This window comes from Achromobacter sp. 2789STDY5608621 (assembly GCF_001299375.1).
Taxonomy (GTDB): Bacteria; Pseudomonadota; Gammaproteobacteria; order Burkholderiales; family Burkholderiaceae_B; genus Achromobacter; species Achromobacter insuavis.
This window is the reverse complement of sequence record NZ_CYTU01000014.1, coordinates 1-56022: the sequence shown is the minus strand read 5'-3', so window position 1 is coordinate 56022 and position 56022 is coordinate 1. Positions and strand designations below refer to the sequence as shown.

The 56022-nt window shown below is 69.5% G+C and carries 50 protein-coding genes (1 of these 50 only partly in view); 28 read left to right on the top strand and 22 right to left on the bottom strand.

Going from position 1 to position 56022, the window contains the following annotated elements; genetic code table 11:
- Nucleotides 1-27, top strand: partial view of an agmatinase gene (gene speB / locus AOZ53_RS15675; RefSeq protein ID WP_054434012.1) — the 3' portion only. Its footprint begins 1020 nt before the window's first position; only the last 27 of its 1047 coding nucleotides appear in the window; its start codon lies beyond the left edge, outside the window; it ends in the stop codon at nt 25-27.
- Nucleotides 28-48: 21 nt separating this feature from the next.
- On the opposite strand, the gene AOZ53_RS35200 is transcribed toward speB, so the two are convergent.
- The 5 genes from AOZ53_RS35200 to AOZ53_RS15650 form a co-directional block, all read right to left on the bottom strand.
- Nucleotides 49-1503, bottom strand: coding sequence for an ArnT family glycosyltransferase (locus AOZ53_RS35200; protein ID WP_054488416.1), 1455 nt, complete (start codon nt 1501-1503; stop codon nt 49-51).
- Entirely contained in the window at nt 1487-2518 is a 1032-nt protein-coding gene (locus tag AOZ53_RS15665) for a glycosyltransferase family 2 protein (RefSeq protein ID WP_054434032.1), read from the bottom strand. Before AOZ53_RS15665 ends, AOZ53_RS35200 begins: the two co-directional genes overlap by 17 nt.
- Before the next feature lie 135 nt (nt 2519-2653).
- Nucleotides 2654-5836 carry a CusA/CzcA family heavy metal efflux RND transporter gene (locus AOZ53_RS15660; RefSeq protein ID WP_054488414.1) on the bottom strand — a complete coding sequence of 1061 codons (3183 nt, stop codon included), beginning with the start codon at nt 5834-5836 and terminating at the stop codon, nt 2654-2656.
- A 16-nt stretch (nt 5837-5852) separates the two neighbouring features.
- On the bottom strand, nt 5853-7076 hold the full coding sequence (locus tag AOZ53_RS15655; RefSeq protein WP_054488412.1) for an efflux RND transporter periplasmic adaptor subunit: 1224 nt from the start codon (nt 7074-7076) through the stop codon (nt 5853-5855).
- Between the two features lie 14 nt (nt 7077-7090).
- On the bottom strand, nt 7091-8344 hold the full coding sequence (locus AOZ53_RS15650) for a TolC family protein (protein ID WP_054488410.1): 1254 nt from the start codon (nt 8342-8344) through the stop codon (nt 7091-7093).
- Nucleotides 8345-8599: 255 nt separating this feature from the next.
- Here AOZ53_RS15650 and AOZ53_RS15645 point away from each other — a divergent pair, with 255 nt between their 5' ends.
- The 5 genes from AOZ53_RS15645 to AOZ53_RS15625 all read left to right on the top strand — a co-directional run bounded on the left by AOZ53_RS15645 (nt 8600) and on the right by AOZ53_RS15625 (nt 12829).
- The gene (locus tag AOZ53_RS15645; protein WP_054434007.1) at nt 8600-8938 is read left to right on the top strand and encodes a DUF4148 domain-containing protein; all 339 of its coding nucleotides are present in this window, start codon (nt 8600-8602) and stop codon (nt 8936-8938) included.
- A gap of 183 nt (nt 8939-9121) precedes the next feature.
- Complete coding sequence (locus AOZ53_RS15640; RefSeq protein ID WP_006392423.1) at nt 9122-9811, top strand: heavy metal response regulator transcription factor; 690 nt, start codon at nt 9122-9124, stop codon at nt 9809-9811.
- Complete coding sequence (locus AOZ53_RS15635; protein WP_054488407.1) at nt 9811-11151, top strand: heavy metal sensor histidine kinase; 1341 nt, start codon at nt 9811-9813, stop codon at nt 11149-11151. The genes AOZ53_RS15640 and AOZ53_RS15635 overlap by 1 nt, the downstream gene beginning before the upstream one ends.
- A gap of 97 nt (nt 11152-11248) precedes the next feature.
- A complete protein-coding gene (locus tag AOZ53_RS15630) occupies nt 11249-11617 on the top strand; it encodes a hypothetical protein (protein ID WP_231690402.1) in 369 nt (122 codons plus the stop codon).
- Between the two features lie 9 nt (nt 11618-11626).
- Nucleotides 11627-12829: a glycosyltransferase family 4 protein gene (locus tag AOZ53_RS15625; protein WP_054488405.1), complete on the top strand. Its 1203-nt coding sequence runs from the start codon at nt 11627-11629 to the stop codon at nt 12827-12829.
- Between the two features lie 40 nt (nt 12830-12869).
- Here the strand turns inward: AOZ53_RS15625 and AOZ53_RS15620 are convergent, their stop codons facing one another.
- The 3 genes from AOZ53_RS15620 to AOZ53_RS15610 all read right to left on the bottom strand — a co-directional run bounded on the left by AOZ53_RS15620 (nt 12870) and on the right by AOZ53_RS15610 (nt 16373).
- Entirely contained in the window at nt 12870-14783 is a 1914-nt protein-coding gene (locus tag AOZ53_RS15620) for a bifunctional metallophosphatase/5'-nucleotidase (RefSeq protein WP_054488403.1), read from the bottom strand.
- 163 nt (nt 14784-14946) lie between these two features.
- Nucleotides 14947-16056, bottom strand: coding sequence for an S-(hydroxymethyl)glutathione dehydrogenase/class III alcohol dehydrogenase (locus AOZ53_RS15615; protein WP_008164710.1), 1110 nt, complete (start codon nt 16054-16056; stop codon nt 14947-14949).
- Nucleotides 16057-16082: 26 nt separating this feature from the next.
- Complete coding sequence (locus tag AOZ53_RS15610) at nt 16083-16373, bottom strand: metal/formaldehyde-sensitive transcriptional repressor (protein ID WP_006392430.1); 291 nt, start codon at nt 16371-16373, stop codon at nt 16083-16085.
- 133 nt (nt 16374-16506) lie between these two features.
- Here AOZ53_RS15610 and hutC point away from each other — a divergent pair, with 133 nt between their 5' ends.
- The 6 genes from hutC (at nt 16507) to hutI (ending at nt 23958) form a co-directional block, all read left to right on the top strand.
- Nucleotides 16507-17250 (top strand): histidine utilization repressor, encoded by a 744-nt coding sequence (gene hutC / locus AOZ53_RS15605; protein WP_180180069.1) that lies wholly within the window; start codon nt 16507-16509, stop codon nt 17248-17250.
- The gene (locus tag AOZ53_RS15600; RefSeq protein ID WP_054434002.1) at nt 17247-17849 is read left to right on the top strand and encodes a HutD/Ves family protein; all 603 of its coding nucleotides are present in this window, start codon (nt 17247-17249) and stop codon (nt 17847-17849) included. The genes hutC and AOZ53_RS15600 overlap by 4 nt, the downstream gene beginning before the upstream one ends.
- Nucleotides 17850-17989: 140 nt before the next feature.
- Nucleotides 17990-19681 (top strand): urocanate hydratase, encoded by a 1692-nt coding sequence (hutU, locus tag AOZ53_RS15595; protein ID WP_054434001.1) that lies wholly within the window; start codon nt 17990-17992, stop codon nt 19679-19681.
- Nucleotides 19682-19746: 65 nt separating this feature from the next.
- The gene (locus AOZ53_RS15590) at nt 19747-21153 is read left to right on the top strand and encodes a purine-cytosine permease family protein (RefSeq protein WP_054488401.1); all 1407 of its coding nucleotides are present in this window, start codon (nt 19747-19749) and stop codon (nt 21151-21153) included.
- 29 nt (nt 21154-21182) lie between these two features.
- A complete protein-coding gene (gene hutH, locus AOZ53_RS15585; protein WP_054488399.1) occupies nt 21183-22712 on the top strand; it encodes a histidine ammonia-lyase in 1530 nt (509 codons plus the stop codon).
- Between the two features lie 28 nt (nt 22713-22740).
- Nucleotides 22741-23958: an imidazolonepropionase gene (hutI, locus tag AOZ53_RS15580; RefSeq protein ID WP_054477487.1), complete on the top strand. Its 1218-nt coding sequence runs from the start codon at nt 22741-22743 to the stop codon at nt 23956-23958.
- A gap of 40 nt (nt 23959-23998) precedes the next feature.
- Here the strand turns inward: hutI and AOZ53_RS15575 are convergent, their stop codons facing one another.
- Both AOZ53_RS15575 and AOZ53_RS15570 read right to left on the bottom strand, forming a co-directional pair.
- Nucleotides 23999-25621 carry a methyl-accepting chemotaxis protein gene (locus AOZ53_RS15575; protein WP_054488397.1) on the bottom strand — a complete coding sequence of 541 codons (1623 nt, stop codon included), beginning with the start codon at nt 25619-25621 and terminating at the stop codon, nt 23999-24001.
- A 145-nt stretch (nt 25622-25766) separates the two neighbouring features.
- Nucleotides 25767-27176, bottom strand: coding sequence for an MFS transporter (locus tag AOZ53_RS15570; protein WP_054433996.1), 1410 nt, complete (start codon nt 27174-27176; stop codon nt 25767-25769).
- Between the two features lie 508 nt (nt 27177-27684).
- On the opposite strand from AOZ53_RS15570, the gene AOZ53_RS15565 reads away from it, so the two are divergent.
- Genes AOZ53_RS15565 through AOZ53_RS15550 form a run of 4 tightly spaced genes read left to right on the top strand, consistent with a single transcriptional unit; the run spans nt 27685 to nt 32324 of the window.
- Nucleotides 27685-28200 carry a spore coat protein U domain-containing protein gene (locus tag AOZ53_RS15565; RefSeq protein WP_054433995.1) on the top strand — a complete coding sequence of 172 codons (516 nt, stop codon included), beginning with the start codon at nt 27685-27687 and terminating at the stop codon, nt 28198-28200.
- Nucleotides 28200-28934, top strand: a complete 735-nt coding sequence (locus AOZ53_RS15560; protein ID WP_231689818.1) for a fimbrial biogenesis chaperone — start codon at nt 28200-28202, stop codon at nt 28932-28934. Before AOZ53_RS15565 ends, AOZ53_RS15560 begins: the two co-directional genes overlap by 1 nt.
- Before the next feature lie 55 nt (nt 28935-28989).
- The gene (locus tag AOZ53_RS15555) at nt 28990-31335 is read left to right on the top strand and encodes a fimbria/pilus outer membrane usher protein (RefSeq protein WP_082385648.1); all 2346 of its coding nucleotides are present in this window, start codon (nt 28990-28992) and stop codon (nt 31333-31335) included.
- Nucleotides 31332-32324, top strand: a complete 993-nt coding sequence (locus AOZ53_RS15550) for a Csu type fimbrial protein (protein ID WP_054488395.1) — start codon at nt 31332-31334, stop codon at nt 32322-32324. Before AOZ53_RS15555 ends, AOZ53_RS15550 begins: the two co-directional genes overlap by 4 nt.
- 21 nt (nt 32325-32345) lie before the next feature.
- On the opposite strand, the gene AOZ53_RS15545 is transcribed toward AOZ53_RS15550, so the two are convergent.
- The 3 genes from AOZ53_RS15545 to AOZ53_RS15535 form a co-directional block, all read right to left on the bottom strand.
- Entirely contained in the window at nt 32346-34049 is a 1704-nt protein-coding gene (locus tag AOZ53_RS15545) for an MFS transporter (protein WP_054434028.1), read from the bottom strand.
- A 120-nt stretch (nt 34050-34169) separates the two neighbouring features.
- On the bottom strand, nt 34170-34493 hold the full coding sequence (locus AOZ53_RS15540; protein ID WP_054433993.1) for a SorB family sulfite dehydrogenase c-type cytochrome subunit: 324 nt from the start codon (nt 34491-34493) through the stop codon (nt 34170-34172).
- 14 nt (nt 34494-34507) lie between these two features.
- Nucleotides 34508-35743 (bottom strand): SorA family sulfite dehydrogenase catalytic subunit, encoded by a 1236-nt coding sequence (locus AOZ53_RS15535; protein WP_054433992.1) that lies wholly within the window; start codon nt 35741-35743, stop codon nt 34508-34510.
- A gap of 143 nt (nt 35744-35886) precedes the next feature.
- On the opposite strand from AOZ53_RS15535, the gene AOZ53_RS15530 reads away from it, so the two are divergent.
- Nucleotides 35887-36303 carry a ribosomal maturation YjgA family protein gene (locus tag AOZ53_RS15530; RefSeq protein WP_054433991.1) on the top strand — a complete coding sequence of 139 codons (417 nt, stop codon included), beginning with the start codon at nt 35887-35889 and terminating at the stop codon, nt 36301-36303.
- 76 nt (nt 36304-36379) lie between these two features.
- Here the strand turns inward: AOZ53_RS15530 and AOZ53_RS15525 are convergent, their stop codons facing one another.
- Nucleotides 36380-36589, bottom strand: coding sequence for a hypothetical protein (locus tag AOZ53_RS15525; protein WP_054433990.1), 210 nt, complete (start codon nt 36587-36589; stop codon nt 36380-36382).
- 224 nt (nt 36590-36813) lie between these two features.
- Between AOZ53_RS15525 and AOZ53_RS15520 the strand changes: the two genes are divergently transcribed.
- From AOZ53_RS15520 to AOZ53_RS15505, 4 genes are all read left to right on the top strand, one after another.
- The gene (locus tag AOZ53_RS15520; protein ID WP_006387284.1) at nt 36814-37545 is read left to right on the top strand and encodes a TenA family transcriptional regulator; all 732 of its coding nucleotides are present in this window, start codon (nt 36814-36816) and stop codon (nt 37543-37545) included.
- A gap of 70 nt (nt 37546-37615) precedes the next feature.
- Nucleotides 37616-37954, top strand: a complete 339-nt coding sequence (locus AOZ53_RS15515) for a 2Fe-2S iron-sulfur cluster-binding protein (protein ID WP_054433989.1) — start codon at nt 37616-37618, stop codon at nt 37952-37954.
- 42 nt (nt 37955-37996) lie between these two features.
- Nucleotides 37997-38338, top strand: coding sequence for a ferredoxin (locus AOZ53_RS15510; RefSeq protein WP_082380514.1), 342 nt, complete (start codon nt 37997-37999; stop codon nt 38336-38338).
- Complete coding sequence (locus AOZ53_RS15505; RefSeq protein WP_054433988.1) at nt 38335-38679, top strand: 2Fe-2S iron-sulfur cluster-binding protein; 345 nt, start codon at nt 38335-38337, stop codon at nt 38677-38679. The genes AOZ53_RS15510 and AOZ53_RS15505 overlap by 4 nt, the downstream gene beginning before the upstream one ends.
- A gap of 59 nt (nt 38680-38738) precedes the next feature.
- Here AOZ53_RS15505 and AOZ53_RS15500 read toward each other — a convergent pair whose 3' ends face one another.
- Both AOZ53_RS15500 and AOZ53_RS15495 read right to left on the bottom strand, forming a co-directional pair.
- A complete protein-coding gene (locus tag AOZ53_RS15500; protein WP_054433987.1) occupies nt 38739-39455 on the bottom strand; it encodes a GntR family transcriptional regulator in 717 nt (238 codons plus the stop codon).
- A 77-nt stretch (nt 39456-39532) separates the two neighbouring features.
- Nucleotides 39533-40270, bottom strand: a complete 738-nt coding sequence (locus AOZ53_RS15495; RefSeq protein WP_054488393.1) for a sulfite exporter TauE/SafE family protein — start codon at nt 40268-40270, stop codon at nt 39533-39535.
- Nucleotides 40271-40495: 225 nt separating this feature from the next.
- On the opposite strand from AOZ53_RS15495, the gene AOZ53_RS15490 reads away from it, so the two are divergent.
- The 4 genes from AOZ53_RS15490 to AOZ53_RS15475 all read left to right on the top strand — a co-directional run bounded on the left by AOZ53_RS15490 (nt 40496) and on the right by AOZ53_RS15475 (nt 45145).
- Nucleotides 40496-42028: a hypothetical protein gene (locus AOZ53_RS15490; RefSeq protein WP_054488391.1), complete on the top strand. Its 1533-nt coding sequence runs from the start codon at nt 40496-40498 to the stop codon at nt 42026-42028.
- 117 nt (nt 42029-42145) lie between these two features.
- On the top strand, nt 42146-43606 hold the full coding sequence (locus AOZ53_RS15485; RefSeq protein ID WP_054433984.1) for an aldehyde dehydrogenase family protein: 1461 nt from the start codon (nt 42146-42148) through the stop codon (nt 43604-43606).
- A 20-nt stretch (nt 43607-43626) separates the two neighbouring features.
- Nucleotides 43627-44106, top strand: a complete 480-nt coding sequence (locus AOZ53_RS15480; RefSeq protein WP_054433983.1) for a GlcG/HbpS family heme-binding protein — start codon at nt 43627-43629, stop codon at nt 44104-44106.
- Between the two features lie 22 nt (nt 44107-44128).
- The gene (locus tag AOZ53_RS15475; RefSeq protein WP_054488389.1) at nt 44129-45145 is read left to right on the top strand and encodes a 2Fe-2S iron-sulfur cluster-binding protein; all 1017 of its coding nucleotides are present in this window, start codon (nt 44129-44131) and stop codon (nt 45143-45145) included.
- Nucleotides 45146-45157: 12 nt separating this feature from the next.
- Here the strand turns inward: AOZ53_RS15475 and AOZ53_RS15470 are convergent, their stop codons facing one another.
- The 6 genes from AOZ53_RS15470 to AOZ53_RS15445 form a co-directional block, all read right to left on the bottom strand.
- The gene (locus tag AOZ53_RS15470; RefSeq protein WP_054433981.1) at nt 45158-45595 is read right to left on the bottom strand and encodes a universal stress protein; all 438 of its coding nucleotides are present in this window, start codon (nt 45593-45595) and stop codon (nt 45158-45160) included.
- A gap of 109 nt (nt 45596-45704) precedes the next feature.
- Nucleotides 45705-47414 (bottom strand): ABC transporter ATP-binding protein, encoded by a 1710-nt coding sequence (locus AOZ53_RS15465; RefSeq protein WP_054433980.1) that lies wholly within the window; start codon nt 47412-47414, stop codon nt 45705-45707.
- Nucleotides 47411-48295, bottom strand: coding sequence for an ABC transporter permease (locus AOZ53_RS15460; RefSeq protein WP_054488387.1), 885 nt, complete (start codon nt 48293-48295; stop codon nt 47411-47413). Before AOZ53_RS15460 ends, AOZ53_RS15465 begins: the two co-directional genes overlap by 4 nt.
- The gene (locus tag AOZ53_RS15455; RefSeq protein WP_054433978.1) at nt 48292-49269 is read right to left on the bottom strand and encodes an ABC transporter permease; all 978 of its coding nucleotides are present in this window, start codon (nt 49267-49269) and stop codon (nt 48292-48294) included. The genes AOZ53_RS15460 and AOZ53_RS15455 overlap by 4 nt, the downstream gene beginning before the upstream one ends.
- A 13-nt stretch (nt 49270-49282) precedes the next feature.
- Complete coding sequence (locus AOZ53_RS15450; RefSeq protein ID WP_054433977.1) at nt 49283-50971, bottom strand: ABC transporter substrate-binding protein; 1689 nt, start codon at nt 50969-50971, stop codon at nt 49283-49285.
- A gap of 37 nt (nt 50972-51008) precedes the next feature.
- Entirely contained in the window at nt 51009-51836 is an 828-nt protein-coding gene (locus AOZ53_RS15445) for a hypothetical protein (RefSeq protein WP_054488385.1), read from the bottom strand.
- Between the two features lie 229 nt (nt 51837-52065).
- Between AOZ53_RS15445 and AOZ53_RS15440 the strand changes: the two genes are divergently transcribed.
- The 3 genes from AOZ53_RS15440 to AOZ53_RS15430 are packed head-to-tail and all read left to right on the top strand — an operon-like array spanning nt 52066 to nt 55920.
- Nucleotides 52066-53307 carry an SfnB family sulfur acquisition oxidoreductase gene (locus tag AOZ53_RS15440; protein WP_054488383.1) on the top strand — a complete coding sequence of 414 codons (1242 nt, stop codon included), beginning with the start codon at nt 52066-52068 and terminating at the stop codon, nt 53305-53307.
- A 4-nt stretch (nt 53308-53311) separates the two neighbouring features.
- Nucleotides 53312-54529, top strand: coding sequence for an SfnB family sulfur acquisition oxidoreductase (locus AOZ53_RS15435; protein WP_082385647.1), 1218 nt, complete (start codon nt 53312-53314; stop codon nt 54527-54529).
- Between the two features lie 20 nt (nt 54530-54549).
- On the top strand, nt 54550-55920 hold the full coding sequence (locus AOZ53_RS15430) for an LLM class flavin-dependent oxidoreductase (protein WP_054488381.1): 1371 nt from the start codon (nt 54550-54552) through the stop codon (nt 55918-55920).
- Nucleotides 55921-56022: the final 102 nt, after the last annotated feature.

Genomic DNA, 56022 nt, shown 5'->3' with positions numbered 1-56022 from the left:
CTGATGCGCCTGCGCGGCGCGCGCTGACGCACCGGCAAGGCGCCGGCGTCAGGGCGCCGTGGCGCCCTCGCCCGCCACCTGCAGCAAGGTGTAGCGCCGGCTCGAATACAGCGGCGTGACCTGTCCGCGCCAGGTCGCCAGTAGCGTGGTGGCCTCGCGCTTGCGCACCGCCAGGAATACCCGCTGGCCGGCGGCCGGCAGCACCGCGGCCAGGGCCTGCGGGCCGTCCACCAGGCCGGCCGTGTCGCGCGAATAGTAGCGGGCGGAGAACGGGCGGCTGCCGACGAAATAGAGCCGGTCGCCGGCCCGCATGGCGGCCTCGGCGCGTTGCACCAGCTGCTTTTCCGTCTTGTAGTGCGCCGGCTGCATCCAGGCCAGCAGGGCCAGGACCAGCGCGGCGGCGGGCGCCAAGGCCATGCCCGCCAGCATCAGGCGGCCCGGGCGCGCGTCGCGCCACTGCGCGGCCTGGATGCCGAGCGCCAGCGCCACCGGCGGCAGCGCCGGCAGCACGTAGGTCCAGAGGATGTTGCCCGACAGGGTGAAGAATGCCGGCGTGGCCAGCGCCCAGGCCAGCAGGTAGGTCAGGTCGGGGTCGCGCGCCGCCGTCGCCACGCGCCGGCGCAGCGGATCGTCACGCCGCGGCCACAGCAGCAGGCCGAGCCAGGCCACGCCCCACGGCATGGTCGCCATCAACCAGTCCAGCCAGATGCTGCCGTAGGGGCGTTGGTGGGCCGAGCCGTAGCGATCGCCTTCCCAGCCCGGATCGATGAAACGCAGGATGTGCTCGCCGACGATGAAGTAGCGCAGGAATCCCGGCGTCTTCAGTTCGGCCGCGATGTACCAGGGCAGCGCCAGCATCAGCGTCAGGGCGATGCCGCCCGCCCACGGCAGCGCCCGCAGTGACGCGCGCGCGTTGCGGTGCCACAGCATCCACGGCACGATCGCGCCGGCGGTCAGCACCAGCGCCAGCGGGCCCTTGGACAGCAGGCCGATGGCCAGGCCGACGAAGAAGCCATAACGCCACAGCGGCCGCGGATCGCGCGGCGCCAGCAGGAACGACACCATCGACAGCGTGATGCCCAGGGCCAGGAAGGCGTCGGTCAGCACCGCGCCGGCGCTGGCGTACGGCAGCAGCATGGTGGCGAACAACAGCGTGGCCCAGCGCGCGGCCTGCTCGCCGCGCAACTGGCGCGCGCAGCGGTGGACCAGCGCCAGCACGCCCAGCATGGCCAGCCACGTCGGCAGGCGCACCGCCAGCTCGGACAGGCCAAACAGCCGGATGGACAGCGCCTGGGCCCAGAAGGCCAGCGGCGGCTTGCCCCAGAACGGCTCGCCCGGCTCGAACCATGGGGTGATCCAGTCGCCGGTCGTCGCCATCAGGCGGGCGATCTCGGCGTAGCGCGGCTCGGAGGTGTCGGCGAACGGCATCATCGCCATCGCCAGCAGGCGCAGCGCGAGGATGCCGCCCAGGCCCAGCAGCAGGCCCCTAGAAGTTAACCGCATGCGGACCCTTGGCGGTGTCGGCCAGCGGCATGGCCGCCGCGGCGCTGTGTTGTACGTCGCGCACCAGATAGACCGGGCGCTGCTTGGATTCCATGTAGGTCTTGCCCATGTATTCGCCCAACAGCCCGATGGTGATCAGCTGGATGCCGCTCAGGAACGTGATCATGGCCATCAGCGAGGGGTAGCCCTGGACATCGTCGCCATGGATCAGCGTCTTGAAGATGATGATGATACCGAACAGGGCGCCCAGCAGCGCGGCGGTCACGCCCGCGACCGTGGCCCAGCGCAGCGGCGCGATCGAGAACGAGGTGATGCCTTCCAGCGCCAGCCGCAGCAGCGCGAAGACGTTCCACTTGGTGGCGCCGGCGGCGCGCGGGGCGCGGTCGTAGTCGATGACGCGGGTCGGCATGCCGACCCAGGCATACAGACCCTTCATGTAGCGGCAACGCTCGGGCAGCCGCAGCAGCGCATCGACGGCGCGCCGGCTCATCAGGCGGAAGTCGCCGGTGTCGGGCGGGATCGCGGCGCGGCTCAGCCGGCTCAACAAGCGGTAATAGGCGTAGGCCGAGGCGCGCTTGAACCAGCCCTCGCCGGCGCGGCTGCGGCGCCGCATGCCGACCACGTCGGCGCCCTCGCGCCAGGCGCGCACCATGTCCGGAATCAGCTCGGGCGGGTCCTGCAGGTCGGCATCCAGCAGGATGACGGCGGCGCCGGTGGCGTGTTCCAGGCCGGCGGTCATGGCGGCTTCCTTGCCGAAGTTGCGGCTCAGGCGCACCAGTTTCAGGCCGGGCTCGCGCGCCATCAGTCCGGCGATGTATTCGGCGCTGCCGTCCTGGCTGCCGTCGTCGACGAACACGATTTCCCACGGCTCGCCCAGGGCGTCGAGCACCTGCCGCAGGCGCGCGTGGCACTGCGGCAGCACTTCGCGCTCGTTCAGGAAGCAGATGACGATGGAGAGTTGTGGCGGACGCGGCGGCGTGCGCGGCGGGAGGGGGATGGCGGGATACGGACGCATGGTGGGAACGCCTTTGGGTCGAACGGTCGGGCCGCGCCGGCCGGGCGGCACCGGCGCATCGCCACTTTATTGAGCCGTCCGCGACAGCGCGCGGACGGCGACATTACATTTGCGCAAGGTGGGCGGTCCGCCGTGTCAGCCGGCGGCGGTCTCCCGCTGACGCGCCGCGCTCTGCGCCAGCTCGAGTTCCTCGGCGTCCTTGCGGTGCATCAGCCGGTACAGCGCGGGCAGCACCAGCAGCGTCAGGATGGTCGACGAGATGATGCCGCCGATGACCACGGTGGCCAGCGGCCGCTGCACCTCGGCGCCGGTGCCGGTGGCGATCGCCATGGGCACGAATCCGAGCGAGGCCACCAGCGCGGTCATCAGCACCGGCCGCAGCCGCGTCAGGGCGCCCTCGCGCACCGCCTGGTCGAGCGGCTTGCCGGATTCGCGCAACGAGCTGATGAAGGACAGCAGCACCAGGCCGTTCAGCACCGCCACGCCGCACAGCGCGATGAAGCCGACCGCCGCGGTGATCGACAGCGGAATGCCGCGCAGCCACAGCGAGATGACGCCGCCCGTCAGCGCGAACGGAATGCCGGTGAACACGATCAGGCCGTCCTTGATGTTGCCGAACATGGCGAACAGCAGGCCGAACACCAGCAGCAGCGCGGCGGGCACCACGATCTGCAGGCGCTGGGCCGCCGATTGCAGCTGTTCGAAGGTGCCGCCCCAGGCGGTCCAGTAGCCGGCCGGCACCTTGATCTGCTCGGCCAGCGCCTTCTCGGCGTCGAGCACGAACGAGCCCAGGTCGCGGCCGCGCACGTTGGCGCTGACGACGATGCGGCGCTTGCCGTCCTCGCGCGAGATCTGATTGGGGCCGGGGGCCAGGTCGAAGGTGGCGATCTCCGACAACGGGATGTAGGCGGTCTGCGCCAGCGCGTCGCTCTTGGGCAGGGCGATGGGCAGCTTGCGCAGGGCCGGGATGCTCTCGCGCACCGTCTCCGGCAGGCGCACCACGATGTCGAAGCGGCGGTCGCCCTGGAAGAAGGTGCCGGCCTCGCGGCCGCCGATGGCGATACCCAGCGTGTCCTGCACGTCGGCCAGGTTCAGGCCGTAGCGGGCGGCGCGGGCGCGGTCGATGTTGACCGTCAGCACCGGCAGGCCGGTGGTCTGCTCGATCTTGACCTCGGAGGCGCCGGGAATCGCCTGCAGCACCTGGGCGACCTCGGCCGCGGAACGGTTCAGCACGTCGTTGTCGTCGCCGAAGATCTTCACCGCCACGTCGCTGCGCACGCCGGAGATCAGCTCGTTGAAGCGCAGCTGGATCGGTTGCGAGAATTCGTAGTTGTTGCCCGGAATCTGCGCGGCCTCTTCCTGGATCGCCTGCAACAGCTCGGCCTGGGTCTTGCGCGGCGCGGGCCACTGATCGCGGGGCTTGAGCATGATGTAGCCGTCGGAGATATTGGGCGGCATCGGGTCGGAGGCGATCTCGGCGGTGCCGGTGCGGGCGAACACGCGTTCGATCTCGGGGAATTTCTGCTTCAGCCGGGTCTCCAGCTGCTTCTGCATCTCCAGCGACTGGCTCAGGCTGGTGCCGGGAATGCGCAGCGCCTGGATGGCGATGTCGCCCTCGTTCAGATTGGGGATGAACTCGCTGCCCATGCGCGCGGCGATCACGCCGCACACCGCCACGAACAGGGTGGCGGCGGCCAGCACCAGCGGCGTGCGGCGCAGGGCCAGGTCCAGCAGCGGCGCGTAGCGGCGCTTGGCCCACAGCATCAGGCGGTTTTCCTTTTCCGAGACCCTCTTGCCGATGAACAGCGCCACCGCCGCCGGCACGAAGGTGACCGACAGGATCATTGCGCCCAGCAGCGCCAGCACCACGGTCAGGGCCATGGGATGGAACATGCGCCCTTCGACCCCGCTGAGCGCGAAGATCGGCAGGTACACCACCATGATGATGAGCTGGCCGAACAGCAGCGGCCGGCGCGCCTCGCGCGCGGCGGCGAAGACTTCGTGGAAGCGTTCGCTGCGGGTCAGGGGCCGGCCCTGCTGTTCCTGCGCGTGGCTCAGCCGCCGCACGCAGTTCTCGACGATCACCACCGCGCCGTCGACGATGATGCCGAAGTCCAGCGCGCCCAGGCTCATCAGGTTGGCGCTGACCTTGTAGGTGACCATGCCGGTGAAGGTGAACAGCATCGACAGCGGGATCACCATGGCGGTGATCAGCGCGGCGCGGATGTTGCCCAGGAACAGGAACAGGATCACGATCACCAGGGCCGCGCCTTCCAGCAGGTTCTTCTTGACCGTGGCGATGGCCTTGTCGATCAGGTTGCTGCGGTCGTACACGGTGACGGCCTTGATGCCGGCCGGCAGGGTCTTGTTGATGGCGTCGATGCGCGCCGACACCGCCTGCGACACCGCGCGGCTGTTCTCGCCGATCAGCATGAAGACGGTGCCCAGCACCACTTCCTGGCCGTTGTCGGTGGCCGCGCCCGTGCGCAGCTCGCGGCCGATGCTGACGTCGGCCACGTCGCGGATGCGGATGGCCTGGCCGTCCACGGCGGTCAGCACCACGTCGCGGATGTCGTCGATGGAGCGCACCTGGCCTGGCGCGCGGATCAGGTACTGCTCGCCCTTGCGCTCGATGTAGCCGGCGCCGACGTTGGCGTTGTTGCGGTCCAGCGCCGTCATGATGTCGGTCAGCGACAGGCCGTAGGAGGCCAGCCGCTCGGTGTTGGGCGCCACCTGGTATTCCTTGGCGAAGCCGCCGATCGAGTTGATCTCGGTGACGCCGGTGATGTTGCGCAGTTGCGGCTTGATGACCCAGTCCTGGATCTCGCGCAGGTCGGTCGGCGTGTAGGGCGTGCCGTCTTCCTTCTTGGCGCCGGGCTCGGCCTCCACCGTCCACAGGTAGATTTCGCCCAGGCCGGTCGAGATCGGCCCCATGGTCGGCGTGATGCCTTCGGGCAGGCTTTCCTTGGCTTCCTGCAGCCGCTGGTTGACCAGCTGGCGGGCGAAGTAGATGTCGGTGCCGTCCTTGAAGATCACCGTCACCTGCGACAGGCCGTAGCGCGACAGCGAGCGGGTCTGCTGCAGGCCGGGCAGGCCGGCCATGACGGTCTCGATCGGATAGGTGATGCGCTGTTCGGTCTCCAGCGGCGAGTAGCCGGGCGCGCCGACGTTGATCTGCACCTGCACGTTGGTGATGTCCGGCACGGCGTCGATGGCCAGCCGGGTGTAGTTGTAGACCCCGATGGCGGCGACGCCCAGGGTGACGAAGATGACGAGCCACCGTTGCTCGATGGCGAAGCGGATCAGGCGTTCAAACATGTCTGGATGCTCCGGCTCAGTGCGCGTGGCTGGCGCTGGCCTTGCCCTGCTCGGCCTTGAGCACGAAGGCGTTGCGCGCGACGTAGCGGGCGCCGGCGGCCAGGCCCGACAGCACTTCGACCTGCTCGCCCGCGGCGCGGCCGAGCTTGACCGGCTGCGCCAGGAAGCCGCCCGGCGTTTCGACGTACACCACCGATTCGTTCTCGACGGTCTGGACCGCGTCGGCCGCCACCACCACCGGCGCGTCGGCGCTGCTGGTGACGACGTTGACCGAGACGAACAGGCCCGGTCGCCAGGCCATGTCGGGGTTGTCGAGGGTGACGCGGGCCGTGGCCGTGCGGGTCTGCTGGCCCAGCAGCGAGCCGATGTACGACACCTTGCCTCGGGCCCGGCCGGAGAAGGCCGCCGAGGCGACGCTGGCGGCTTCGCCGACGCGCACGTCCTGCAGGTCCTTGGGCGCGATCACGAACTCGGCCCAGACCGTGCGCAGGTCCGACAGCGTGAAGATGCTGGCGGTGTCGGGCAGGGCCTCGCCCAGGGCGATGTGTTTCTCGACCACCACGCCGTCGAACGGCGCGCGGATCTCCAGCCGGCTCAGGTCCCTGGACTGTGGCGGCGCGCCGATGGCGGCGAGTTTCTGCGCGGCGTTCTGCACGGCGATCTGGGCCTCCTGCAGCGCGGTGCGCGCCTGCTGGTAGTCCTGTTCGGCCGAGACCTTCTCGCGCCACAGCTTGAGTTCGCGCTGGTGGGTGGCGGCGGCGAGGTCGCGGCGCTTGCTGGCGGCCAGCCATTCGCTGCGCAGTTCCGACAACGCGGTGCTCGACAGCGCCGCCAGCAGGTCGCCTTGTTTGACCTGCTGGCCCAGGTCCGCCGACACCTCCTGCACCACGCCGGCCAGGCGCGGCACTACGTGCGCGGTGCGGTCGGCGTTGAACTTGATTTCGCCAGGGAATTGCGAGGCGGTCTCCAGCCGCGCGGGGCCGGCCGTTTCGATGCCGAGGCCGGCGGCCTGGATCTGTTCGGCGCTCAGCGTGATCTTGTCTTCGTCATGCTCCGCCGGGGCGTCGGCCTGGCCGGTCTTGCCATCGGGCGCGGTCTCGGCGGCGGAATGACTGTGTCCGTCGCCGGCCGCGTCGGCCAGGGCCGGGCGTGGCAGGGCCAGCGCCAGCAGGCAGGCGGCGGACAGGGCGGCGGCCAGCGCCGGGCGGGAAAGGGCGGAAAGCGCGGTGTGCATGGTCATGGGAGGGATAGGGTTCAACGTCCGAGAATGCGATCGATGTCCGCCGCCGCCTGATAGGCGCCGGCCAGGACGTTCAGGTAGCCGATGTTTCCTTGCGACAGGGTGCGTTGCGCATCCAGCACTTCCAGGAAGCTGACCTTGCCGGCCTCGAAGCCCTTGCGGGCGCTGTCGTAGGCCTCGGCGGCGCCGGGCAGCACGGTGGCGCGGTACTCGCGCACCGAATTGGCGGCCAGGTCGAACTGCGAGACGGATTGCAGCAGGTCGGCGGTCAGGCGCGACTCCAGCTCGCGATACAGGTCCTGCGCCTTGTACGACTGCATCGTGGCCGAGTAGACGTTTCCCTGGTTGCGGTCGAACAGCGGCAGCGGGATCGCGACGCCGAACTGCGCCTTGTTGCGGCCCTGCTCGTTGTCGCGCGCCACGCCGGCGCTCAGGGTGATGTCGGGATAGCGCTTGCTCTTCTCGACCTCCAGTTGCGCCCGCCCCAGCTCGACCGAGAGGCGGCCCGCCTCCATGCGTGGCGACGTGGCGAGGGCGGCGCGCAGGTCGTCGATGGCCTCGCGCCGCGGCAGCGCTTGCAGGTCGGTGCCCACCCGCGCGAAGTCAGGCGCGGGCGCGCCCCACAGTTGCCCGAGCTTGCGCCGCGCGGCGTCCAGCGTGGCGTCGGCGGCGCGGGCGTCGATACGCGCGTTGGCCAGTTCGACGCGGGCCTTGCTGCTTTCCAGCGGCGGCGCCTTGCCGGCGGCGACGCGCCGTTCGGCCAGGCGCAGGGCGTTCTGTGCGATGTCCACGGTGCCTTGCGACACCCGCACCGTTTCCTGCGCAACCGCCACGTCGAAGAAGGCGGCGATGACCGCGGCGCGCAGGTCGGCGCGGGCGCTGGACAGATCGCGCTGGGCGATGTCGCGCGCCAGGCCGGCCGCCTTGATGCGCGCGCCGCGCTTGCCGCCCAGTTCCACCGGCATGCTCAACGCGGTGGTGGTGGTGCGGGTGGCGCGGCGGTTGTCGTCGATGCCGACTTCGATGCTCGGATTGGGGATGACGCCGGCCTGCATGACCTGGCCTTCGCTGGCCGCGGCCTCGTTGCGCGCGGCGGCCAGCAGCGGGCTGCGTTCGTAGGCCGTGGCCAGCGCCTGTTCCAGCGTCAAGGCGGGCGCGGCCGACGCCGCGCGGGCGGCAGGCGGGGCATCGGCGGGGCCGGGCTGGCTCCAGGCCGGCGAGAGGAAGAAGGCGGCCGCCACGACGAGCGGTATCGGGGATGAACGCATGAGGTCAACCAAGGGAGGGCGCCACGGACTCGGGCTGAGGCAGGCATTGGTGGGCACTCTATCCAACGGGCCTCGTCAGATCCCCGACAGAAAAATGACATTTCGGTAAGGTTCGCGCGCCTTACGAATTCGTAATCGGCGTGTTGGCGAATTGACGCGGTCGTGTCCGTAGAGTGTCTTTACCGCTTAACAAAAAGCGTGCAGGCGCGGCGTCCTGGCCGCCCCGGCAAGTCACCGAAACTGGGAGATATCCTCATGAAGCAACGCATCGTCGCCACCCTCGCCCTGTGCGGCGCCCTGGCCGTGCCGGCCCTGGCCAGCGCCAACAGCACCTGGCACCCGACCAACACCGAGATCGGCTACAGCATCGCGCCGGACCATGCGGCCATGGGCAAGACCGGCGAGCAGGTCGCCAGCGAACTGGCCGCCGCCAAGGCCGACAAGCGCCAGTGGTTTTTCACGTACTACAACCTGGGCAAGCCGGGCTGGGCCAAGCAGGGCACGTCGCGCACCCGCGCCGACGCGCTGGCGGAAGTCGAGGCGATGACGCCGGCCGAGCGCGCCCGGCTGGACGCGATCTATACCCCGGGTTGAACGCGCCCCGTCGTTTCCGCGCCGTCCGCGGCCAGCGCGCCGCGGGCGGCAACCGGTACGGCCCGACCGCCGCCGCCGTCCCGCGCCCTGGCGCGTGGACGGCGGCTGTCGTATTCCGACGCCGCGAACGTAGAATAGGGTGGCACTGCGTCGCGGTTCGTCCCTTTCTCCATCCGGGGCCTCATGAAAATACTGGTCATTGAAGACGAAAAAAAACTCGCCGAATACCTGCGCCGCGCGCTCACCGAGCACAGCTACGTGGTCGACGTGGCCATGGACGGCGTCAGCGGCCTGCACCTGGCGCGTGAAAGCCAGTACGACCTGGTGCTGCTGGACGTGATGCTGCCGGGCATGGACGGGTTTTCGGTGCTGCACGAATTGCGCAAGACCGATCGCGTGCCGGTGCTGATGCTGACCGCGCGCGACAAGCTGGAAGACCGCGTCAAGGGCCTGCGCGATGGCGCCGATGACTATCTGGCCAAGCCGTTCGCGCTGTCCGAGCTGCTGGCGCGGGTATTGGCGCTGGGACGCCGCAGCGGCCATAACGTGGCCGAGGCCGGTGGCCAGAACGTGCTGCGCATCGGCGACCTGGAACTCGACCTGCTGCGCCGGCGCGCCTATCGCGCCGGCACGCGGCTGGACCTGACCGCCAAGGAATTCACGCTGCTGGCGCTGCTGATGCGCAAGCAGGGCGAGGTGCTGTCGCGCCTGGAACTGGCCGAGCAGGTCTGGGACATCAACTTCAACAGCAACACCAACGTGGTCGAGGTGGCCGTGCGGCGCCTGCGCGGCAAGGTCGACGACCCGTTCGAGAAGAAGCTGCTGCACACCGTGCGCGGCATGGGCTACGTGCTGGAAGTGCGGGAAGACTGATGGCCTCGCCCCGGCCCCGGTCGCTGCGGCGCTGGCTCACGCGCTGGCTGGCGATCCTGACCTTCGCCGGCCTTGGCCTGGTGTGCGTGGCGGTCTACTGGGCCACCAACCGCAACCTGTCCATCCGTCAGGAGGCCCTGCTGGCGCAGAAGATGGAAGTCATCAAGCACCTGGTCGAGGAAAACGCGGCCAAGGGCGATTCGGCGTCGCTGCGCCACAAGCTCGAGGATTTCTTCTACGGCCGCCCCGATTTCGCCTTGGCGCTGGAGATCGACGGCGCCAGGGTGGTCTATGGCGGCCCGGATGACGGCGATGACGGGCACGACCGCCGCATCAACTTCACGCTGCCGGTGCCAGGTTCGCCCGGCGGCTCGATGAATGCGGAGCTGGTGCTGGACATCTCCTCCGACCTGCATCTGCGGGCGGCGCTGGCCTGGACGCTGTTCGCCTGCGCGCTGGCGGGCGCGATCGTGGTGTCGGCGATCGGCACGCGGCTGGTGCGGCGGGCGATGGCGCCGGTCGACGAACTTGGGCGGCAGGCCGCGCGGCTGTCGCCCGACCGCATCGGCGAACGGCTCGACGAGAGCCACCAGGCCGAAGAGATCCGGCCGCTGGTGCACCAATTCAACGCGGTGCTGCAGCGGCTGGAACGCGCCTATGTGCAGATGGAGGGCTTCAACGCCGATGTCGCGCACGAGATGCGCACGCCCCTGGCGACGCTGATCGGCGAGACCGAGCTGGCGCTCAGCGGCAAGCGGCCGGAAGCGGCGCTGCGCGAGATCCTGGGCTCGAACCTGGAGGAGTTGCAGCGCCTGTCCGGCATCGTCAACGACATGCTGTTCGTGTCGCAGGCCGACCGCGGCGCCCAGGCCCGCGGCAGCTGGACCCCCAGCCTGGCGCAGGTCGTCGCCGAAGTGGCCGACTACCATGAGGCGGAAGCCATGGAGGCGGGAGTGTCGTTCGCGGTGTCCGGCGAGGCGGCGGCGCGCGTGGACCGCTCGCTGCTGCAGCGCGCCGTGTCCAACCTGGTGTCCAACGCCGTGCGCTATGCCCATTCCGGCACCCGCATCGACCTGTTGATCGACCGTGGCGACGAAGGCGTGCGCATCGCCGTGCGCAACCACGGCGAGCCGATCGGCGCGGAGCACCTGCCGCGGCTGTTCTACCGCTTCTATCGCATGGACGCGGCGCGTCCGTTCGACGCCAATCACCACGGGCTGGGCCTGGCCATCGTGGCCGCCATCGCGCGCATGCACGGCGGCCGGCCGTTCGCGTGCTCCGAGGGCGGCGTCAGCACCATCGGCTTCTGGATCGCCGACGGCAACATTACAGAAAACTAATCTGCCTGTTCGCGTCCTGTCGCGGCGCGCTTCCTAGACTGGTCTTGTTCACCGGCCGTGCCCATCGGCGGCGCGGGGTGGACGCCAGGGAGGCTTTATGCAGCGATGGAAACAGGCGGCCGGGCGCGCCGCGTTGGTAGCGGGCCTGGCGGCGGCGCTGCCTGCCTGGGCGGCCGAGCCGGCGCCCGGCCAGGGCCTGCCAATGGCGCTGGAACCCGCGTGCGAGTTGCCCGACACCGTGCGCGACGCTTTCGAGCGCCGTCAGGCGCAGGGCCAGCTGACGCGCGCCGAGGTGCGCGCGCAGGTCGAGGTCTGGCGCGCCTCGGGCATGTCGCAGCTGTCGCGCGCGCGGCCCCTGCCGGATGTCTACAGCGAACGCTACCGCCAGCACTACGCGACCTACCTGCGGATGCGCAGCGGCCCCGAATACGCCGCGGCCCTGTGCCAGGCGCTGCGGGAGGATTGAGGGCGGCCGATGAAGATCCTGTACACCAATTTCCACCTGGGCGACGGCGGCGGTCACACGACCTACGTCACGTCGTTGGCGCGCGCGCTGGGCGCGCGGGCCGACGTCACGGTGGCGGCGCCGCGCGGCAGCCGGTTGCTGGACGAGGCGGCCGCCCTGCCCGGGGTGCGCACGGTGGCGCTGCAGTTCAAGGGCGCGCCGGCGCGGCAGTGGCGCACGTTGCGGCAGTTGCGCGCGCTGCTGTGGGCCGAGGCGTTCGACGTGGTGCACGTGAATGGCTCGGCGGATCATCGCCTCTGCATGCTGGCGGCCGCGGGGCTCGGGCCGTTGCGGCCGTTCATGGTCTACACCCAGCACAATGGCCGCCATCCCCGCAGCCTCGGCGCGCGCCTGCGGGCCGCACTGGCCACCGACCGCGTCATCTGCGTCAGCCAGCACACTTACGAGGGCATGGGTCGCTCGGCCTTCCGCCCGCAGGACCTGCGGCTGGTGCGCAACGGCGTGGACACGGCGCACTACCGTCCGGCGGCGTCGGGCGAGGCCGCGCGGGCGCGCGAGGCATTGCTGCCGCCGGCATTGCGGGACCGCCTGGTGGTCGGCAGCCACGCCGGCACGGCCAGCTACAAGAACTGGCTGGACATGGTCGCCGCCGTGGCCTTGCTGCCGCCGGACCAGCGCGGACAGATCGCCGTGCTGATCGCCGGCCTGCCGCCCGCCGCCGCCGATCTGCGGCGGGTCGAGGCGCTGGGCATGGCCGGCGCGGTGGTGTTCACCGGCCTGCTGCGCGACGTGCGGCCGCTGCTGGCGGCGATGGATGTGGGCTTCGTGCTGTCGTCGCGCCTGGAGACGATTTCCTTTGCCTGCCGCGAGATGATGGCGGCGGGCAAGCCGGTCATCGTCAGCGATACCGGCGGCCTGGCCGAGAACGTCACCGAAGGCGGCAATGGCTGGATCGTGCCGGTGTCGGCGCCGCCACGGGTGGCGGAGACGCTGGCCGAGATCCTGGAGAACCGCATCCTGCTCGACTGGATGGCGGCCGCCGCGCGCCGCAGGGCGGTGCGGGACTTTTCCCTGGAGGCCTTCGTGCGCGAGACCGAGCGGATCTATGACGAAGCCGGCCCGCTGCGCGCGCCGCGCCTGCGCTACAAACTGATGTCGGCGGGGGTGCTGGTGAGCACGGCCGTGCAGAACAGCGCGGCCTGCCTGGGCTAGGGCTCCGGCCGCACCGTGATAGCGCGGCCGGAGCGCCGGCTCACTCGCTGTACGTCTTGGTGCTGTACAGGCTGATCGGCAGCAGGTTCAGCACCGGCAGGCCGGACACGGGGTCCTTGGCCTGCTTGTCGATGTAGGCCTGCAGCACGTCGGCATCGAGCACGCCGATGTCCTGGCGGCGGGCCGCCGGCACGTTGGCCAGGGTCTTGTAGCCGTCGCCGCCGGTGGCGTTGAAGCTCAGGACGAACAGCTTGTAGGTGCGGTTCAGGTCCAGCGGCAGCCAGTTGCCGCTGACGTTGTCGCGCACCTCGATGTTCGACACGCGGCTGCCTTCGGCCAGCGCGGCGTTCACGTCCCAGCGCAAGCCGCCCGCGTAGGGGTACGGGCCGGTCGAACCGCCGGGGCCGTAGACCGCCTGCATGCCGTCTTCCAGCATGTTCTTGACCTCGGCGCCGGTGACATCCAGACGCCACAGCATGTTGCCGAAGGGCACGACTTCGATCACGCTGGCCGCGGTCACGTTGCCCAGCAACGGCATGCGCACGCCGCCGCCGCTCTGCAACGAGATGTCGGCGCCGCCGTAGTTGGTGTTGGCCACTTCCAGATAGGCCTGCGCCACCAACTGCTGGATGTCGCCGCCGTGCAGGTTGACGTTGCCCAGGGTGTTGCAGGCGACGCTGGAACGGCTGTAGTCGCGCGAGCCGGGGCCGCCGGGGACGCGCCGCGAGCACAGTTCCTGCGGCACCGTCGCCACCAGGCTGGCGCTGAACGCGTCGACCTTGGTCTTGAAGGGCTGCAGCACGGCCGTGGCGTGCGCATCCGGCTGCTGCAGGCGCAGGAAGCCGCTGGCGGCCACGTCGGCCAGAATGGCGGTCTGGTCGGCGGCGGCGGGCGCGGCGCCGCCGATCTTGAAGGTGTCGCCCAGCAGCACATGGGGAGTGCCGGCGCAGGCCGTCACATCGCCATTGGCGTCGAAACTGACCTTCAGTTCGCCCACCACCTGCGAGTATTCCCAGGCCTGCACCAGGCAGACGCGCTTGCCGTCCTTGTTGCGCAGTTCGGTGGGGTACGCGCCGGCGGGCGAGCCGACGCCGTAGGTCGTCAGCGCGTCGGGGCCGAGCAGCGTGTGGGAGTCGCCGCCAACCACCACGTCGACGCCGCTGAGCTTGGGAATGATCTGCTTGTCGTAGTCATAGCCGATGTGGCTCATCACCACGATCTTGTTGACCCCCTGGGCGCGCAGCGCGTCGATCTGCTGCTGCGCGGCGGCGGTCTCGTCGGAGAACAGGGTGCCAGGGTCGGGGCTGGACGATTGCTGGGTCTTGTTGGCGATCGTCAGGCCGACCAGGCCGATCGGCTGGCCGTCGCGCTGCACCACGATGGCGGGCTTGACCATGCCCGGGGCGCGCGAGGGATTGAGCGCCGAGTTGGCGCCGAAGGTGACGTTGGCGCTGAGCACCGGCGTCTGGCAGGCGCCAGCATGCAGCAGATCGATGAAGCGCTTCAGGCCGCTGTCGCCTTTGTCGAATTCATGGTTGCCCAACGTCATGGCGTCGAAGCAGACCGTGTTCATCAGCGCGGCGTCGGCTTCGCCGGGTTCGCCCGCGCGGTTGAAGTACAGCGTGCCGGTGGTGGCGTCGCCGGCGTGCAGCTTGAGCACGTTGGGCGATGCCGCGGCCAGGGCGGCGAAGGCCGCGGTGACGCGCGGAAAGCCGCCGACGTCGGTGTTGACCGTCACGCGCGCGCCGGCGGCGTTCTTGAGCTTGAGATCCTTCTTCCTGCTGTCCAGGTTGGAATGATGATCGTTGATGTGCAGGATCGTCAGTTCCATGGGCCGGCTGGCGACCGGCGCCGGGCTGGCCGGCGTATCGTCGTCGTCGCTGCCGCCGCAACCGGCCAGCAGCGCCACCAGGCTCAATGCCGCCGCGCCGGCATTCCTCTTCCACGTGATCATTCGCGTGCATCCCTCTGTTTTCGGAGGGATGCATGGTCGCGGGCCAGGATTACGTGAAGATGAATGACAGACGTGTCATGATCGGCGCGCGGATTGACTTGCCGCTGTCATGAAAAAAAGCCCGCCGCTTGCGCGACGGGCTTTTCAACCGCGCGGGGCGCGATCAGTAGTGGATCACGGTGCGGATCGACTTGCCTTCATGCATCAGGTCGAAGGCCTCGTTGATGCGGTCCAGCGGCAGCGTGTGGGTCACGAACGGATCCAGGTCGATCTTGCCGCTCATCGCGTCCTCGACCATGCCGGGCAGCTGGGTGCGGCCCTTGACGCCGCCGAAGGCCGAGCCGCGCCACACGCGGCCGGTGACCAGCTGGAACGGGCGCGTGCTGATTTCCTGGCCGGCGCCGGCCACGCCGATGATGATGCTCTCGCCCCAGCCCTTGTGGCAGCATTCGAGCGCGGCGCGCATCACGTGGACGTTGCCGATGCACTCGAACGAGAAGTCCACGCCGCCGTCGGTGAGTTCGACGATCACTTCCTGGATCGGCTTGTCGTAGTCCTTCGGGTTGATGCAATCGGTGGCGCCCATGGCGCTGGCCAGCACGAACTTGTTCGGGTTGGTGTCGACCGCGATGATGCGGCCGGCCTTGGCCTGCACCGCGCCCTGGATCACCGCCAGGCCGATGCCGCCCAGGCCGAACACGGCCACGGTGTCGCCTTCCTTGACCTTGGCGGTGTTGTGCACCGCGCCCAGGCCGGTGGTGACGCCGCAGCCCAGCAGGCAGACCTTCTCGTGCGGCGCGGCCGGGTTGATCTTGGCCAGCGAGATCTCGTTGACCACGGTGTATTCGCTGAAGGTCGAGCAGCCCATGTAGTGGTAGAGCGGCTTGCCCTCGTAGCTGAAGCGCGAGGTGCCGTCGGGCATCACGCCCTTGCCCTGGGTGGCGCGCACCTTCTGGCACAGGTTGGTCTTGCCGGACAGGCAGAACTTGCACTCGCGGCACTCGGCCGTGTAGAGCGGGATGACGTGGTCGCCCGGCTTGAGCGAGGTCACGCCTTCGCCGACTTCGACCACCACGCCGGCGCCTTCATGGCCCAGCACGGCGGGGAACAGGCCTTCGGGGTCGTCGCCGCTGAGGGTGAAGGCGTCGGTGTGACAGACGCCGGTGTGGGTGATCTGCACCAGCACTTCACCGCGCTGCGGCGGCGCGACGTCGATTTCAACGATTTCCAGCGGCTTGCCGGGTCCGAATGCGACTGCTGCGCGTGATTTCATAGCTTTGCTCCACGAGGTCGATGGCGTTATTTCAGATAGGAACGGACGATGCGCATGATCTGATCGATTTCCGCTTCGGGTTCGATCGTGGCGCCGGGCCGTCCGCCCTGGGCGGATTGGAGGAAGGTCTCCCGGAGGTGGCTTTCGAGCACTTCGGCCATCAGGCCTGTGGCCGCGCCGCGCAGGGCGGCCAGCTGTTGCAGCAGCGCGCCGCATTCCGTGCCTTCGTTGACGGCGCGTTCCAGCGCCAGCGCCTGGCCCTGGATGCGGCGCAGGCGCGTGGTGACGCGCTTTTTCTCTGCGGGGGAATGGGGCACGGCGGGCTCCGGTAGATACAGGGGGGGAGTATACGCGGCCAGGCAGGTCGCGTCCAGCGCGGGCCGCCTGTCTGTACATGTCTAGTGGCCCCTATAATCGGTTTTCGTCCAACGGCACGACACAGGATATTCCGTGGCTTCCAATCCGCCCAGCCTGCCGGCCCAGGCCAACGCCCTGCCCGCGCCGCTTTATGCGCAACTCAAGCAGATGATCGCCCAGCAGATCCGCAGCGGCGCGTGGCCGGCGCATTACCGCGTGCCCTCGGAAAGCGAGCTGGTGCAGGAGCTGGGTTATTCCCGCATGACCATCAACCGCGCACTGCGCGAGCTGACGGCCGAGGGCCTGCTGGTGCGCATGCAGGGCGTGGGCACGTTCGTGGCCCAGCCCAAGACGCGTTCGGCGCTGTTCGCGGTCAACAATATCGCCGACGAGATCACGGCCCGCGGCCATCGCCACCACAGCCGCGTGGTGCGGCTGGCCGAGGAAGCCGCCGGCAGCGAACAGGCCGCCGCGCTCGACATCCGCGAAGGCCAGCCGGTGTTCCATTCGCTCATTGTGCACTTCGAGGACGACGTGCCGATCCAGCTCGAAGACCGCTACGTCAACGTGCGGTTGGCGCCCGACTACCTGAAGCAGGACTTCACCCGCCACACGCCCTATGAATACCTGACGCGGGTGGCGCCGCTGACCGAGGGCGAACATGTGGTCGAGGCCATCGTCGCCAAGCCGCGCGAATGCCAGCTGCTGCAGATCGACCGCAACGAGCCCTGCCTGCTGATCCGCCGGCGCACCTGGTCGGGCGAACGCGCCGTCACCCTGGCGCGCCTGATCCACCCCGGTTCGCGCCATCGCCTGGAAGGAAAATTCTCCACATGACTTCGCTTGACGTGCGCCTGTATCGGGCACAGGACTATCCCCGCATGCCGTGGCGCAATGGCGGCGGCACCACCCAGGAAGTGGCGTGCAACGCCGGCGGCAGCAGCGCCGCGTTCACCTGGCGCCTGTCGATCGCCGACGTGGCGCAGGCGGGCGGCTTTTCCGCGTTCAGCGGCCTGCAGCGCGTCATCACCGTGCTGGAAGGCGCGGGCATCGCGCTGACCGTCGACGGTCGCGAGAAGGCGCCGCTGCTGGCGCGGCAGGCCTATGCGTTCTCCGGCGACGCGCGGGTCGATTGCCGGCTGCTGGATGGCCCTATCCGTGATTTCAACCTGATCTATTCGCCACGCCATTACCACGCGCGGCTGCAATGGATCGGCGGCGCGCGCGACTGGACCTTCCACAGCGCGGCCAGCATCGTGTTGCTGTTCAATGCCGGCGACGCGCTCACGGCGCGGCGCGATGGCCTGTTGCTGCCGTCGCCCGCGCGCTACGACTGCCTGCATCTGGACAGCGCGGAAGGCCTGGCCGAATACCGCCTGGAATCCGCCACGGTCCTGGACGCCTGCCTGATCGAGCTGCAGCCGCGCCAGGGCTGATGCCGCCTTGCGACGCCCGCCGAGCGCGGCGTCGTACGGGAAATCCCTGATCAGGAACCTGGTCCAATCAGCTTGTATATACAAGCATAGGCATCCTATGATTCCGCCAACAGGCCGCGCATCGCGCCGCGGCGTCGATCATGGAGACTGCCTTGGAACAATCGAACCGATACCGCGACGTCGAGATCCGCGCGCCGCGCGGCAACCAGCTCACCGCCAAGAGCTGGCTGACCGAAGCGCCGCTGCGCATGCTGATGAACAACCTCGATCCGGACGTGGCCGAGAATCCCAAGGAACTGGTGGTCTACGGCGGCATCGGCCGCGCCGCGCGCGATTGGGACTGCTACGACAAGATCGTCGAGACGCTCAAGCGCCTGGAGGACGACGAGACCCTGCTGGTGCAGTCGGGCAAGCCGGTCGGCGTGTTCAAGACCCACGCCAACGCGCCGCGCGTGCTGATCGCCAATTCCAACCTGGTGCCGCACTGGGCCACCTGGGAGCATTTCAACGAACTCGACGCCAAGGGCCTGGCCATGTACGGCCAGATGACCGCCGGCAGCTGGATCTACATCGGCAGCCAGGGCATCGTGCAGGGCACTTACGAGACCTTCGTCGAGGCGGGCCGCCAGCACTACGGCGGCAAGCTGGCCGGCCGCTGGGTGCTGACCGCCGGCCTGGGCGGCATGGGCGGCGCGCAGCCGCTGGCGGCGACGCTGGCCGGCGCCTGCTCGCTGACGATCGAATGCCAGCAGGCCAGCATCGATTTCCGCCTGCGCACCCGCTATGTCGATGAACAGGCGGCCGACCTGGATGACGCGCTGGCCCGCATCGCCCGCTACACCCGGGAAGGCCGCGCGGTGTCGGTGGCGCTGTGCGGCAACGCCGCCGAGGTGCTGCCCGAGCTGGTGCGGCGCGGCGTGCGCCCGGACATGGTCACCGACCAGACCAGCGCCCACGATCCGCTCAACGGCTACCTGCCGGCCGGCTGGACCTGGGCCGAATACCGCGAACGCGCCAAGCGCGAGCCGGCCGCCGTGGTCAAGGCCGCCAAGCAGTCGATGGCCGTCCACGTCGAAGCCATGCTGGCGTTCCAGCGGCAGGGCGTGCCGACGTTCGACTACGGCAACAACATCCGCCAGATGGCCAAGGAGGAAGGCGTCGCCAACGCCTTCGATTTCCCGGGCTTCGTGCCCGCCTACATCCGCCCGCTGTTCTGCCGCGGCGTGGGGCCGTTCCGCTGGGCCGCGCTGTCGGGCGATCCGCAGGACATCTACAAGACGGACGCCAAGGTCAAGGAACTGATCCCCGATGACGCGCACCTGCATCGCTGGCTCGACATGGCGCGCGAGCGCATCCGCTTCCAGGGCCTGCCGGCGCGCATCTGCTGGGTCGGCCTGGGGCAGCGCGCCAAGCTGGGCCTGGCGTTCAACGAGATGGTGCGCAGCGGCGAGCTGTCGGCGCCGGTGGTGATCGGCCGCGACCATTTGGATTCCGGCTCCGTCGCCAGCCCCAACCGCGAAACCGAGGCCATGCGCGACGGTTCCGACGCGGTGTCCGACTGGCCGCTGCTCAACGCCCTGCTGAACACGGCGGGCGGCGCCACCTGGGTGTCGCTGCATCACGGCGGCGGCGTCGGCATGGGCTTCTCGCAGCATGCCGGCATGGTGATCGTGTGCGACGGCACCGATGCCGCGGCCGAACGCATCGCCCGCGTGCTGGCCAACGACCCGGGCACCGGCGTGATGCGTCATGCCGATGCCGGCTACCAGGCCGCGATCGACTGCGCCCGCGAGCAGGGCCTGGACCTGCCCATGGTCAACGCCCAGCGCTGAGCCGCGGCCGGCGCGCACCGCCAAGAACCGGGCGTCGCGGCGCGGCGCCCGCAAGGAGACAACGCATGGGGCAGGACCGCGGGTCGCTGATCGAACGGCGCTCGATCGACTTCATTCCCGAGACCGAGCGCCACGGCCGGCTCTACAGCCAGTTCACGCTGTGGCTGGGCGCCAATCTGCAGATCACCGCCATCGTCACCGGCGCGCTGGCCGTGGTGCTGGGCGGCGACGTGTTCTGGTCGCTGATCGGGCTGTTCATCGGCCAGGTGTTCGGCGGCGCCGTCATGGCGCTGCACGCGGCCCAGGGCCCCAAGCTGGGCCTGCCGCAGATGATCTCCAGCCGGGTGCAGTTCGGCGTCTACGGCGCGGCCATCCCGATCGTGCTTGTGTGCCTGATGTACCTGGGGTTCACGGCCACCGGCACCGTGCTGTCGGGTCAGGCCATCGGCCAGCTGCTGGGCGTCAGCGACAGCGCCGGCATCCTGCTGTTCGCGGCCGTCATCGTGCTGGTGACGGTTTTCGGCTACCGCATGATCCACCTCATCGGGCGGGTCGCCAGCGTGCTGGGGCTGATCGCGTTTGTCTACCTCTTCAGCCGCGTGATCGCGCTGGGCGACGTCGGCCAGCTGCTGCAGATCCGTCATTTCAGCTGGGCCTCGTTCCTGCTGGCGGTGTCGCTGGCGGCCTCGTGGCAGATCGCCTATGGCCCGTACGTGGCGGACTACTCGCGTTACCTGCCCAGCCGCACCTCGTCGTTCAAGACCTTTCTGGCGGTGGGCCTGGGGTCGGTGGTGGGCGCGCAGATCGCGATGACGCTGGGCGTGCTGGCGGCGGCGATGGCGGCCGGGCAGTTCGCCGGCCGCGAGGTGGCCTACATCGTCGGCCTGGGCGGCGCCGGCGCCACCGCGGCGCTGCTGTACTTCAGCATCGCCTTTGGCAAGGTCACGATCTCGACGCTGAACTCGTACGGCAGCTTCATGTGCATCGCCACCATCATCAGCGGATTTCGCGGCCATGTGGATATCTCGCGGCGCCAGCGGCTGGTATTCGTGGTGCTGATCGTCGGCGCGGCCACTTGCGTGGCGCTGGCGGGCCAGCATTCGTTCCTGAACGCATTCAAGTCGTTCATCCTGTTCCTGCTGGCCTTCTTCACGCCCTGGAGCGCCGTCAACCTGGTGGACTATTACTTCATCAACCGCGAGCGCTACGATGTGGCGGCACTGTCGGATCCGGACGGCCGCTATGGCCGCTGGAACTGGCCCGGCATCCTGGTGTACGTGTTCGGGGTGCTGGTGCAGATGCCCTTCATCTCGACCAAGCTCTACACCGGCCCGATGGTCGCGCGCCTGGGCGGCGTCGACATTTCCTGGATCATCGGGCTGATCGTGCCCGGCCTGCTCTATTACGTGTTCGCCCGCCGCGGGCAGGCGCCCGCGCCCCGCCCGGTCCGGCGCGGACACGACATCGCATGACACCGAACATCCGTCCTGGAGAATAAGAAATGGATCTGCATCTGAACCCCGGCCACCTGACCCTGGCGCAACTGCGCCAGGTGTACCAGCACGCGGGCCGCGTGACGCTGGACCCGGCCGCCTACGGCCCGATCGACGCCAGCGTCGCCTGCGTCGAACGCATCATCGCCGAGGGCCGCACCGCCTACGGTATCAACACCGGCTTCGGCCTGCTGGCCTCCACCAAGATTGCGCGCGAGGACCTGCAGGCGCTGCAGAGCTCGCTGGTGCTGTCGCACGCGGCCGGCGTGGGCGAGCCGCTGGACGACGCCATGGTGCGGCTCATCATGGTGCTCAAGATCAACAGCCTGGCGCGCGGCCGCTCGGGCATCCGCCGCCAGGTCATCGACAGCCTGATCGCGCTGGTCAATGCCGGCGTCTATCCGCACATCCCGCTCAAGGGTTCGGTGGGCGCCTCGGGCGACCTGGCGCCGCTGGCCCACATGTCGCTGCTGTTGCTGGGCGAAAGCCGCGCCCGCTGCGACGGCGAGTGGCTGCCGGCCAAGGCCGCGCTGGCCCGAGCTGGCCTGGCGCCGCTGACGCTGGCCGCCAAGGAAGGCCTGGCCCTGTTGAACGGCACCCAGGTGTCGACCGCCTATGCGCTGCGCGGCCTGTTCGAGACCGAGGACCTGCTGGCCGCCGGCCTGGTCTGCGGCAGCCTGAGCGTGGAAGCGATGCTCGGCTCGCGCGTGCCGTTCGACGCCCGCATCCACGAGGCGCGCGGCCAGCCCGGCCAGATCGACGTGGCCGCCGTCTACCGCGACCTGCTGACCGAAGACAGCGAGGTCGGCCATTCGCACGTCGATTGCGACAAGGTCCAGGACCCCTACTCGCTGCGCTGCCAGCCGCAGGTCATGGGCGCGTGCCTGACGCAGATTCGCCACGTGGCGCAGGTGCTGCAGATCGAGGCCAATGCCGTGTCCGACAACCCGCTGGTGTTCGCCGAACAGGGCCACGTGCTGTCGGGCGGCAACTTCCATGCCGAGCCGGTGGCGTTGGTGGCCGACAACCTGGCCCTGGCGCTGGCCGAGATCGGCGCGCTGTCCGAACGCCGCATTTCGCTGATGATGGACAAGCACATGTCGCAGCTGCCGCCGTTCCTGGTGAGCAATGGCGGCGTCAATTCGGGCTTCATGATCGCGCAGGTCACGGCGGCCGCGCTGGCCAGCGACAACAAGGCGCTGGCGCATCCGGCCAGCGTCGACAGCCTGCCGACCTCGGCCAACCAGGAAGACCACGTGTCGATGGCGCCCAACGCCGGCAAGCGGCTTTGGCCGATGGCCGACAACGTGCGCGACATCCTGGCGATCGAGTGGCTGGGAGCCTGCCAGGGACTGGACTTCCGCGCGGGGTTGAAGACCTCGCCCAAGCTGGAGCGCGCGCGCGGCCTGCTGCGCGAGCAGGTCGCGCACTACGAGAAGGACCGTTTCTTCGCGCCCGACATCGAGGCCGCCAGCCGGTTGATCGCCGGCCGCCACCTGAATGCGCTGATGCCGGCCGGCCTCTTGCCCAGCCTGTGAGCGCATCGACGATGACGGGAGCACGCCCATGAAACAGATCTGGCGCAACTGCCACGTGGCGACGATGGCCGGCGGCGAATACGCCGCCGTCGAACGCGCCGCGCTGGTGACGCGCGGCCAACATATCGAGTGGGTCGGCCCGGAAGCCGACCTGCCGCGCGGCGACGAGGCGGCCGAGCACGACCTGGGCGGCGCCTGGGTGACGCCGGGGCTGATCGACTGTCACACCCACCTGGTGTTCGGCGGCGATCGCAGCCAGGAATTCGAACAGCGCCTGCAGGGCGTGGACTACGCGGTGATCGCGGCCCAGGGCGGCGGCATCGCCAGCACGGTGCGCGCCACCCGCGCCGCCACCGAGGCGCAGTTGTACGCCAGCGCGCGGCGGCGCGCGCTGCACCTGCTGCGCGATGGCGTGACCACGCTGGAGATCAAGTCCGGCTACGGCCTGGACCTGCCCAATGAACGCAAGATGCTGCGGGTGGCGCGCCACCTGGGGCAGACCCTGCCGTTGACCGTGCGCGCCACCTGTCTGGCGGCGCACGCGCTGCCGCCTGAATTCGCCGGCCGCGCCGATGACTATATCGACGAGGTCGCGCGCCGCATGCTGCCGGTGCTGGCGGCCGAGGGGCTGGTGGACGCGGTGGACGCCTTCTGCGAGCACCTGGCCTTTTCGCCGGCGCAGGTCGAGCGCGTGTTCCAGGCCGCGGCCCAGCTGGGCCTGCCGGTGAAGCTGCACGCCGAGCAGTTGTCGTCGCTGCATGGCGCCAGCCTGGCCGCGCGCCATGGCGCACTGTCGGCGGATCACCTGGAATACCTGACCGAGGCCGACGTGCGCGCCATGGCGGCGGCCGGCACGGTGGCGGTGCTGCTGCCGGGCGCGTTCTACGCGCTGCGCGAAACGCAGCTGCCGCCGATCGACCTGCTGCGGCGCCACGGCGTGCCGATCGCGATTTCCAGCGACCTCAACCCGGGCACCTCGCCCGCGTTGTCGCTGCGGCTGATGCTGAGCATGGCATGCACCCTGTTCCGCCTGACGCCGCAGGAGGCGCTGGCCGGCGCCACGATCCACGCGGCGCGCGCGCTGGGCCTGCAGGCCAGCCACGGCGTGTTGGCGCCGGGCAAGGTCGCCGACTTCGTGGCGTGGGACATCGCGCATCCCGCCGAGCTGGCGTACTGGATCGGCGGCGAACTGCCCAAGCGGGTCATCCGCCACGGCGAGCCGGTCTGCGCGACCGCGCTGGACTGACGCGGCGGCGCCGGCCCGAGGCCAGCGCCGCGCGCGGGGATCAGGCCGACAGCGCCAGGCGTTCACGCACCGGCAGGGCCGGCCGCGCGTATTCCTGCTGGCCGGCCGGCAGCCGGAAGGTGCTGACCGACTGCTGCAGGCGCTGCGCCTGCGATTCCAGCGAGGCCGCCGCGGCGGCGGCCTGTTCGACCAGCGCGGCGTTCTGCTGCGTCACCTGATCCATCTGCGTGACGGCGGTGTTGACCTGGTCGATGCCGGTCACCTGTTCGTGCGAGGCGCTGGCGATGTCGCCGACCAGCGTGGTCAGCCGCTCGATCGCCGCCTGGATTTCCTCCATGGTGCGGCCGGCGGTCTCGACCTGCACCGCGCCGGCCTGCACCGTCGCGCCCGAGGCGCCCAGCAGCTGCTTGATTTCCTTGGCCGCGCTGGCGCTGCGTTGCGCCAGCGAGCGCACCTCGCCGGCCACCACCGCGAAACCCTTGCCCTGCTCGCCGGCGCGCGCGGCCTCGACCGCCGCGTTCAACGCCAGGATGTTGGTCTGGAACGCGATGCCGTCGATCACGCCGACGATGTCCTCGATGCGCCCCGAGTCCTGCGCGATCTCGCGCATGGTGGCGACCGCGCTCTGCACCGCCGCGCCGCCGCGGCGGGCCACTTCCGAGGCCTCGGCGGCCATGGCGTTGGCCTGGCGCGCGTTGTCGGCGTTGCTGGTGACGGTGGACAGCAGCTGTTCCATGCTGGCCGCGGTCTCCTCGAGCGAGGCGGCCTGTTGCTCGGTGCGGCTGGACAGGTCCTGGTTGCCCGCGGCGATCTCGCTGGAGCCGGTGTTGATCTCGGCCACGCCGTCGCGCACCGAGTGCACCGTCTGGACCAGGCTGGCCTGCATTTCCTGCAGATACGGGATCAGTTGGCCGACGCAGTTGTTGCCGTAGGTCGCGATGGGCGCGGTCAGGTCGCCCGAGGCGATGTGCTGGAAGTGGCGCTTGACCACGTTCAGCGGCCGCTGCATGAAGAGCACGACATAGCGGTCGCCCAGCACCAGCAACAGCAGGCTGATGCCCAGCACGATGCCGATGCCGACATAGGCGTCGCGGCGTTCGACGCTGGATCGTGCGATCAGGTCTTCCTGGCGCTGCCTGGCGTAGGCCTGGTAGTTCTCGATGCTCTTGCCGAAGGCGCGGCTGGCGGTGACGACCGGCCCCGAAGCATGGGCGCGGGCCTTCTCGATGTCATCCTGCGCCAGGAAATTGCGCTGCACCGCGATGCCGCCGTTGACCAGCGCGTCGAAGTCGTTGCGCAACGGGTCGAGGATCGACGCGGGGGTATCGTTCTTGGCCGACTCCAGGAACGCCTGCTGGTTCTTGCGGGCTTCCTGCAGCGCCGCGTCGATCGCGCGGCCTTCTTCGGCGGCCGGCGCGGCCAGGCCGTCGCGGGCGTACTCCAGCTGCCGCGCCAGCCGCAGGCGGGCGCGCATGATCTGGTCGTTGATGAGGGACAGCGAGGAAACTTCGTTCAGCAGGTCGTTGCTGGCTTCGAGGGCGTCGCCGGCGTGGCGCAGGCCGTTGACGCTGATGGTCGCCTGGCCGGCGAACAGGACACTGATCATGAGCAGCGTGCTCAGGATCATGCGGCGGATGGTGATGTCTTTCAGGAACTGTGTCATACGCGTCTTTCTAGGGGGGTAGGAGACTGCCTCACCCCGGACAACGGCCCGGCCCCCTTTGATATTTAGCGCGTGTTGCACATCTTACGTATGTGTCGATTGATCCACGATATATAACGACATTAACTGTAATAAAAGTGTCTTTTCACCGTGCGGCGGGCGCTTCGGCCGGTTCGATCGCGCCAAAGCGCAGCCGCGCGAAGCTCGCCAGGCTGGCCAGGGCGGCGCACAAACCGCCCAGCCACAGCGCGATCACGGCGCCATGGGTGGTCGACACGTTGAAGCACGCCGCCACCAGCGCGGCGCCGGTGGCCTGCCCCAGCAGCCGCACCGTGCCGATCATGCCGCTGGCCCCGCCCGCGCGCGACGGCGGCGCCGAGGTCATGATGGCGCGCAGGTTGGGCGACTGGAAGAAGCCGAAGCCGGCGCCGCACAGCGCCATGCGCCACGAGATGTCCCAGGCCGAGGGCGCGGCCGGCAGCACGGCCAGCGACGCCATGCCCAGGGCCAGCAGCGCCAGCCCCACGCCGCCGAGGATGCCGGCCGGATAGCGGTCCGACAGGCGGCCGGCGATGGGCGCCATGATCGCCACCACCACCGGCCACGGCGTGATGAGAAAGCCGGTATGCACCTGGGTGTAGCCCAGCACCGTCTGGAACAGGAACGGCAGCGACACGAACGCCAGCGCCTGCGCCGCGAATGCGCACACGGCGGTGGCGGCGGACAGCGCGAACAGCGGCCGGCGCAACAGGTCCACCGCCAGGATCGGCGCGGGGTGGCCGGCCTGGCGCCGCATCAGCAGCCACAGGCTGGCCGCCGCCAGGCCCCATTCCAGCGTCACGCGCGGCCACGGCGCGCTGTGCGCCAGTTCGTTCGAGCCGAGCACGAACAGGCCCAGCGTCAGCGCGCAGAGCGCCGCCGCCAGGCCGTCGAAGCCGTGCGGCGCGCGCGTGGTCAGGGGCAGGCCGCGCAGGCCCAGCGCCACCGCCAGCAGGCCGATCGGCACGTTGATCAGGAACAGCCAGTGCCACGATCCCAGCAGCAGGATGGTGGAGGCCGCGGTCGGCCCCGCGGCGAACGACAGGCCCACCACCATCGCGTTCAGGCCCATGCCGCGACCCAGCACCGGGGCCGGATAGATGAAGCGCAGCAGGGCCGCGTTCACGCTCATGACGCCAGCCGCGCCCAGGCCCTGCAGGATGCGGGCCGCCACCAGCACCGGCAGCGACGGCGCCAGCCCACAGGCCAGCGAGGACAGCGTGAACACCACGATGCCGACCATGTAGACGCGCCGGTGCCCCAGGATCTCGCCCAGCGCCGCCGCCGGCAGCAGGCCCGCGACCATCGCCAGCTGGTAGCCGCTGATGACCCAGATGGAGCCCGCGTCGCTGGCCTGCAGGTCGCGCGCGATGGTCGGCAGCGCGGTGTTGGCGATGGCGGTGTCGAGACTGGCCATGCAGACCGCCAGCATGACCGCCAGCAGCGCGCCCAGGCGTTCGGACGCCGGCAGGCCGCGGCCCGCCGGATGGATGGTGTTGCTTGAGAAGGAGAACATGAGGAGACGCGCGGCGAAACGCCGGGGCCGACGGCTGTGGGTGAGCGTTGATTCTAGTGCGACATGTCGATTCAACGCTTCGTCAGCCGGGCGCGCATGACCGCGCCGTCGACCGGGCGTGGCGCGCGCATGGCTGGCGGGCGCAATGGCGCGCGCGGGGTGATTATCGGCCGCTCGGCATTAATGCGACCGGGCGGTCACCCGTGGCGGCGGCGGAATAATCATCAAAGCATAATCTCGCCGCCGGCAATTCCCGCATTTTTCAGGACGTCTGTTACTAATTGAAAATTCTCTAATGTGCTGAATTACAACAAAATATCCAATCCCGGATTAATCGTGTTTTCATAGAGACAATTCAATTCGTTGTCCGGGATTCTTAATCCGTTTGGTGAGAAGTGGTAAGCGATGCGGGTTTGAATTTAACCAAATTGTGCCCGCCTACTTTATTCGCCGTACCATGGTTGTTATGCAGGTCTGACAGTGCAGCAGTATTTCGTGGGAGTGATTCATGAAACGCTTGTCCTTGTGCGCGACGACTCTGACTTTGACACTGGCGGCGGCCGGCGCCCTGCCCCAGGCGGCGTTGGCCCAGACCACGGCCAACATGACGGTGACGCTGACCATTACGGCCAATTGCACCATTGCCGCGAATAACCTGAGCTTCGGCAGTCACGGCCTGCTCACCACCGCGGTGACGGGCAATACCACGGTCAACGTGACCTGCACCAATACCACGCCCTATACCGTCGGCCTGAGCGCCGGCAGCGGTTCGGGATCCACCTTCGCCACCCGTTATATGAACGGGACCGGGACGGGCAATACCGCCAGCACGGTGCAATACCAGTTGTACCAGCCGGCGCCCAACCAGACGGTGGTCTGGGGCGATACCGGCTCCACCGATCGCGTCGGCGGCGTCGGCAATGGCTCATCGCAGGCGCTGACCGTGAACGGCACGGTGCCCGTGCAGAGCACGCCGGCGCCCGATACGTATTCCTCGACCGTGACCGCGACGGTGTATTTCTAGTGGCCCGCCCATTCGCGGGCCGTCTTTTCCGCATACTGGTCGGTGCGGCGTTCGCCTGGAGCGTCCTGGCCGTGCCGGCGCGGGCGGCGACGCTGCAGATATCGCCCGTGCTGGTGGACCTGCCGCCGCAGCAGAGCGCCACCGGCATCATGCTGCGCAATCCGGGCATCACGCCCATTTACGGCCAGGTGCGCGTCTACGCCTGGGACCAGGCCCAGGGCGATGACGTGCTGGCGCCGACCGAGGCGATCCAGGCCAGTCCGCCCATCATCCAGGTGCCGCCCAAAGGCGAGCAATTGGTGCGGCTGGTGCGGGCAGGCAAGGACGTGGCGCCGCTGGAGCAGAGCTACCGGCTGGTGATCGACGAGATTCCCGATCCGTCCACGCCGCTGGTCAATGGCGTGGTGTTGCGCATGCGCTATTCGGTGCCGGTCTTCGTGGCCGGCGCCACGCCCGAACCGACGCCGGAGCTGGCCTGGCACCTGGCGCGCGACGGCAAGGAATGGGTATTGCGACTCGCCAATACCGGCACCCGCTATGCGCAGGTGGCGGCCCTGCAGGTCGTGGGCGGCGCCGATGCGCAGCTGGGCAAGGTCGACGGGCTGCTGGGTTATGCCCTGGCGCAGCGTCAGCGCGAGTGGCGCTTTCCCGCCAGGCAGGCCGCGCCCGGACAGGTAAGGATCAAAGCGCTGGTGAACGGCAATCCCGTCACCGTGACACCGCGAACCGACTGACTGATTGCGTCCCGCGCCGCCTTGTCGGCGGCCTCGGGGTAAGAGAAGGCAGCCCATGGCAGTACGCGCTATCCGTGCATGCGGGCGCTGCGCATGCCGCTTCGCGCTCGTGCTGTTCGGAGCGTCGGCGGTGGCGGCGGATTTGCCCATCCAACTGGTGTCGTTCGGCGATATCGCCGAACGCGATGTCTATTTGGAGGTGAGTATCAACGGCGTGAACACGACGCAGCTGTTGCGTTTCCGGGACGCACAGGGCCGCCTGTCGGCCAGCCCCGGCGCGCTGGGGTCGGTCGGCGTGGACGTGAGCAAGATGGGCGCGGCGCGCGACAGCGAGATCCGGCTCGATGACATCGCCGGGCTGCGCTACACCTACAACGCCGCCATGCAATCGGTGAACCTGGTGGTCCCCGACGGGCTGCGCCAACCGTTCCAGGTGGATACCCGCGGCCTGCCGCAGACGCCGCGCGCGACCGCGGGGCGCGGCCTGCTGGTGAACTACGAGGCCTATGCGCAGACCGATGCCTACAGCACCGTGTCGCTGTACAGCGAACAGCGCTATTTCGACAGCCATGGCACGCTCAGCAATACCGGCACCACCTATCTGGGCGGACGCGCCGACCGCTATGTGCGCTACGACACCTACTGGACCCATTCCAACCAGGACACGCTGCGCACGCTGCGGATCGGCGACACCATCACCTCGTCCCTGAACTGGTCGCGCTCGGTGCGGGTGGCCGGCATCCAGTGGGGGAGAAATTTCGCGTTGCGTCCGGACCTGGTGACGTTTCCGGTATCGTCGCTGAGCGCGTCGTCGGTGGTGCCGTCGTCGGTGTCGCTGTACGTCAACGGCGTGCAGCAGTATTCGGGCAATGTGCCGGCCGGGCCGTTCGTGGTCAACCAGATCCCGGGCATCACCGGCTCGGGCCAGGCCACGCTGGTCACGCGCGACGCGCTGGGGCGCAGCGTCAGCACTTCGGTGCCGCTCTACATCGACACGCGCATGCTGGCGGCCGGGCTTTCCAGCTATTCCATCGAGATGGGCGTGGCGCGGCGCCAGTTCAGCGTGCGCTCCTTCGACTACGACAAGCGTCCCGCCGTCACCGCCTCGGGCCGTTACGGCCTGGACGACGCGCTGACGCTGGAGGGCCATTCCGAAATGAGCGCCGGCGTCTACAACGTCGGCGCCGGCGCCCTGGTCCGGCTGGGCCAGGCGGGCGTGGTCAACGGCGCATTGTCGGGCAGCGCCGGCCACTACAACGGCGGCCAGGTGAGCGTGGGCTACCAGTATGTCGAGCCCGCGTTCAGCGTCGAACTGCAGACCGTGCGCGCGCTGGGCGACTATGGCGACCTGGGCTCGCGCGAGGACGCGCCGATGCCGCGCCAGACCGACCGCGTGACCTTCTCGCTGCCGCTGACGACCTCGCAGAGCGTCGCGTTCAGCTATATCGGATTCCGCATGCCGCAGACGCCCGCCGCCCGGATCGGATCGGCCTCGTACACCGCCAACCTGCACAGCCGCGTTTCGATGAACCTGAGCGCGTACAACGATTTCTCGCAAACCAATTCGCACGGTGTCTATCTTGGCTTTTCCATCCTGCTGGGCGACAACACCCAGGCCAGCGCCTCGGTGGGCCGGCAGGGCGACCAGAGCATCTACAGCGTCGGCGCGCAGCACAATGTGGACTATGACGGCGGCTGGGGCTGGGGCGTGGAGAACGGCCGCAGCGGCGGCCGGCAGTACAACCAGGGCAAGGTGCAGTTCCTGGGACGCTATGGCCAGCTGACCGCGCTGGGCCAGGACTACGGCGGCAAGAGCCAGGCGGCGTTGCAGGCCACCGGCGCCGTGGTGCTGATGGACGGCGCGCTGACGCCCTCGCGCCGCATCAACGATGGCTTCGCGCTGGTCAGCACCGACGGCACGCCGGATGTCTCGGTGCTGCACGAGAACCGCAAGCTCGGCCGCACCAACAGCGCCGGCCACCTGCTGGTGCCGGACCTGAATTCCTACCAGGTCAACCGGCTGTCCATCGACCCCGATGAACTGCCGGTGGACATGAAGCTGGAGACGACCAAGGCGGTGGCGGTGCCGCAGTCGGGTTCCGGCGTGCTGGTCAAGTTCGAACTGCAGCGCTACGCGGCGGCCTCGGTCATCCTGCGGCGGCCCGACGGCGCGGCGGTGCCGGTGGGCGCGCAGGTCGCGCACATCGAAAGCGGCAAGCAGTCGGTGGTGGGCTACGACGGCATCGCCTTTGTCGAGGACCTGCAGGCGGAGAACCATCTGCGGGTCAAGGGCGGCGGCGTGTCGTGCGTGGTGGAGTTCCCGTACCGGCACGATCCCGCGCGGCCGCTGCCCACGCTGGGGCCGTTCACTTGCCAGCCGTTGAAGGAGCCCGGCCAATGAAGTCCATCCTGTTCGCGCTGGGGGTGGCGTTGGGGGCGGGATGGTCGGCCGATGCCCAGGCGACTTCGTGTTCGCTGGGCGCCGCGACCACCAATACGACCAACTTCGGCCCGGTCAATCCGCTGCTGTCCACCGATACCTACGCCGACAGCAACACCGTGGCGGTGACGTGCAACTTCACCGCGCTCGCGTTTGGCGCGCGCCTGTGCTTTTCCGCCGGGGTGGGCACCACCAGCCCGTCGACGGCGGCGCGGGCGCTGGGCTCGGGCGCCTATCGCATGAACTACAACCTGTACACCGACAGCGGCCACAGCCAGGTCTGGGGCAATGCGACCACCTCGGCGCCGACCTCGGTGCTGCTGGCCGGGCCGGTGTTGTCGACAGGGTCGGCGTCGACGTCGTTCGCCTATTACGCCAAATTGCCGGGCAGCCAGACCACCGTGTCGACCGTCGGCAACGCCAACACGCTGTACAGCGAGAGCTACACCAACACGATACGCGTCGACATCTCCTGGGGGCTGTTGGCGAGCCTGCTGGTGAATTGTCCGATCGCCGCGCCCAGCCAGACGTTGTACGTGCCGCTGACGGTGCAGGCGACGGTGCAGAAGAACTGCTCCATCAATACGACCAACATGGCGTTCGCGCCGCAGGGGCTGCTCAAGCAGGCCGTGACGGCGACGGCCCAGATCACGGTGCTGTGCACCAACAACAATGCCTTCGCCGTCGCGCTCAACGGCGGCTCGGTGGCCGGCAACGTGCTGGCGCGCAAGATGAAGCACGCGACCGCCGCGGATACCGTCAGCTATCAGCTCTACCATGATTCGAACTACGCGACGGTCTGGGGCGATGGCGTGACCGGCGGCACCGCGCTCAACAGCACGGGCACGGGAGCCAACCAGCAGTTCACGGTCTATGGCCGCGTGCCGGCGCAGACCACGCCGCGGCCGGGCAACTACAGCGACACGGTCCTGGTCACGATCACGTTCTGAGGACGGGCGCCGGGATCGCCCCTACAGCGATTCGGGCTCGCGCCGCAGCGAGAAGCCCTGCGCCTCGTTCATCGCCAGGTAGCTGACGTTGCGCGACACCACCGGCGGCTTGTCGCCGTCATGCAGCGCCAGCAGGCCGTCCAGCACCATCTTGTCGGCCAGCGTCATGCGGTCGATCATGCGCAGGTACTGCATCCAGCTTTCCACCAGGAAGACCTCGCGCCAGACGCCCTCGCGCTCCAGGTCGCGGAACAGCTGCCATTGCTGCGCGCCATTGCGCAGCCGCAGCAGGCGCAAGGGCCGCGCCGCGTCGATCAGGGCCGACAGCTTTTCCTTGGGGATCAGGTATTCCACCGCCACCAGCACCGCGCCGTGCTGGGTGTTGAAGCCGGCGGCCGAGAGCGCCGGCTCGGTGGTGTCGGCGCGCGCCAGCGATTGCGTGTTGACCTGCTCCGGCAGCCGCGAGCGGTACAGCAGCGCGACGGTGATGGCCAGCATCACGCCCGCCGCCGACAGCGCGCCGGACACGCCCATGGTGCCGGCGAAGTGGCCCCACATGAACGAGCCCGCCGCCAGGCCGCCGAAGATCGCCGTCTGGTAGAGCGCCAGCGAGCGCGCCTTGACCCAGTCGGGCACCAGCATCTGCACGGTGGTGTTGTAGGTGGCCAGCACGCCGATCCAGCAGGCGCCGGACACCAGCAGCGCCGGAAACGCCAGCCACAGCGTGCTGGTCAGCCCCAGGATCAGCAGGCAGGCGGCCAGCAGCCCGGCCGCCACGCTCACCAGTCCGCTGGCGCCCCAGGCCGCCTGCAGCCGGCGCACCACGGCGCTGCCGAGGATGGCGCCGACGCCGAGCGCGCCCAGCATGTAGCCGTACAGCAGCGCGTTGCCGTCCTCGTGGTCGTAGGCCAGCAGCGGCAGCAGCGCCCACAGCGCGCTGGCCGACAGGCCGAAGGCGAACGCGCGCAGCATCACCACCCGCGTCACGGTGGAGTGCTGGGTGTAGCGCAGCGCGGCGACCACGCCTTCCAGCAGGCGTTCCGGCGGCAGCCGGCGCGGCGCCACGTCGCGGCGCCAGCGCCAGATGGCCCAGATCAGGCCGCCGTAGCAGACGCAGTTCAGCAGGAACACGACGGGCGCGCCGGCCGCGCCCAGCAGCAGGCCGCCGATGGCCGGCCCGACCGCGCGCGCCACGTTGTAGTTGACGCTGTTGAGCAGCACGGCGCTGCCGATGTGCTCGCGCGGCACCTGTTCGCCCACCGCCGCCTGCCACGCGGGGGTGACGATGGCGCTGCCGATGGCGATGCAGAAGACCGAGACGATCAGGGTGATGGGGTGCAGCAGGCCGATGAAGGCCAGCACGGTGATGAAGATGCCGCCGGCCAGCTCCAGCAGCATGCCGACCAGCATGACCTTGCGGCGGTCATAGTTGTCGGCCAGCACGCCGGTCAGGATCGACAGGGCCACCAGCGGGAAGGCGGCGGCCACCTGGATCATGGCGACCATCAGCGGGCTGCTCTGCTCGGTGGTGATGACCCAGGCCGCGGCCACCGACTGCGCCCAGGTGCCCAGGTTGGCGAACAGGTTGGCGATCCAGATGATGCGGAACGCCGGGAAGGCAAAGGGGGATAGCGTGCTGACCCGCAGGACCGGCTTGGGGGCGGCGGCGGGCGCGCCCGGCGATGTGGGGGGAAGATCGTTGTTGGCCGAGACGGGCTGGAGCATGGAGGCCTCTGTGATCACCCGGCGACGGCGGGTGGGGGCTGTCCAATGGTACGCCTATTGAGAGGCCGGGTTAAGGCAAGGCGCCGCGCGCCCCGGAGACGCGCGGCGCGCGGGACGCGCTCAGGGCTTGGCCGGGGCCGGGCCGGGGTAGGCCTGGTTCAGGTACTCGACGATCAGGGGCACCTGTTCGGCCGGAATCGGCGCGCCATAGGTGCCGACCATCTTCTTGACCTCGGCATCCCAGAAGCCCAGCGGCATGGGCGGCTGCGAAGACAGGTAATCGACCGAATGGCACATCAGGCACAGGGTGGCGCCCTGGGCGCCGGGGCCGGTGCCGGGATGCAGCGTGGCGGTTTCCTGGGGCAGCTGGATGTCCAGGGCGAACGCGGGCGCGGCGGCGCTGGCGGCGGCCAGCGCCAGGACCAGGCGGGCAAAGGGGATCATGGCGGGCTCCTGGCTCAGGCGGCGTCGATGCGCACGGTTTCGACCACGTTGCGCATGTAGCCGGCCGGATTCCACAGCGGCTCCAGCGGCTGGGTCTCGCCGGCCTGGTTGGTGGCGCGCGCCTTGAGCGCGTAGCGGCCGGCCTGGGTGGGCGTGAACTCGGCATGCCATTCGCGGAAGGAATAGCGTCCCAGGTCCTGGCCCAGCGTGGCGGCGCGCCAGGTCTTGCCGTCGTCGGCCGAGAACTGCACCTCGCGGATGCCGCGGCCGCCGTCGAAGGCGATGCCGCGCACCTGCACGCGCGCGCCCTTGGCGACGCGGGCGCCATCGGCCAGGCTGGTGATGAAGCTGCGCACGTTGTAGCGGCCGATGGGACGGGTCTTGTCCGGCGCCTTGCCCGCGGGCGTACAGGCGCAGTCGTTGTCGGGGATGCGGTAGGCCTTCTGCATCCAGAAGCCGTCGAACTCCTTGTCCAGCACCTGGATGTCCGCCAGGTGCTTGACCCAGTAGGTGCCGTAATAGCCGGGCACCACCAGCCGCACGGGATAGCCGTTGAGCATCGGCAGGTCGGCGCCGTTCATGGCGTAGGCCAGCATCACCTCGCCGTCCAGCGCATGGGCCGCGTCCAGCGCCTTGACGAAGGCGGGCGTGCCCTGCAGCACCGGCCGGTCCAGGCCCTGGAACGTGACCTGGCGCGCGCCGGCCTGGATGCCGGCCTTCTCCAGCACGCGCTTGAGCGGGATGCCGAGCCAGCGGGCGTTGCCCATGGCGCCGTTGCCGAGCTGGCCGCCGCCCACGCGCGGCTCGAAGAAGCCGCGGCTGTTGCCGGAGCACTGCGTCACGGCCACCAGCTCGACCGGCTGGCCGAATTGCTGCTTCAGGTCCGCCAGCGACAGTTCCAGCGGCGTGCCGACCGAGCCGCCGATGCGCAGCCGGTAGGCGGTGGCATCGATAGCGGTGGGGATGTTGCCCAGGTGGTAGCGCACGAAAAAGGCGTCGTTGGGCGTGATCACGCTGTCGTTGAACACCGCGAACGGCGTTTCCAGCTGCGGCGGCCGCGAGGTCTGGCGGATCAGGGGGCGTTTCTGGGGGTAGGCGATCAGGTCGCGCTCGCCATTGGCGAACGGCAGGGTGACGGTGGCGGGGGCCGCCAGGCTGGTGAGGGCGTGGCCGGCCAGCGTGCCGGTCGCGCCCAGGGTACAGGCCTGGCGCAGGAAGCGCCTGCGCCCATCCGTATCGAATGCGCTCATGCATGTCTCCTTGTGTTTTTCTAGTACCCTCGCCTGCGGCGTGGTCGAATCAGGCTACGCCCGCCGGCCTGACAAATGCGTTAACAGTTGCGTCGGCCGTTCCAATAACCGCGTTTTCCGCGCCCAGCGCGCCTGACCTCCCGATGCGACTGACCTTCAACCGATCGGCGTTCGCCGCCCTGCTCGCCGTGACCGTGGTGGAGGTGCTGATCGCCACCCTGGGCAAGCCCTACCCGCTGTTGCGCGGGTTCGTGGGCGATGTGCTGGCGGTGGGCTGGGCCTATCTGGTGTATCGCAGCTTCATCCGCGCGGGCGTGCTGCCGCTGGCGGTCGCGGCGCTGCTGACCGGCTACGCGGTCGAGTTCGGCCAGTACCTGGCGCGGCTGTTCGGTTGGCGCCTGGAACAGCCGGTGCTGCGCATCCTGCTGGGCAGCGTGCCGGACTGGTGGGACGTGCTGGCCTACACGCTGGGGTTCTTCCTGGTGCTGCTGCTGGCCGGGGCGCGGCGCCGGTGGCGCTCGGGCCGTCAACCGGTCGGCTCCCAGGCGGCCGGGACCTAGACCATCGGGGCTGGGGCCGGGCGCGCGCAAGGCGCCCCGGATGGATCGCGCCCGTCCTGATGGGGGGCGATCGGCGTCAGCCCGCCTGGATGGCGGGCGTGCGCTTGTCGGCCTGGACCGACGGCGCGGCTTGCGGCCGCAGCCGGGCGTTGCGGAACGGCGCCAGGCATTCCGACCACGACGAGGGGAACAGGGGCGTGGCATGGCGCACGGCATCGCGGCCGGCGTAGTGAGCCAGCAGCTGCTGGCCGATGGGGGCGTCTCCCAGGGGATGGCGGGTGGTCATGGTATTTCCGTATTGCATTGAAAGTGTATTCATTGTACCAGTCGGCCGCCCATGCCGCCAACCCCGGTTGCCCACGCCAAGTCCTTGATATCAGAGGGACCGTCCCTTTTATGAATGATCCGCAGCGGGAATACCCTAGTCGATCAAAACGGTAGATGGTATACAATGTTCATCATCGGTCGAAGACTTCGGCCGCCCCTCCCTCACCAGACCTGGAGCGCGTCATGGCTGAACTGATGAACCGAGATGAATTCCGTACCGCGTTGGAAAACGCAATCAAGGGCAAGAGCGCCAACGCCTCGCCGTTTTCGATCGCCTGGGCCGAAGGCAAGCTCAGCCGCGAACACCTGTCGCGCTGGGCCGAGAACCACTACCACTACGTCGGCCCGTTCGCCGACTACCTGGGCTACCTGTACGCCCGCACGCCCGACACCTACACCGAGGCCAAGGATTTCCTGCTGGCCAACATGTATGAAGAGGAAATCGGCGGCGACCGCCATACCGATCTGCTGATCCGCTTCGCCGAGGCCTGCGGCACCACCCGCGAACGGGTCACCAATCCGGACAACATGTCGCCCACGACGCGGGCGCTGCAAAGCTGGTGCTACGCCGTGGCGATGCGCGAAGACCCGATCGTGGCCGTGGCCGGCCTGGTGGTGGGCCTGGAATCGCAGGTGCCGTCGATCTACCGCAAGCAGACGCCGACCCTGCGCGAGAAATATGGCTTCACCGATGAGGAAGTCGAGTTCTTCGACCTGCACATCGTGTCCGACGAGATCCATGGCGAGCGCGGCTACCAGATCGTGCTGGAGCACGCCAACACGGTGGAGCTGCAGCAGCGCTGCCTGAAGATCTGCGAGATCGGCGCGCAGATGCGGCTGCTGTACACCACCGCGCTCTATACCGACTACGTGCAGCAGGAAATCGCGCTGCCCGAGCTGGGCCTGGCCGCCTGAGTCCCCTGCCCGCCGCCGTCGCCCGCGCCGTCCGCGCGGACCGCGGCGGGCGCCATTGGATACCTGATCCATGCCTACCGTCGTATTCCACAAAGACGGCCAGACCCATACCGGGGTGGTGCCGGACAACGCCAACCTGGTGGTGCGCGCCGGCATCCGGCAGTTTCCCTTTCCGCACCTGCGTTACGAATGCGGCATGGGCAAGTGCGCCAAATGCGCCTGCCGCGTGCTGTCGGGGGCGGAACACCTGCCGCCGGTGAACTGGAAGGAAAAGAAGCAGCTGGGCGAGCGCATCGACGCGGGTTACCGACTGGCCTGCCAGCTGTGGCTCGACCACGATATCGAACTGGCGCAGGACGTCGAGGCGGCGGCGCCGCGCGAGGTCGTTGCCGCCGCCGAGCAGCGCTAGCCGCCAGGCCCTTCCCGAACGCAATCTGCAAAGGAACCGCGCATGACCCGCGACGCGAATGACGCCGTGTTCGTGATCCTGACGTCCAAGCCTGGCGTGTACCGCACCGAGGCGGACGCGCTGGCCGAGATCGTCGAGACCTACGACTACGCCTGCGATGGCCGCCTGCGCGCCGTCTTCAGCATCGCGCGGCTGCGCGGACCGAGCCGGCTGGTGGTCACCGAGGAAACGCCGCCCTATGTGGTGAACCGGGTGCCGTCCAAGTTCCTGGAGGCCTTCGGTTCGCTGGAGGCCGCGCGCCAGGAGCTTATCCACCTGACCCGCTTCGGCAGCATCGATACCACCCTGACGCGGCATCCCGACCGCGTCGCCGCGGAGCAATGAGCAGCATGGTCAAGATCACGTTTCTATCGAATGGCGGCAAGGTGGCCCAGGCCCCGGAGAACAGCAATCTGCTGCGGGTGTCGCTGAAGGAAAAGGGCGGCATTCCGTTCAAGTGCGGCGGCGGCCTGTGCGGCACCTGCAAGTGCCGCATCGAGCAGGGGCTGGAAAACACCGACGCCATCAAGCCCAAGGAACGCAAGCACCTGCGGCCCGAAGACTTCGAGGCCGGCTATCGCATGGCCTGCCAGACCTTCGTGCTGGGCGACGTGGCCGTGTCCTGGGTGGTGCGCGACGGCAAGGGCGTGGTGACGGACGCTGAGGCGCAGCCGGCCGCGTCATGAGCGCCGCGCGGTCATCGTCACGGCGCCGCGACGGCCGCGCCTGATGGCCGCGGCCGCGCTCAGGCGGCCGACGAGTGCGCCTGGCGCGTCTCGGTGTAGGCCTTGGCGGCGTTGTGCACGTGCTGGCTGGCCAGCAGCGCGGCCAGGTCGCCGTTGCCGGCGATGACGGCGTTCAGGATTTGCGAGTGTTCGTCCCAGTTCTGCTTGGCGCGGTGCATGTTGCTGGGGGCGAACAAGAGCGCGGTGCGGTCGCGCAGCGAACGCATCAGGTCGGTCAGCACCACGTTGCCGCCGATGGTGGCCAGCATTTCGTGGAACTGCGAATTCAGCGCCAGGAACTTGTCCAGCTGCTCGCTGCGCGCGGCCTCGGTGCCTTCGCGCAGGAACGCCTGCAGGCGTTCGACCGTCTTGTCGTCGCGGCGCTGCGCGGCCAGCTTGGCGTTCAGGCCTTCCAGCGTGGCGCGCACTTCCACCATGTCGTAGGCCACCGCGTCCGACAGCACCGACACCGACGCGCCGCGGCGCGGTTCGATGGTGACCAGCCCTTCGGCGGCCAGCGCCCGCAGCGCTTCGCGCACCGGGATGCGCGACACGCCCATTTCTTCCGACAGACGGCCCTCGACCAGGCGGTCGCCGGGCGTGAATTCGCCGCTGAGGATGCGCTCGCGCAGCTTGTCGCGGATGACCGCGAACAACTGCGGATGCTGCTCGCCGATCTTCAGTGGAGCAGATTGCTGCGTGTCTACGGCTTGCGAGCTGACGGGCGAAGTGGTCATGGCGAGCAGGTCTGGCGGAATGGATACAGTCTTCATTGTATTACCGGGCGGGGCGCCCACGGCGTCGGCGGGCGGCGTCAGCCGGCCCACAGGGCCTTGGCGATCACGCCCAGCGCGCCGAGGGCGCAGGCGACCAGCAGCACGGCGCGCACCGCGCGCGGCGGCAGCCGCGAGCGCAGCCGGCCGGAAACGGCGAAGCCGGCCAGCAGGAACGGCGCCAGGCTGAGCGCCAGCGCGGCGTGGTAACCGGTGTAGCGGTCGGCCAGCGCCAGCATCGCCAGCGAGAAGATCGACCCCAGGAACAGCACCATGCCCAGCGTGGCGCGCAGCCGCGGCGGCTCGGCGTGCTGCAGCACCAGGGCGATCGGCGGGGCGCCGACCGAGGTCATGGTGCCCATGATGCCCGAGGCCACGCCAGCGCCCGAGACCCGGCCCGGGGTGGCGGCAAAGCGCAGGCCGGCGGCGCTGAGGGCGACCGCCGCCAGGATCATGGCGGCGAACAGCAGGCCCAGCGCCTGCGGCGCGAAGCGCGCCATGGCGTAGATGGCGATCAAGGTGCCGGCGGCGCGCCCGGTCAGGGCATAGCCGACCGCCGGCCAGTCGATCGCGCCGCGTTCGCGCAGCGCGGTCAGCAGCGAGATGAAGCCGCCCAGCGTCAGCAGCGGGCCGGGGGCGAGCTGCGGGAAGCACAGCGCCGCCACCGGCGCGGCGAACATGGCGAAGCCGATGCCGCCCACGCCCTGCGCCAGCGCGGCGCCGAAGACGACCGCGGCCATGGCCGCGTAATGCCAGAGATCGGGAAGGGCGACGGGCATGTCAGAAGTCTCTTTTATGTATACGGTAGTCTGACTGAAAACCGGTCGTGCACCAAGATTGGGCTTGCGCCCCAACTTAATGCACTGATTTTCCTGGGATATTCATGGAAATTTCAGAATTATCGGTTTCCCTAGGCGGCGCATATTTCGGTTGGTATGGCGCATAACGAAATATAGTATACCGAAGTGGCGATCTCAACAGCCACGTCACAAGGGGAATAGCGCATGCAATCGGACGTCGTCCTCAACGCCGCTCACTGGATGTACCTGGCCAGCGTCGCCGCCATCATCCTGACGATGGTCCTGCGGGCCAACGTGGTGGTGCCGTCGGTCATCGGCACTTTTCTGGTGGTGCTGGCCATCACCGGCAACCCGATCAGCGCGCTGATCGGCATCTTCTCGGCCAGCTTCGTGGCCGCCAAAGAGCTTTTCAACATTTTCCTGGTCATCACCTTCATGACCGCCCTGCTCAACGCGCTCAAGACGCTGCAGGCGGACGTGCGCATGGTGCAGCCGTTCCGGCGGGTGATGCGCGGCGGCCATTCGTCGTTCGTCATCATCGCCCTCTGTACCTATGTGATCTCGCTGTTCTTCTGGCCGACGCCGGCGGTGCCGCTGGTGTCCGCGATCCTGCTGCCGGCGGCCATCGCGGCCGGGCTGCCGCCGCTGGCGGGCGCCATGGCCATCGCCATCGCCGGGCAGGGCATGGCGCTGTCGTCCGACTACGTGATCGGCGTGGCGCCGGGCATCAGCGCCAAGGCCGCCGGCGCGGCGGTCAGCGCCGCGGTGGTGGCGGACCGCGCGCTGGTGCTGTCGTTGATCACCGGCGCGGTGGCGCTGACCCTCGCCTACCTGCTGGTGCGCAAGCACATCGTGCCGGCCGACCCGGGCCTGTTGTCGGCCTGGCAGGCGCGCGCCCAGGACGGCAGCCTGGCCGAGATCGAGCAGTCCGGCTCGTTCGACAAGGCCGAGCTGGCGCGCGGCACCATGGGCGCCAACCCGGCGCTGCCGCGCGGGCCGGGGCTGGACGACGAGGAACGGCGCCGGGTGCGCTGGTCGCGCGTGTTCGCGGTGGTGACGCCGCTGGCCTTTCTGGGCGTGATCGCGGTGATGGTGCTGCCGCGGCTGTTCCCGTCGCTGCCGGCGCTGCGCGGCGGCGACGCGGCGGCCCTGGTGGGCGGCGTGGCGTTCGTGGTGATGATGCTGGTGACGCTGGCCGCCGAAGGGCCGCGCAAGATGCTGGACGTCTGCCCCGAGCACGTCACCGACGGCTTCGTGTTCGCCTTCAAGGCGATGGGCTCGGTGCTGCCGATCGCCGGCTTCTTCTTCGTCGGCGCCAACGAGACCGCCGCGCAGATCCTGGGCATGCCGCAGGCGCAGGCCCCGGGGCTGCTGTTCGAAGTGATCTCGGCGGGCCAGCACCTGATTCCCGAGAACCACTTCCTGGTGGCGTTCGGCGTGCTGCTGGTGGGGATGATCACCGGCATCGACGGCTCGGGTTTCGCCGGCCTGCCGCTGACGGGCACGCTGTCGGGCGCGCTGGGGCCGGTGGTGGGCGTGGACCCGGCCACGCTGGCGGCGGTGGGCCAGATGGGCGCGGTGTGGACCGGCGGCGGCACCCTGATCGCCTGGTCGTCATTGATCGCCGTGGCGGGGTTTGCGCGCGTCCACGTGCTGTCGCTGGTGCGGGCGCTGCTGCTGCCCGTGCTGCTGGCGCTATTCGTGTCGACGATCTGCGCCGTGCTGATCTGGCATTGACGCCGGTTCGGGTTTACGCGGATCGAACCATTTAGATTAAAGTATACAATGTTCAGAAATTACCTCAGACGGCCAATTTCCGGGCATCCCGGCCAGCCCGGCAAAGGAAGGACTTCCGTGGACGAGCTTTCGCAGCAGGCATTTCTGAATCACATCGGCGGCGAATGGGTCGCCTGCGCCTCGGGCGCGACGGCGCCGAACCTGAACCCGGCCGACAGCGCCGACGTGGTGGGGCGGTTCCAGCAATCGGACGCCACCGATGGCGCCCGCGCCGTGGCGGCGGCGGCCGCCGCCTTTCCCGCCTGGCGCGACACGCCGATCTCCAAGCGCGCCGCCATCCTGTTCCGCGCTGCCCAACTGCTGGAGGACCGCGCCGACAGCGTCGCGCGCGAACTGACCCGCGAGGAAGGCAAGGGCCTGGCGCTGGCGCGAGACGAAGTGCTGCGCTCGGCCCAGACCCTGCGGTTCTATGCGGTGGAAGGGCAGTCGTTCACCGGCGAGACCTTCGTCAACGACGATCCGGACATGGTGGTCTACAGCCAGCGCGAGCCGCTGGGCGTGGTGACGGTGATCTCGCCGTGGAACTTCCCGATCTCGATTCCGGCGCGCAAGATCGCGCCGGCGCTGATCACCGGCAATACCGTGGTGTTCAAGCCATCGTCGGACGCGCCGCTGTCCGGCTACCGCCTGGCGCAGGCGCTGATCGAGGCGGGACTGCCGCCGGGCGTGCTGAATTTCGTGACGGGGCCGGCCTCGAAGGTGGGGCAGGCCATCACCACCGCGCCGGCGGTGCGCGCCATTTCCTTCACCGGCTCGACCTCCGCCGGCGAGCAGATCCACCGCGGCGCCGGCCTGACCACGCGCACGCAGATGGAGCTGGGCGGCAAGAACCCGCTGATCGTGCTGGCCGACGCCGACCTGGATCGCGCGGTGGACCTGGCGGTCAAGGGCGGGTTCTCGCTCAGCGGCCAGGCCTGCACCGGCACCAGCCGGCTGCTGGTCGATCGCAAGGTGCTGCCGGCGTTCACCGAGAAGCTCCTGGCGCGCATGGCCAAGCTGACCATCGGCAACGGCCTGGAGGGCAATTTCGACCTGGGGCCGCTGGCCACCCGCAAGCAGCTCGACACGGTGCTGAGCTACATCGCGCTGGGCAAGCAGGAAGCCACCCATCTGATCGGCGGCGAGCGCCTGGACGGTCCGGGCTTCGAGCGCGGCTATTACGTGACCCCGGCCCTGTTCACCGACGTGACGCAGCAGATGCGCATCGCGCGCGAGGAGATCTTCGGCCCGGTGCTGGCGCTGATCGCGGTGGACGGCTACGACGAGGCCATCGCCTGCGCCAACGACACCGAGTACGGCCTGGCCGCCGCCATCGCCACCCGCGACGCGCGCTACGCCCATCGCTTCGCGCGCGACATCCAGGCCGGCACCGTCAAGATCAACCGCACCACCACCGGCAATCTCATCAACGCGCCGTTCGGCGGCCTGAAAAGTTCCAGCACCTCGACCTTCCGCGAATCGGGCCGGGTCGGGCTGGAGTTCTACACCCAGATCAAGACCGTCTACCGCGCCGGCTGACGGCCCTTTGGAGAACAGACATGAAGCAGATCTATCGCCTGGAACTGGAAGAAGCGCGCGCCATGGTGCGCGCGGCCATCGCCCGATCGGAACAGATCGGCGTGCTGGAATCGGTGTGCATCGTCGATGACGGCGGCTACCCGATCGCGCTGGAGCGCATGGACGGCGCCCGCATCACCGGCCCGCAGATCGCCTGGAACAAGGCCTTCACCGCCGCCGGCCACAAGCGTTCGACGCACCTGTTCACCACGCCGCCCAACGGGCCGGCGCTGCCCGGCAACGAGGCCTTCGGCATCCAGTGGAGCTTCGAGGGCAAGTTCGCGGCGTTCGTGGGCGGCTTTCCCATCGTGGTCAACGACGAGGTCATCGGCGGCGTCGGCCTGAGCGGCGGCAACGGCGAACAGGACACCCAGGCGGGCCTGGCGGCGCTGACGGCGCTGGCCGAAATGCTGGAGCCGCGCGGCCTGAAGGTGCTGGTGCAGGCGGACATCAAGAAATAAGCGCCGGCAGGCGGGGAATTCCATGGCACATCGCGTTCATCTGCTCGAGACCGGACAGACCTTCGAGGCCGAGCCCGGCGAATCCGTGCTGGCGGCGGCCGAGCGCGCCGCGGTCCGGCTGCCGCATGAATGCACCTTCGGCGGCTGCGGCACCTGCCGCATCAAGCTGGCCGAAGGGGCGGTCGATTACGAGGAGTTCCCGATGGCGCTGACGCCGGAAGAGGCGGCCCAGGGCTATGCCCTGGCCTGCCAGGCGCGGCCCCGCGGCGACTTGTGCATCAGCGTCGCCAACCGGCGCCAATTCGCCGAGCCGCGCCGGCTGGATGCCACCGTGCACCGCATCGCGTCGCTGTGCGACGACGTCATCCACCTGACGCTGGCGCTGCCGCCGGATGCGCCGCTGGACTACGCGCCCGGGCAGTACATGAACGTGGTGCTGCCGGACGGCGCCACCCGCAGTTTTTCGATGGCCTCGGCGCCCGCCGGCAACCTGGTGGATTTCCACGTGCGCCGCATTCCGGGCGGCCGCTACACCGACCAGTGGCTGGGCCAGGCGCGGCCGGGCGCGGCGCTCGAGATCGAGGCGCCGCTGGGGGTGTTCAGCTACCACGAGGAAGATTGGCGGCCGATGATCATGATGGCGACCGGCACCGGCATCGCGCCGATCAAGGCCATCCTGGAATCGCTGCTGGACAGCGACGATTGCCCGCCGGTGACGCTCTACTGGGGCATGCGGACCGAGGCCGACCTGTACCTGCGCGACCAGATCGCGGGCTGGGCCGGGCGCCTCTACGAGTTCAATTTCGTGCCGGTGCTGTCGCGCGCCGGCGCCGATTGGCAGGGGCGGCGCGGCCATGTGCAACAGGCGGTGCTGGCGGACCACGGCGACCTGTCCGAGCACGCCATCTACCTGTGCGGCGCGCCGGCGATGATCAGCGAGGCGACCGCGCTGCTGGCGGGGCGCGGTGCCAGCCTCGATCACGTCTACGCCGACAGCTTCACCTTCCAGCACGCGCCGGCCGCGGCGGCGATGCCGTAAGGCGACGCCCGCCTAGCGGAACACCAGCACCGGCAGCTTGGTGCGCGCCAGCACGCGCTGGGTCTCGCTGCCGAGCAGGAAGCCGGTCATGCCGTGGCGGCCATGCGATCCCATCACGATCAGGTCGCAGCCGCGCTGCTGCGCGGTGTCGACGATGGCCTCGTGTGGATGGTCGTTGACGGCGACGGCGGTCTCGCACGGCACCAGCGCGTGGCGCGCCTCGGTCTCCAGCCCGTCGAGATAGGCGCTGGCGTTCTTGCGGGCCTGGTCGGTGTGCTGGGCCTGGTGCGCGCCCAGCATCTCGGCCTGGTAGACCGTCAGGTGATCTTCCGGGATGGCGCGCAACAGGGTGATGGAGGCGTTCATTTCCTTGGCGAAAACGAGCGCCTTCTTGAACGCCGACTCGGACAGCAGGGAGCCGTCCACGGCGATGAGCAGATGCCTGTACATGTTGCGTCTCCTTTGAGAAAAGGAACGTCCAGCAAGGGCCAATCCAGTATAGGCCCGCCCCTGCCCGCAATCCAGTACCGCATTCGGATGAGCGCCGCGCCCCGCCCTGTCAGGCGCGGCGACGCAGGGTTTCCCCTTCCCCGTCCAGGCCGCGCGGCAGCGCCTCGATCAGGCTGCGCGTGTAGGGGTGGCGGGCCTCGCGCCACAGGGTGGCGTTGGGGCCTTCCTCGACGATGCGGCCGGCGTGCATCACCAGCACCCGGTCGGCCAGATAGTGCACCACCGACAGGTCGTGCGAGATGAACAGGTACGACAGGTTGAACTCGGCCTTCAGGTCGACCAGCAGGTTCAGGATCTGCGCCTGCACCGAGACGTCCAGCGCCGATACCGGTTCGTCGCAGATCACCAGCGACGGCCGCAGCACCAGGGCGCGGGCGATGCCGATGCGCTGGCGCTGGCCGCCCGAGAATTCGCTGGGGTAGCGCGCCAGGGCGGCGTGCGGCAGGCCGACCGCGTCCAGCATGTGGGCGATGCGGCGGCGCCGTTCCTGGCGGTCGGTGACGTGGTGGATGCGCAGCGCTGACTCCAGGATGTCGCCGACCGTGTGGCGCGGGTTGAGCGAGGCGTAGGGGTCCTGGAAGATCATCTGCACGCTTTGGCGGTAGGCCGCCAGGCCGCGCCGGTCCAGGCGCGCGGTGTCCTGCCCGCGCAGCAGGATCTGCCCGGCGGCGGGCGCCAGCAGCCGCACCAGGGTGCGCGACAGGGTCGACTTGCCGCAGCCGGATTCGCCCACCAGGCCCAGCGTCTCGCCGGGCGCGATCTCGAACGACACGCCGTCCACGGCGCGCTTGGCGCCCTGGCGGGTGGCGTAGTCGACCCGCAGGTCGCGCACCTGCATCAGGGGCAGGGGGTGGGGGTCGCCCGCCGCCGCATCGTTGGCGGCGGTCAGGCGCGGCGGCGTCACCAGGCCGAAGACCGGCCGTCCCGAGGCCGGGTCCAGCCGGGTGCGGATCTCCGGCAGGCGCCGCTGGCGGTAGTGGGTGGCGTCGTCCAGGCGCAGCGAGGCGCCCAGCAGGCCCTGGGTGTAGGGATGGCGCGGCCGCGACAGTAGCGTGGCGGCGGCGCCTTCCTCGACCTTCTCGCCGTTCACCATGACCGCGACGCGGTCGGCCCAGTCGCCGACCACCGCCAGGTCATGGGTGATCAGCAGCAGGCCCATGCCCAGCGCCGAGCGCAGGTCGTCCAGCAGCCGCAGGATCTGCGCCTGCACCGTCACGTCGAGCGCGGTGGTGGGCTCGTCGGCCACCAGCAGCGCGGGCTCGCAGGCGATGGCGGCGGCGATCATGGCGCGCTGGCGCTGACCGCCCGACAGCAGGTGCGGATAGTCGTCGACGCGGCGCTGCGGTTCGGGCACGCGCACCAGGTCCAGCAGTTCGATCGCGCGTTGCCGCGCGGCCCGGGCCGAGGCGCCGCGATGCAGCCGCAGGGCCTCGCCGATCTGCTGGCCCAGCGTCAGCACCGGGTTCAGGCTGGTCATCGGCTCCTGGAAGATCATGGCGATGCGGTCGCCGCGCAGGGCGCAGCGCTGGCGTTCGGGCAGCGCCAGCAGGTCGCGGCCCTCGAACAGGATGCGGCCGCTGGCGCGGGCGTGGCGCGGCAGTAGGCCGAGCAGCGCCAGCGCGGTGGTGGACTTGCCGCAACCGGATTCGCCCACCAGCGCCAGGGTCTCGCCGGCGGCGATGCGCAGGTCCAGCCCGCTGACGGCCTGGTGGCCGGGGAAGGCCACGTTCAGCCCTTGGATGTCGATCAGTGTGCTCATGGGGAGGCGGTCGGTAGCGGGGCGGCGGGCGCTACGGCGGCGCGCCGCCGCAGCTTGGGATTGAGCGCGTCGTTGATGGCGTCGCTCAGCAGGTTCAGGGCCAGCACGGCCGCCATGATGGTCAGGCCCGGCAGGGCGGTCATGTACCAGGCGGTGCGCAACGCTTCGCGGCCGGCGCCGACCATGCTGCCCCAGCTGACCACGTTGGGGTCGCCCAGGCCCAGGAACGACAGGCCGGCCTCGGACAGGATGGCGTTGGCCACCAGCACCGCGGTGGTGACGATGATGGGCGGCAGCGCGTTGGGCAGGATCTCGCGGAAGATGATGCGGGCGTGGCCGGCGCCCAGCGCCTGCGCGGCACGCACGAATTCGCGCTCGCGCAGGGTGATGAACTCGCCGCGCGTCAGGCGCGCGATGCCGGTCCAGGAGGTCACGCCCAGCGCGAAGATGATGGTCGACAGCGACGGCCCCAGGATCGCCACCAGCACGATCGCCAGCAGGAACGAGGGCACCGTCTGGAACAGTTCGGTCAGGCGCATCAGCGCCGCGTCCACGCGCGGCCCGGCGTAGCCGGCGATGGCGCCCACCAGCAGCCCCAGCGCCAGCGCGATGGCGGCCGAGGCGCCGCCCACCAGCAGCGAGACGCGGGCGCCGTGGAACAGGCCGGCCAGGATGTCGCGGCCCATCAGGTCGGTGCCGGCCGGAAACGCCGCGTCGGTCCCGGGCCAGGTGAAGGGCGCGCCGACCATTTCGAGCGGGTCGCCCGGATACAGCCAGCCGGCCGTGGCGGCCGCGGCCACCAGCGCCAGCAGGACCGCCGCGCCGATGGCGGCGGACGGCGAGCGCAGCAGGCGCGCCAGGAACAGCAAGGCGGGTTTCATGTCTTCCTCACGCGGGGATCCAGCAGGCCGTAGCAGGCGTCCACGGCGATGTTCATGACCGCCACCAGCGCCGCGCTCATCAGCAGGATGCCCAGCAGCAGGTTGACGTCGCGGCTGGCGATGGCCTCGAACGACAGCTGCCCCAGGCCGGGCCAGGCGAACACGGTTTCGACCACGATGCTGCCGCCCAGCAGCGCGCTGCTCTGCAGGCCGAGCATGGTGACCACCGGCAGGATGGCGTTGCGCAGCGCGTGGCGCCAGATCACGCGGGCCTCGCCGTTGCCGCGGGCGCGGGCGGTGCGGATGTAGTCTTCCTGCAGCGTCTCGATCATGGAGGCGCGCGACAGCCGCGCGTAGATGGCGACGTAGTAGATCGCCACCGTGGCCACCGGCAGCGCCAGGTGGCGCGCATAGTCCAGCCACAGCGCCCAGCCGGTGTAGGCGGCGCCGACGTCGCGGATGCCGCCCACCGGCAGCCAGTCCAGGTGCACGCCGAAGCCGACGATCAGCATCAGCGCGGTCCAGAACATCGGCGCCGAATAGCCCGCCGTGGCCAGGCCCGACAGCAGCGTGTCCAGCAGGCCGTGCGGCCGCCGCGCCGCCAGCACGCCGAGCAGCACGCCCAGCGCCACCGACAGCGCCAGACCGGTGCCGATCAGCGCCAGCGTGGCGGGCAGGCGGCCCAGGATCAGGTGGGCCACCGGTTCGCCGTAGCGGAACGAGTAGCCCAGGTCCAGCGACGCCAGGCTCTTGAGGTAGTACCCCAGCTGCGCCAGCACGCCCTGGTCCAGGCCGTAGGCCTGCCGCAGCTCGGCCACGTGGGCGGGGGTGATGCCGCTGTTCTCGGCGGCGATCACGTCCACCAGGTCGCCCGGCACCAGCTTGAGCAGGAAGAAGTTGGCCACCCCGGTGGCGGCCACCACGAACAGGATCTGCAGCAGGTAGCGGACGGGGCGGGGCAGGCGCGCAAGCATGACGCGGGCTTCCTCAGGCCTTGCCGAGCCAGACGTGGGCGAAGTTGTTGCGCGAGTGCGACGAGGCGTCGGTCACGTTGCGCAGCTGCTTGTCCCACACGCCGAACCAGCGGAACTCGAACAGGCCGATCAGCGGCAGGTCGCGCTGCGCCAGGCGCTGCAGTTCGTTGTACTGCTCGATGCGCTTTTGCGGATCGGTCTCGACCTGGGCCGCCTCGATGACGCGGTCCATCTCGGGGTTGTTGTAGCCGGACACGTTGTACCAGGGCGTGCCGCGCGCTTCCGCCTTGCTCCAGTAGCGCGTCTCCACGCCCAGCTGCGGGTCGATCAGCACCGTGCCCCACGAGCTGATGAGCTGGAAGTTGTAGTCGGTGAAGACGTTGCGGGTCCAGGTGGCCAGGTCCAGGCCGCGCAGCGTCACGTCGATGCCGATCTTGCGCAGCGCCTGCCGCACGAACTCGCCGGTGCGGCGGTAATCGTCGCCGAACGGGATGTAGTCGTGCGTCAGCGCGAAGCGCCAGCCGCCGGCGCCGCGCGGGTAGCCGGCCTCGTCCAGCAGCTTCTCGGCCAGCGCCGGGTCGTAGGGATACTGCTGCACGTTGGGGTTGTGATAGGGCTTGACCAGCGACGGCACCGGGCTGACGAAGGGCTCGGCGTAGCCGTTCCACACCGTCTTCACCAGCGCCCGCTTGTCGACGGCGTGGGCGATGGCCTGGCGCACCTTGAGGTTGGACAGGATCGGATCGCGCAGGTTGGCTTCCAGCCACAGCCAGGCGGCAAAGCCGTTGTAGCCGGCCGTGTCCACCGCCAGCTTGGGCAGCCTGGACAGGCGGGTGGCGTCGGTGAACGCCACCGGATTGCGCTCGCCGTACGAGACCGCGCCCGTCTCCAGCGCGGTGGCGCGGCCCGAGACGTCGGGCACGATCTTCCAGACGATGCGGTCCAGGAACGGGCGCTCGGGCTGCCAGTAGTGCTCGTTGCGCTCGAGCACGATGTAGTTGCCGCGGTTCCATTCCTTGAAGACGAACGGCCCGGTGCCCACTGGCTTGTTGTTGTACGGGTTGTTCTGGATGTCGGTGCCTTCGAACAGGTGGCGCGGCAGGATCGGCGCGCCCAGCGAGTCGATGGCGTTGAGCGCCACCGGCGTGGGCTGCGACAGGTGCAGCACCACGGTGTGGTCGTCGGGCGTCTCGACCCGCTGCAGGTACTGGAACACGCGGCGCGCGCTGGGCGCGTGCTTGAGCCAGACTTCCTCGGCCGACCACTTGACGTCGGCGGCGGTGAACGGCTTGCCGTCGTGCCATTGCACGCCCTGGCGCAGCTTGAAGGTGATGGTCTTGCCGTCGTCGGCGACGCTCCAGCTTTCCGCCAGCAGCGGCCGTGGCTTCAGGTCGGGGCCGTATTCCACCAGGCCGTCGAAGATCTTGCTGGCCACGGCGCCGGTGGGGGTGGACGAGTTCAGGTAGAAGGCCAGCGTGGGCGGCTCGGGATGCACCACCGCGTTCAGCACGCCGCCCTTGACCGCGCCCTGCACGGTGTTGGGCAGGCTCTGCGTGTCTGCATAGGCGGGCGCGAAGATCACATTGGGGAAGAGGGCGCCGGCGCCCATCAGCGCGCCGGCGCTCATCAGCCAGCGGCGCAGGGGGTTGACGTCATCCTGCGGCGCGTCGGTGGCGGGCGCCGGGGGCAAGGGCTGGGTCATGCGGGTTCCTTCGGTCGTGAGGGGGAGTGCGGCCGCGTCAGGCGGCCAGGCTGGTCAGGGCGGGCAGGTCGTCGGGCGCCACGCGCAGGAGGGTGGCGAGCAGTTCGCGCCGCCAGGCGTCGTACAGCGCGACGTGGCCGCGGGTGTCCAGGCCGGTGGCGCGCAGGTTCAGCTGCCAGGAGTCGCGCAGGTAGGGGCCGAGGAGGCGCTGCACGTCCTCGTCGGCCTGGATCAGGCCTTCGGTCCACTCGTGGCGTTCGGTCTCGCTGGCGCCGGCCAGCTTGCGCAGCCACCACTGCGTGATGCGGATGCGATGCGCCTCCTCGTCGGGCAGGATGCGGTTCTCGCCGAATTCGCGATGGCCGAAGTCCAGCACCCGCGCGGTGCGACGGTTCACGAACAGGCGCGCCAGGATGTAGTGCTCGTAGTGGAACTGCCAGGCCAGGAAGTTCTGCCAGTTGCGCAGCGCGAAGCCGCCGACCAGGTCCCAGGCATCGCGCACGCCCTGCTCGACCTCCGGCCTGGCGTCGCGACCCAGCAGCAGGGTGGCCCGCGCCAGCGAAAACTCGGCATGGGCGGCGTCGTCGCCCAGCTGGCGCGCCAGCGCGAACTGGAAATCGGTGTCATCGCGGAACAGGCCGGCGATGGCGTGCGCCGCCACCTGGGTGATGAACAGGTCGTGCACCGTGTTCCAGACGGCGTACTCGCCGGCGGCCTGGCGCTCGGCGGCGCCGGCCAGGTCGCGCGGCGGCTCGATGCGCGCGGCCGGAATGTTCGGCGCGACCGCCAGGCGGATGTCGTCGAACAGGCGCGCTTCCAGCGTGCCGTCGTAGTCCAGGGCAATGGGCAGATCCAGTTCGGGCATGAGGGCAACGCCAGGCGGTCAACGGAAAAGCTCGACTCTAAGCAAGCGCCGAAGCGCGCCGCAAACACTCTTTCGTGATTTGGATATGCCCGGGCGCGGGCCGCTAATGGAGGGCATGGGCGCGCTCCGGCGCATATACCGATTCCAAATATCCGCATGAGAAATCCGTCCTTCCGCGCGCCGCGGCGGGCCGATAGGCTGCATCTTTCCCTTCCGTCCGCATCGTCCCATGCCCCAAGCCGCGAGTTCCTCTCTCCCGATCGATGACGACGCGGCCCCGCGCGTGGTGCCCGCCGCCCGCATCCGCGGCGACGGCGAGGCCATCGACGCCGCGCACGCGCTGGCGGCGGACTTCGCCCAGGGCGCGGCGCAGCGCGACCAGGCGCGCAGCCTGCCGTGGCGCGAGATCGAACGCTATTCGGCCAGCGGCCTGGGCGGCATCACCGTGCCGCGCGAGTATGGCGGCGCGCAGGTCTCGCACGTGACGCTGGCCGACGTGTTCCGCATCATCAGCGCGGCCGACCCGTCGCTGGGCCAGATTCCGCAGAACCACTTCGGCGCGCTCAACCTGCTGCGGCAGGTCGGCACGCCGCAGCAGAAGCGGCGCTACTACGAGGGCGTGCTGACCGGCCGGCGGCTGGGCAACGCCGGCCCCGAACGCCACACGCGCCATGCGCGCGACGTGCAGGCGCGGCTGGTGGCGGATGGCGACGGCTACCGGCTGTCGGGCCGCAAGTTCTATTCGACCGGCGCGCTGTACGCGCACTGGATTCCGACCAAGGCGCTGGATACCGAGGGCCGGCTGGTGACGGTGCTGCTCGAGCGCGGCGCGCCCGGCCTGACGGTGGTGGACGACTGGTCCAGCTTCGGCCAGCGCACCACCGCCAGCGGCACGGTGCTGCTGGACAACGTGCGGGTCGAGGCGGATACCGTGCTGCCGGCCTGGACGCTGCTGGAGACGCCCGCGCTGCAAGGCCCGTTCGCGCAGCTGATGCAGGCCGCCATCGACGCCGGCATCGCCGAGGCGGCCCTGAACGACACCGTGAAATTCCTGCGCGAACGCGCCCGGCCGTGGGCCGAGGCCGGGGTCGAGCGCGCCACCCAGGACCCCTACGTGATCGGCGACGTGGGCCGGCTGTTCATCGACCTGCACGCGGCGCAGGCGGTGCTGACCGAGGCCGCGGCGCACCTGGACGAGGCCACGCCGCGCGCGCTGGATACCGATGACGTGGCCGCCGCCTCGATCGCGGTGGCGCGGGCCAAGGCGCTGACCACCGAGATCGCCCTGGCGGCCAGCGAAACGCTGTTCGAACTGTCGGGCGCCCGCGCCTCGCTGGCGGAATTCAACCTGGACCGTCATTGGCGCAACGCCCGCACCCACACGCTGCACGACCCGGTGCGCTGGAAGTACCACGCGGTCGGCAATTACCTGTTGAACGGGCGCCGCCCCAACCGCCATTCCTGGATCTGAGGCCATGACCGACATCGCCATCTCGACCCTGGCGCCGCAGCGCGCCGCGATCATCGGCAGCGACGCCGAGGCGCTGGACGTCGCGCGCGAACTGGCCGCCGACTTCGCCCGCGACGCCGCCGTGCGCGACCGCGAACGGCGCCTGCCGCTGCCGGAGCTGGAGCGCTATTCGCAGTCCGGGCTGTGGGGCATCACGGTGCCGCGCGAACACGGCGGCGCCGGCGTGTCGCGGGTGACGCTGGCCCAAGTCACCGCGATCATCTCCGGCGCCGACGGCTCGCTCGGCCAGATCCCGCAGAACCACTACTACGCGCTGGAGGTGTTGCGGGTCAACGGCAACGCCGACCAGCAGCGCCGCTTCTACGCCCGCGCCCTGGCCGGCGAACGCTTCGGCAACGCGCTGGCCGAGATCGGCACGCGCACCGCGGCCGAGCGCCGCACCCGCCTGTCGGACGATGGCCAGGGCGGCTGGCGCATCAACGGCAGCAAGTTCTATTGCACCGGCGCGCTCTACGCGCAATGGATCCCCACCGCGACGGTGGGCGAGGACGGCCTGCAGCGGCTGGCCTTCGTGCGCCGCGACAGCCCCGGCGTGGAAGTGATCGACGACTGGTCCGGTTTCGGCCAGCGCGTGACGGGCAGCGGCACCGTGCTGTTCAAGGACGTGGCCGTGCCCGCCGCGGACGTGATGGTGCTGATCGATCCGGCCGCGCCGCCCAACACCATCAAGCCGCTGGCGCAGATCATCCACGCCGCGATCGACCTGGGCATCGGCCAGGCCGCCCTGGCGGATGCGCTGGATTTCGTGCGCAACCGCTCGCGGCCGTGGATCGACGCCGGCGTCGAGCGCGCCGCCGACGATCCGTTGACCGTCAGCGAGTTCGGCCGCCTGTCGATCCGCCTGGACGCGGCCCGCGCGCTGGTGGCCCGCGCCGGCCGCATCCTCGACATCGCCACCGCCGACCCGCAACCGCAGCTGGTGGCGGCCGCCGCCATCGCGGTGGCCGAGGCCCGCGCCCTGACGACGGAGTCGGCCCTGGCCGCCGGCACCAAGCTGTTCGAACTGGCCGGCACCCAGGCCACGCTCGATCAATTGAACCTGGACCGCCACTGGCGCAACGCCCGCACCCACACGCTGCACGATCCGGTGCGCTGGAAGCGCCACGCGGTCGGCAACTACTACCTGAACGACGCCGCGCCCGGCCGCGTCGGCACCACTTGATTCCCTCGGAACCGCACGCCATGGCGAAGAAGCAGATCCTCCTGAACGCGTTCAACATGAACTGCGTGGGCCACATCAACCACGGTCTGTGGACGCATCCGCGCGATACGTCGACGCGGTACAAGACGCTGGACTACTGGACCGACCTGGCGCGCCTGCTGGAGCGCGGCCTGTTCGACGGGCTGTTCCTGGCCGACATCGTCGGCGTCTACGACGTGTACCAGGACTCGGCCGACCTGACGCTGCGCGAGTCGATCCAACTGCCGGTCAACGACCCGCTGCTGACGGTCTCCGCCATGGCCGCCGCCACCCGCCACCTGGGTTTCGGCGTGACGGTGAACCTGACCTACGAGGCGCCGTACCTGCTGGCGCGCCGCTTTTCGACGCTGGACCACCTGACCGATGGCCGCATCGGCTGGAACATCGTCACCGGCTACCTGGAGAGCGCGGCGCGCGCCATGGGCCTGTCGGAACAGATCGCGCACGACGAACGCTACGACCGCGCCGACGAGTTCCTGGAGGTGGCCTACAAGCTGTGGGAAGGCAGCTGGGACGACGGCGCGGTGCGCGCCGACCGGCGCGCGCGCGTCTATGCCGATCCGGCGGCGGTGCGGCGCATCGATCACGAGGGCAAGTACTACAAGGTGCAGGGCTATCACCTGTCGGAACCGTCGCGCCAGCGCACGCCGGTGCTGTACCAGGCCGGCTCGTCGGGCCGCGGCCAGGCCTTCGCGGCGCGCCACGCGGAATGCGTGTTCGTGTCGAGCCAGACCAAGGAAGGCCTGCGCAAGCTGGTGGCGGGCGTGCGCGATTCGGTGGCCCGCGAGGGCCGCGATCCGCGCGATATCAAGTTCTTCATGGGCGTGACGGCGGTGGTGGGCCGCACCGAGGCCGAGGCGCGCGAGAAGCACGCGGAGTACCTGCGCTACGCCAACCCGGAGGCGGGCCTGGCCCATTACGCCAGTTCGACCGGCATCGATTTTTCGCGCTATGCGGCGGACGAGCCGATCCGCTACGTGAAGAACAACGCGATCGAGTCGGCGGTGAAGAACCTGACGGTGGCCCGCACGGACCGCACGGTGCGCGACCTGCTGGCCGACATGGCGCTGGGCGGCCGCTACCCGGCGCTGGTGGGCAGCGCGTCGCAGGTGGCCGATGAACTGGCGTCGTGGGTGGAAGAAACGGACATCGACGGCTTCAACCTGGCGAGGACGGTGACGCCGGAGTGCTATGCGGATTTCGTGGATCTGGTGGTGCCGGAGTTGCAGGAACGGGGGGTGTACAAGACGGCTTATGCGGAGGGGACGTTGCGGGAGAAGTTGTTTGGGGCGGGGAGGGCGTTGTTGCCGGGGGAGCATGTGGCTGGGGAGTATCGGCGGGTGATTGCTTAGCTTGTTTTTGCGTGGCGGATGTTGCTTCGTAGGTCGCCCCTCGGTCGGGCGGACCCGATGGCGGGCGCCCACGATTGCGGTCCGGAGCGTTCGCTCCGGACT

Excerpts from the sequence above, each read along its gene's own strand:
- AOZ53_RS15625 (WP_054488405.1), top strand. The coding sequence starts at position 11,627 with ATGAAGATCCTGTACACCAATTTCCACCTGGGCGACGGCGGCGGTCAC.
- AOZ53_RS15535 (WP_054433992.1), bottom strand. The coding sequence starts at position 35,743 with ATGAGCGCATTCGATACGGATGGGCGCAGGCGCTTCCTGCGCCAGGCC.
- AOZ53_RS15450 (WP_054433977.1), bottom strand. The coding sequence starts at position 50,971 with ATGACCCAGCCCTTGCCCCCGGCGCCCGCCACCGACGCGCCGCAGGAT.
- AOZ53_RS15520 (WP_006387284.1), top strand. The coding sequence starts at position 36,814 with ATGGCTGAACTGATGAACCGAGATGAATTCCGTACCGCGTTGGAAAAC.
- AOZ53_RS15445 (WP_054488385.1), bottom strand. The coding sequence starts at position 51,836 with ATGCCCGAACTGGATCTGCCCATTGCCCTGGACTACGACGGCACGCTG.
- AOZ53_RS15565 (WP_054433995.1), top strand. The coding sequence starts at position 27,685 with ATGAAACGCTTGTCCTTGTGCGCGACGACTCTGACTTTGACACTGGCG.
- hutI (WP_054477487.1), top strand. The coding sequence starts at position 22,741 with ATGAAACAGATCTGGCGCAACTGCCACGTGGCGACGATGGCCGGCGGC.
- AOZ53_RS15615 (WP_008164710.1), bottom strand. The coding sequence starts at position 16,056 with ATGAAATCACGCGCAGCAGTCGCATTCGGACCCGGCAAGCCGCTGGAA.
- AOZ53_RS15570 (WP_054433996.1), bottom strand. The coding sequence starts at position 27,176 with ATGTTCTCCTTCTCAAGCAACACCATCCATCCGGCGGGCCGCGGCCTG.
- AOZ53_RS15575 (WP_054488397.1), bottom strand. The coding sequence starts at position 25,621 with ATGACACAGTTCCTGAAAGACATCACCATCCGCCGCATGATCCTGAGC.
- AOZ53_RS15510 (WP_082380514.1), top strand. The coding sequence starts at position 37,997 with ATGACCCGCGACGCGAATGACGCCGTGTTCGTGATCCTGACGTCCAAG.
- AOZ53_RS15490 (WP_054488391.1), top strand. The coding sequence starts at position 40,496 with ATGCAATCGGACGTCGTCCTCAACGCCGCTCACTGGATGTACCTGGCC.
- AOZ53_RS15650 (WP_054488410.1), bottom strand. The coding sequence starts at position 8,344 with ATGCGTTCATCCCCGATACCGCTCGTCGTGGCGGCCGCCTTCTTCCTC.
- AOZ53_RS15515 (WP_054433989.1), top strand. The coding sequence starts at position 37,616 with ATGCCTACCGTCGTATTCCACAAAGACGGCCAGACCCATACCGGGGTG.
- AOZ53_RS15660 (WP_054488414.1), bottom strand. The coding sequence starts at position 5,836 with ATGTTTGAACGCCTGATCCGCTTCGCCATCGAGCAACGGTGGCTCGTC.
- AOZ53_RS15645 (WP_054434007.1), top strand. The coding sequence starts at position 8,600 with ATGAAGCAACGCATCGTCGCCACCCTCGCCCTGTGCGGCGCCCTGGCC.
- AOZ53_RS15655 (WP_054488412.1), bottom strand. The coding sequence starts at position 7,076 with ATGACCATGCACACCGCGCTTTCCGCCCTTTCCCGCCCGGCGCTGGCC.
- AOZ53_RS15555 (WP_082385648.1), top strand. The coding sequence starts at position 28,990 with ATGGCAGTACGCGCTATCCGTGCATGCGGGCGCTGCGCATGCCGCTTC.
- AOZ53_RS15475 (WP_054488389.1), top strand. The coding sequence starts at position 44,129 with ATGGCACATCGCGTTCATCTGCTCGAGACCGGACAGACCTTCGAGGCC.
- AOZ53_RS15470 (WP_054433981.1), bottom strand. The coding sequence starts at position 45,595 with ATGTACAGGCATCTGCTCATCGCCGTGGACGGCTCCCTGCTGTCCGAG.
- AOZ53_RS15430 (WP_054488381.1), top strand. The coding sequence starts at position 54,550 with ATGGCGAAGAAGCAGATCCTCCTGAACGCGTTCAACATGAACTGCGTG.
- AOZ53_RS15630 (WP_231690402.1), top strand. The coding sequence starts at position 11,249 with ATGCAGCGATGGAAACAGGCGGCCGGGCGCGCCGCGTTGGTAGCGGGC.
- AOZ53_RS15635 (WP_054488407.1), top strand. The coding sequence starts at position 9,811 with ATGGCCTCGCCCCGGCCCCGGTCGCTGCGGCGCTGGCTCACGCGCTGG.
- AOZ53_RS35200 (WP_054488416.1), bottom strand. The coding sequence starts at position 1,503 with ATGCGGTTAACTTCTAGGGGCCTGCTGCTGGGCCTGGGCGGCATCCTC.
- AOZ53_RS15640 (WP_006392423.1), top strand. The coding sequence starts at position 9,122 with ATGAAAATACTGGTCATTGAAGACGAAAAAAAACTCGCCGAATACCTG.
- hutH (WP_054488399.1), top strand. The coding sequence starts at position 21,183 with ATGGATCTGCATCTGAACCCCGGCCACCTGACCCTGGCGCAACTGCGC.
- AOZ53_RS15455 (WP_054433978.1), bottom strand. The coding sequence starts at position 49,269 with ATGCTTGCGCGCCTGCCCCGCCCCGTCCGCTACCTGCTGCAGATCCTG.
- AOZ53_RS15465 (WP_054433980.1), bottom strand. The coding sequence starts at position 47,414 with ATGAGCACACTGATCGACATCCAAGGGCTGAACGTGGCCTTCCCCGGC.
- AOZ53_RS15545 (WP_054434028.1), bottom strand. The coding sequence starts at position 34,049 with ATGCTCCAGCCCGTCTCGGCCAACAACGATCTTCCCCCCACATCGCCG.
- AOZ53_RS15500 (WP_054433987.1), bottom strand. The coding sequence starts at position 39,455 with ATGACCACTTCGCCCGTCAGCTCGCAAGCCGTAGACACGCAGCAATCT.
- AOZ53_RS15495 (WP_054488393.1), bottom strand. The coding sequence starts at position 40,270 with ATGCCCGTCGCCCTTCCCGATCTCTGGCATTACGCGGCCATGGCCGCG.
- AOZ53_RS15590 (WP_054488401.1), top strand. The coding sequence starts at position 19,747 with ATGGGGCAGGACCGCGGGTCGCTGATCGAACGGCGCTCGATCGACTTC.
- AOZ53_RS15530 (WP_054433991.1), top strand. The coding sequence starts at position 35,887 with ATGCGACTGACCTTCAACCGATCGGCGTTCGCCGCCCTGCTCGCCGTG.
- hutU (WP_054434001.1), top strand. The coding sequence starts at position 17,990 with ATGGAGACTGCCTTGGAACAATCGAACCGATACCGCGACGTCGAGATC.
- AOZ53_RS15440 (WP_054488383.1), top strand. The coding sequence starts at position 52,066 with ATGCCCCAAGCCGCGAGTTCCTCTCTCCCGATCGATGACGACGCGGCC.
- AOZ53_RS15525 (WP_054433990.1), bottom strand. The coding sequence starts at position 36,589 with ATGACCACCCGCCATCCCCTGGGAGACGCCCCCATCGGCCAGCAGCTG.
- AOZ53_RS15435 (WP_082385647.1), top strand. The coding sequence starts at position 53,312 with ATGACCGACATCGCCATCTCGACCCTGGCGCCGCAGCGCGCCGCGATC.
- AOZ53_RS15600 (WP_054434002.1), top strand. The coding sequence starts at position 17,247 with ATGACTTCGCTTGACGTGCGCCTGTATCGGGCACAGGACTATCCCCGC.
- AOZ53_RS15505 (WP_054433988.1), top strand. The coding sequence starts at position 38,335 with ATGAGCAGCATGGTCAAGATCACGTTTCTATCGAATGGCGGCAAGGTG.
- AOZ53_RS15620 (WP_054488403.1), bottom strand. The coding sequence starts at position 14,783 with ATGATCACGTGGAAGAGGAATGCCGGCGCGGCGGCATTGAGCCTGGTG.
- AOZ53_RS15665 (WP_054434032.1), bottom strand. The coding sequence starts at position 2,518 with ATGCGTCCGTATCCCGCCATCCCCCTCCCGCCGCGCACGCCGCCGCGT.
- AOZ53_RS15460 (WP_054488387.1), bottom strand. The coding sequence starts at position 48,295 with ATGAAACCCGCCTTGCTGTTCCTGGCGCGCCTGCTGCGCTCGCCGTCC.
- AOZ53_RS15540 (WP_054433993.1), bottom strand. The coding sequence starts at position 34,493 with ATGATCCCCTTTGCCCGCCTGGTCCTGGCGCTGGCCGCCGCCAGCGCC.
- AOZ53_RS15550 (WP_054488395.1), top strand. The coding sequence starts at position 31,332 with ATGAAGTCCATCCTGTTCGCGCTGGGGGTGGCGTTGGGGGCGGGATGG.
- AOZ53_RS15480 (WP_054433983.1), top strand. The coding sequence starts at position 43,627 with ATGAAGCAGATCTATCGCCTGGAACTGGAAGAAGCGCGCGCCATGGTG.